Genomic DNA, 57114 nt, shown 5'->3' with positions numbered 1-57114 from the left:
CAATGGCTTCAACGCACCCTCTTCGCCCACAGCCGCAGAGAGGTCCATCTGGATCCGCCAGCGTGTGGCCAAAATGCCCCGCAAGCCCACCGCTGCCCGACTGCAGTTTTCCATTGAGCACAACACCGCCGCCCACGCCGGTTGAAACCGTCAGAAATGCCATATCCTGTTTCTCGTGCAACGCGCAAAACTCTGCCCATGCGGCGGCCTGCGCGTCGTTAAGTGCCGTCACCGGTAATTGCGTGATGGCTTTCAAAAAGGCGACCAGCGGAAAATGTGCCAGCCCGCCCAGGTTGGAAGGATTGATGGAGGTCAGTACGCCGTTTTGAATAATCCCTGTCGACGCCACCGCCACGCGACGGGCATGCGTAACGAGAGGTAAAACCAGGGAACGTAACGCCTCCTCCAGTGCGCCCGGCGTCTGACTGGCGGGAGTCTGGCACTCCCTTCGCATCGACAGAACGTGTCCCTCAATCAGGGCGGCGGCGAGCTTTGTTCCGCCAATATCAATCGCCAGCGTCGTCATTTCACCACCTGCTCGCGTTTGACCGCCCCCGCCGGGAAGGCTCCGCTCAGCGGTTTACCGTCGATAGCATCGTGAGTGCGTAGCGCTTCCGGCCTGATCCAACGCTGAACGCGAGACGGCATATCCAGGCCGATCAACAGGATCACCACAAACGTCAGGCCAAAGGAGAGCGATCCCAGCGCGGTTCCCAATTCCATCCGTTGCGACAGCAGCGCGCCGATTACCGGTGCAAGCGCCCCGCCCAGCGCGCCGACGTTATAGGTAAATCCAAGCCCGGCCGCCCGCTGGTCGGTATCGAAGTAACCCCCGATGAGTTTAGGCAAGATCCCGGAAATACCCTGACCCAGCATCTGCTGGAAAAAGAGCAACAGCCCGAGCACCCAGATATTCGCACCGCCGATCGCAAACACCGGAATGATGAGCATCTGCGAGGCCAGCAGGCTGCAGACGTACGCTTTACGGGTTCCCAGCCAGTCGCCAAGAAAACCGCCTACGCAGCAGCCCACCGCCGCGCCAAATCCGCTGAAGAACAGCACGCGGGCCACCGTAACCGGATCGTAGGCCAGCTCCGTTTTCAAATAGGTTGGCAGCAGCGCCTGAATCGGCCACGAGTAGAGAAAGGCGAATAGCACCACTACCATCAGCGTTACGCCAGTAGGCCAGCGTTTGCCGCTGCTTTGCACCATAAAGCTGATAAAAACGACAGCGCACAGCAGCCCCAGAATGACCACCATCCCGACGTTGTTTAGCTCCCCGGCAAAGCAGAGCCACAGCGCCATACCGGCAAACAGCGTCATGGCAATATTGATTACGCGGTATTTGCCGCGATAAAGAATATCAACCATCGTACGCACCGGGGCTTTACCTTCATGCTTCGCTTGCCAGTCCTCCGCTTCCGGGATGTTTTTACGCAACCACAGGGCGAAGACGATGGGCAAAATGCCGATAAAGAATAGCGCGCGCCAGCCCCAGACGGGGACCACGAGACTGTAAACCTGCGCGGCAATGACGGCGCCCACGGAGAAACCGGAAATCAGAAAACCGCTCGCCTTGTTGCGCAGATGCTTCGGCCAGCTTTCAATCACGTAGGTTGCGCTGGAACCATATTCGCCTGCCATCCCCATGCCAATCACCATTCTGGCAATAAACATGGTGACGTAGCCTGGCGCAAACCCGCAGGCCAGAGTACCGCAGGAGAACAGAACAATGCTGGTTATCATCGCCAGCTTACGGCCATAGCGATCGCCCATCGCCCCCAGCAGCAGGCCACCAAACCAGCGTGAGATAAAGGCCGCCGAAATTAAACTCGCGGCTTCCACCGTCGTCAGGCCGAACTCACTTTTTACTTCCGTCAGAACTAAGACAATCAGGACAAAATCGAAGCCATCAAGCAAATATCCCAGCCAGGCGGCGGAGAAGGCACGCCACTGCGGGCGGCTGAGATGGCGGTACCACGGGATGCTTTGGGTAGATATACTCATTTCACTCTCCCGACGATTTATCTGTCGTTTTGCCGGACGGCGGCTGCGCCTTATCCGGCCTGCGTAATGCGTTAGCGTTTTTCCGCCATCAGCTGTTCTGCCAGGGCTTTTAACGCTGGCACAAATTTTTCGTCCACAGGGGAAAACGGCTTGCGGCACAGCGGTACGGAAACCACGTCCATGTAGTGCAGCACCGTTTTCAGACCACGGAAGACGCCGGCTTTGATCAGCAGGTCGATAACCTTATTGCACTCGCTTTGCAGACTCTGCGCGGTGGCGTTATCCCCTTCCCGAACCGCTTTAGCGATTGCCTGGTAGCGCCAGCCCATGATGTTGTACGTACTGCCGATCCCTCCGTCAGCGCCTGCAAGCAGACCGGAGGCGAAGATCTCGTCGTAGCCGTTGTAGAGCACAAGTTCCGGATGCGCACGGCGGATCTGTTCCATCTGGAAGAGATCGCCAGAGGTTTGCTTCAGCGCGCCGACGCCCGGCAGCGTGACCAGGGTGTTGATCTGCTCAAGCGTCAGCTTCACGCCGCTGAGGGCCGGAATGTTGTAAACCACCATCGGTAACCCCTCAGCGGAGTCAATAATTGCACGATAGTGGTCACAGTGTTCTTCAAAGCTGAACGGATAGTAAAACGGGGTGACAGCAGACACGGCGTCAAACCCAAAGCGGGCAGCGGCGGTGGCCAGCCGCTGGCTCTCTGCTGTGCTGACGCAGCCAACATGGGCAATGAGCGTAATTTTCCCCTTCGCCTCTTCCGCCACGATCTCCATGACTTGCTCACGTTCGGAAAGGCTTTGTACAAAAGCCTCTCCTGTTGAACCACCCACATAAAGCCCGTCGATGCCCTGCTCAATATTGAACTGCACCAGACGGCGCAGGCTCTCTGTATCCAGCATTTGTTGTTGAGTAAACGGGGTCAGGAGTGCGGCCATTACGCCGCGTAATTGCGTTGCCATAGTTACCTCAATCGATCGTGTGTTTGTTATAAAGACATACCTTTATACCTGTTATACCAGATCAATTAAGCAGCAGTGGAATACAGAACGCTTATATTGCGATCTGCTTCACTAAAGGATCGTTATTTTTTGGCTTTTGAATGTTGGCCGAAAGCGTGCCAGGTGGCAGAAACGCTATTGAGATGGGTCTGGAGCGCGCGATCGGCCTCATCCGGATCCCGGCGGCGGATCGCATCGACGATCGCAATATGCTGGTGATAGCTGACTTCATTATGCTTATACAGCTCGGCATCCGGCACTTTAGGACGCGCGGCGATCAGCCAGTCGAGCAGCGCAACGTGGATCGCATTAAAGATCGGATTGCCTGGAATTTCCGCCAGCACGCGGTGAAAATCGACGTCGGACCGGATAAACAGGGCGTTATCATCCAGAGACTGGCTGTTGATCTCCAGCGCTTGTGTCAGCCGAGCGATTTGCTCGTCAGTGGCAAATTCAGCGGCAAAACGGACAAGGCTGGATTCAAAGAACAGACGTAGCTGTTCAAAATGGGCAATGCCGCCGGGCTGGGTCAGGAAATCTTTCGCCATGCCTGAAAGCTCGTTGATGATGGTATCGGCAGAAGGCATGGAGACACGGGCACGTTCACCGTTGTTGATCTGCACCAGTCCTTTACGCTTTAGCGCCGCCAGCGCCTCCCGCACCGAAGGGCGACCCACGTTGAAGAACTCCATCAGCTCACGTTCGGAGGGAAGTTGTTCTCCCTGAGCAAACTCTTTGCGGCGGATCATCTGCTCGAGCTCTTCTTCCACCATATCGGACAGCTTTTTGCGCGCCAGAGGACGACGTCGCAGGCTGCGGCCAATAGTTTCATCAGAGTTTTCAGCTTTAAGATCAGTTGGTTTCATTGCAGTCCGGTGCCATAGAAGTAAAACAATTTATCATAACACAGGAAATTAGAGGGGGCGAAAAGGGGCAGAAAGCAAAACAGGCCCGATTGGGCCTGTTTGATTATTTCACGACGCGAAGAGCCGGACGACCACCGCGCGGAGGCGGATCGTCATCAGGATCATTGTCGTCGTGATGATCGGGTTTATCGCCATCGATAAGTGACATCACCGTGTCGCTTTCGCGCTCGTCGGATGCGTTGTCATCATTCAGGCTGGTAACATCTTCATCATACGCCGCTTCCGGCTCGAACATGGTACCCGCACCGTTTTCACGCGCGTAGATAGCCAGCACGGCTGCCAGCGGCACGGAAACCTGACGCGGCACGCCGCCGAAACGCGCGTTGAAGCGCACTTCATCGTTTGCCAGCTCCAGGTTACCCACCGCACGCGGCGCAATATTCAGTACGATTTGTCCGTCACGCGCGTATTCCATTGGAACCAGCACGCCCGGCAACGTCACATCCACAACCAGGTGCGGCGTGAGCTGGTTATCCAGCAGCCATTCATAGAAGGCGCGCAGCAGATAAGGACGGCGTGGAGTAAGTTGTGACATTTCCACAGTCATTAGCCTCGGCCGAGACGCATTTCACGTTCCGGTTCAGTTAAAGATGCCAGGAAAGAGTCGCGCTCAAAGACGCGAGTCATATAGCCTTTCAGCTCTTTTGCGCCAGGACCGCTGAATTCTACGCCCAGGGTTGGCAGACGCCACAGCAGCGGTGCCAGGTAGCAATCCACCAGGCTGAACTCATCGCTCAGGAAGAATGGTTTCTGACCAAACACAGGAGCGATCGCCAGCAGCTCTTCACGCAGTTGTTTACGTGCAGCGTCAGCTTCAGAAGCAGAACCGCTGGTAATCACGTTCATCAGCGAGTACCAGTCTTTTTCGATACGCTGCATGTACAGGCGGCTTTCACCACGCGCTACAGGGTACACAGGCATCAGTGGCGGATGCGGGAAACGCTCATCCAGATATTCCATAATGATACGGGATTCCCACAGGGTCAGCTCGCGATCCACCAGCGTCGGTACGCTTTGGCTCGGGTTGAGATCGATCAGATCCTGAGGCGGGTTATCCTTTTCCACATGCTCGATCTCAAAACTGACACCCTTCTCGGCCAGCACGATACGAACCTGATGGCTATAAATGTCAGTAGGACCAGAAAACAGCGTCATTACCGAACGTTTGTTGGCAGCGACAGCCATGAAAACCTCCAGGTATATTCAGAATTTTTACTGCTACCAGCCCAACAGGGGCCAGCCAGATGTTGTATCGCCCATCCCAGAGAAAACACATTGTTCAAGAAACGAACAAAAAGCGAGTATTCACCGATATTTGGGCAGAAAATTGGATGATAGTTTACCAGATTTTGATGGCTTTGTGGTGAGGGGATTCTGGAAATGTGGAAAAAGAGAAGATATATGCATGGATATTGTGGATAACCTGCGCATTATCCATAAAAAAACCCGCCGAAGCGGGTTTTTCGCCAATCGTTCTGCGTAAGCAGAATGGATTAACGTTTGGAGAACTGTGGACGACGACGTGCTTTACGCAGACCCACTTTCTTACGTTCAACCTGACGCGCGTCACGAGTAACGAAGCCAGCTTTACGCAGTTCAGAACGCAGGGATTCGTCGTACTCCATCAGAGCGCGGGTGATACCGTGACGGATCGCACCTGCCTGACCGGAGATACCACCACCTTTAACGGTGATGTACAGATCCAGTTTTTCTACCATGTCAACCAGTTCCAGCGGCTGGCGAACTACCATGCGGGCAGTTTCGCGACCGAAGTATTGTTCCAGAGAACGCTGGTTGATTACGATTTTACCACTGCCCGGTTTGATGAAAACGCGAGCTGCGGAACTTTTGCGGCGACCAGTGCCGTAGTATTGATTTTCAGCCATTGCCTATAATCCCGATTAGATGTCAAGAACTTGCGGTTGCTGTGCCGCGTGGTTGTGCTCGTTGCCTGCGTAAACTTTCAGTTTACGGAACATAGCACGACCCAGCGGGCCTTTTGGCAGCATGCCTTTAACCGCGATTTCAATCACACGCTCAGGACGGCGGGCAATCATCTCTTCAAAGGTCGCTTCTTTGATACCACCGATGTGGCCGGTGTGGTGATAGTACACTTTGTCAGTACGCTTGTTGCCGGTTACAGCAACTTTATCAGCGTTCAGAACGATGATGTAATCACCGGTATCAACGTGCGGAGTGTATTCCGCTTTATGCTTACCGCGCAGGCGACGAGCCAGTTCAGTAGCCAGACGGCCCAGAGTTTTACCGGTCGCGTCAACAACATACCAGTCGCGCTGTACGGTTTCTGGTTTAGCTGTAAAAGTTTTCATTAAAAGCTTACCCAAATAATAAGTTACACGTTGGTGAACACCCAAACGTTTAGTCAGTTGAGGTTCACACGACAAAGTCCGGCAAACCTACCCCTTCGAATAGCACATGCCGACACATAGAAAGTTTCGGGAAAAAAACCTTCTCGTAACGTGGGGTCGCAAGATTATAGAGAAGTTGAGGTCAAAGATCGACCCTTAAATGTGATTTGGAATGGGTTTTTCGGGGGTGAGTATTGTGCGGTCTGGTGCCCTCACCCCCAGCCCCTCTCCCACAGGGAGAGGGTGGCATTTATGGCATATGCTCCAGCTTCAGGTATTCCTCACTCTGCATCTCCTGCAGGCGCGACAGGCAGCGCTGGAACTCAAACTTCAGCCGCTCGCCCTGGTAAATCTCATATAAAGGTACCTCGGCGCTGACCACCAGCTTGACGTGGCGCTCATAAAACTCGTCCACCAGCGCAATAAAGCGCCGTGCTTCGCTCTCCATCAGCCGCGTCATCACCGGTACGCCCAGCACCATCACGGTGTGGAACAGACGCGAAAGCGCAATATAGTCGTGCTGGCTGCGGGCATCCACGCAGAGCGTCGTAAAGGAGACCGCCAGCGTTTGGTTTTCGACGCCGAGTGTGGGCAGCGGTCGATGGTTAATCTCGAGTTCCGGGGCGTGCTCGCGTTTTGCCCCCGCCAGCGCCAGCCAGAGTGTATCCATCTCGCGGGTGGTCTCTGCATTTAACGGCGAAAGCCACAGGTGCGCCTGGGTCAGCGTGCGCAGACGATAATCGACACCGGCATCGACGTTCATGATGTCGCAGTGCTGCTTGATGGCATCGATGGCGGGCAGGAAGCGTGCCCGCTGCAGGCCGTTGCGGTACAGCTCGTCCGGCGGGATATTCGACGTGGCCACCAGCGTGATCCCGCGGGCAAATAGCGCTTTCATCAGGCCGCCTAACAGCATGGCATCGGTGATGTCAGACACAAAAAACTCATCGAAGCAGAGTACGTCCGTTTCCGCCTTGAACCGGTCGGCCACAATCTCCAGCGGATCGCTTTTGCCCTGCAGTGCGGTCAGTTCTTCATGCACCCGCAGCATAAAACGATGGAAGTGCAGACGCTGTTTACGTGCTCCAGGCAGGCTCAGATAAAACAGGTCCATCAGCCAGGTTTTTCCACGACCGACCCCGCCCCACATATATAGACCGCGCAACGGCGCGTGAGCCTGTGGCGATTTTTTACCGAGCAACCGCCCAAACGCCGCCTTTAGCCCGCCGTTCTGTTCGACTTCAGCGGGTTTTGCCGTGAGCTCCTGATAAATCATCTCCAGACGGTTTACCGCCTCACGTTGAACGTCGTCAGGCTGATGAGTGCCCTCGTTAAGGGCCTGTTGATATCGCGATGCAGGGGACAGGTTTTGCATAATCTTATTGTTATTCCTTCAATTAACGCTCACCAGCAGACGTGACTGATGAAAAAAAGGCCGTTCTACACTACGCGATGATACGTCAGGATTCCACTTCTGCAGAAATAGCGGTTATAGTGGCATTATCAGGCACAGGCAGGAGCCGAGCCAACACCCTACGGAACAACAAGACAACGGGAGAAGTTCATGACCTGGGAATATGCGCTAATCGGTTTAGTCGTCGGCATCGTCATCGGTGCTGTGGCCATGCGTTTCGGTAATCGCAAATTGCGTCAGCAGCAGTCACTGCAGTACGAACTGGAAAAGAACAAAGCTGAACTGGAAGAGTATCGTGAAGAGCTGGTCAGCCATTTTGCCCGTAGCGCCGAGCTGCTGGACAACATGGCGACCGACTATCGTCAGCTGTATCAACATATGGCAAAAAGCTCCAGCAGCCTGCTGCCGGAAATGACCGCGGAAACCAACCCGTTCCGCAACCGTCTGGCAGACTCTGAAGCCGGTAACGATCAGGCGCCCGTTCAGATGCCTCGCGACTATTCCGATGGCGCGTCCGGCCTGCTGCGCGGCGGTGTAAAACGCGATTAATCGCACAACCAGAATTTATTTTACGGGCGCAGCGATTGCGCCCGTCCTTTCCTGATGACCCCAGCTATCATTTAGTTAAACACCTCATTGTTCAGCGGTTTAAAATTCAATAACATCAACGTGTTTTTAGGGCCGTTTTTCCTTTATTCCAGGTTACGAGAGTCAACATCGATGAAGAAAAAAAACCAGCTGTTGAGCGCTATCGCGTTAAGTGTCGGGTTATCTCTCTCGGCGTCCGTCCCTGTATTTGCCGCCCTTCCCTCCCAGGTGCCTGGCCAGGCGGCCATTCCAAGCCTCGCGCCCATGCTGGAAAAAGTGTTGCCTGCAGTCGTCAGCGTTCAGGTTGAGGGCACCGCAGTACAAAGCCAACGCGTCCCTGAAGAACTGAAAAAATATTTTGGCGATGAGTCTCCCGACCAGCAGGCTCAGCCTTTTGAAGGCCTGGGTTCTGGCGTCATTATTGATGCAGCAAAAGGCTATATCCTGACCAACAACCACGTCATCAGCCACGCCGATAAGATCAGCGTCCAGCTGAACGATGGCCGTGAATTTGATGCCAAACTGATCGGCGGCGATGACCAGAGCGACATCGCGCTGCTGCAGGTGCAAAACCCGAGCAACCTGACCCAGATTGCCATCGCGGATTCCGACAAACTGCGCGTCGGCGACTTTGCCGTCGCCGTGGGCAACCCCTTTGGCTTAGGGCAGACCGCCACCTCCGGGATCGTCTCGGCGCTCGGGCGCAGCGGCCTCAATCTGGAAGGGCTGGAAAACTTTATCCAGACCGATGCCTCCATCAACCGTGGTAACTCCGGCGGGGCATTGCTCAACCTTAACGGTGAGCTGATTGGGATTAACACGGCGATTCTGGCCCCGGGCGGCGGCAGCATCGGGATCGGTTTTGCTATCCCCAGCAATATGGCCAAAACCCTGGCGCAGCAGCTGATCCAGTTCGGTGAAATCAAACGCGGGCTGCTGGGTATTAAAGGTATGGAGATGAGCGCGGATATCGCTAAAGCGTTTAACATCAACGTACAGCGCGGGGCATTTGTCAGTGAAGTGCTGCCTAATTCCGGCTCGGCAAAAGCAGGTATCAAATCGGGCGATGTGATCGTCAGTCTGAACGACAAACCGCTTAGCAGCTTTGCAGAACTGCGTTCACGGATTGCCACAACGGAACCTGGCGCCAAAGTGAAGCTGGGCCTGATACGTGACGGCAAGCCGCTTGACGTTGAAGTGACGCTGGATAAGAGCACCTCATCCTCGGCCAGTGCGGAGCTTATCGCCCCGGCGCTGCAGGGGGCGACGTTGAGCGACGGGCAGCTGAAGGACGGTACGAAAGGCATTAGCATCGACACCGTCGAGAAGAGCAGCCCTGCCGCACAGGCCGGATTGCATCAGGATGACGTGATTATCGGTGTAAACCGCAACCGCGTGCAGTCTATTGCCGAACTGCGCAAGGTGCTGGAAACTAAACCGGCGGTTATTGCCCTGCAGGTCATGCGTGGCAATGAGTCCATCTATATTCTGTTGCGCTAAGCATTTGCGACCCGGACATCACCGCTGCGTGTGATGTCCGGATAACTCATGTTATGCTGCAAATCGTTCCTTTTTTAACGACACGCGCATCATGCTTTTAAAGCTCTTACGTTCTACTGTCATCGGTTTGATTGTCGCTGGCCTGCTGCTGCTGGCGCTGCCGTCTTTACGTCAGTTCAATAAACTGTCGGCTCCCCAGTTCGATAGCACGGATGAAACACCGGCCACCTATAACCAGGCCGTTCGCCGTGCCGCACCTGCCGTGGTTAACGTCTATAACCGCGGCCTGAATACCTCAGCCCATAATCAGCTGGAGATCCGTACCCTCGGCTCCGGCGTGATCATGGACGAGCGCGGCTACATTATTACCAACAAGCACGTCATTAACGATGCCGACCAGATCATCGTCGCTCTGCAGGATGGCCGCGTGTTTGAGGCGTTACTCGTTGGCTCTGACAGCCTGACCGACCTGGCCGTCCTGAAGATTAACGCCACGGGCGGTTTGCCGGTCATCCCGATCAACCGTAAACGTACCCCGCATATTGGTGACGTCGTACTGGCTATCGGTAACCCTTACAACCTGGGTCAGACCATCACCCAGGGGATTATCAGCGCGACCGGTCGTATTGGTTTGAACCCCTCCGGGCGGCAGAACTTCCTGCAAACCGATGCCTCCATCAACCACGGTAACTCCGGCGGGGCGCTGGTCAACTCGCTGGGCGAGCTGATGGGTATCAATACCCTCTCGTTCGATAAGAGTAACGACGGTGAGACGCCGGAAGGGATCGGCTTTGCCATTCCGTTCCAGCTGGCGACCAAAATTATGGATAAGCTGATCCGCGACGGACGCGTGATCCGCGGCTATATCGGTATCGGCGGGCGCGAAATTGCGCCGATGCATACCCAGGGCGGCGGTATCGATCAGATTCAGGGCATCGTGGTTAACGAGGTGGCACCGGGTGGTCCGGCGGCTAACGCGGGGATTCAGGTAAACGATGTCATTGTGTCGGTCAACGGCACGCCAGCGGTCTCTGCGCTGGAGACGATGGATCAGGTGGCAGAAATTCGCCCGGGTTCTATCATCCCGGTTGAGGTCATGCGCAACGATAAGAAACTGACGCTGCACGTGACGATTCAGGAATACCCGGCCACTAACTGACAGGCATAAAAAAACGGAGCGATAAGCTCCGTTTTTTTTTCCGGGAGACGGTTCGTATTACTTGTTAACGAACTCTTCGCCCAGGGTGATATCTTTCTTCAGCGTATCCAGCATGCCTTCCATCGCGTGTTGTTCAAACGCGCTCAGCGTACCAATAGATTTACGCTCTTCGATACCGTTTTTACCCAGCAGCAGCGGCTGAGAGAAGAAGCGAGCGTGTTCGCCATCGCCTTCAACGTAAGCGCATTCAACAACGCCTTTCTCGCCCTGCAGAGCGCGAACCAGTGACAGACCGAAACGTGCAGCCGCCTGGCCCATAGACAGGGTTGCAGAACCGCCACCCGCCTTCGCTTCCACCACTTCGGTGCCCGCGTTCTGGATGCGTTTGGTCAGGTCAGCCACTTCCTGCTCGGTGAAGCTCACGCCTGGGATCTGCGACAGCAGAGGCAGGATGGTGACGCCAGAGTGACCGCCGATGACCGGTACTTCCACTTCTGTTGGCTGTTTGCCTTTCAGCTCAGCAACAAAGGTGTTGGAACGGATGATATCCAGCGTGGTTACGCCGAACAGTTTGTTTTTGTCGTAAACACCCGCTTTCTTCAGCACTTCTGCCGCGATAGCCACGGTGGTGTTCACCGGGTTAGTGATGATACCGATGCATGCTTTCGGGCAGATTTCTGCAATCTGCTGCACCAGGTTTTTCACGATGCCCGCGTTGACGTTGAACAGGTCTGAACGATCCATGCCTGGCTTACGCGCCACGCCTGCAGAAATCAGCACCACGTCGGCCCCCTGCAGCGCAGGACGTGCATCTTCACCGGAGAAGCCTTTGATTTTTACAGCAGTTGGGATGTGGCTCAGGTCAACCGCCACGCCTGGGGTTACCGGAGCAATATCGTACAGGGAGAGTTCTGAGCCTGAAGGCAGTTGGGTTTTCAGTAGTAGGGCAAGCGCCTGGCCGATACCACCAGCAGCGCCGAGGACTGCGACTTTCATCCTAAACTCCTTATTATGGTTAACTTAAGTATCTGTAAATCCGTTGCGGCGACCATAATTCAGCAAGTAAATAATTACAATTTTCGTAGCTAAAGAATTTGAGGTCACGCGACTTTATCTCTCACCAGAAAACTATCTGACGACAGAGGGCAACGCATTAAGAGGTGGTTACAATACACCCTGCCCCGCCACCAAAACAACATCATTTTGATAACATTTAATTTACTTTTAAGCTTATTTGCGCGGCGTGACCCAGGCATGTTTTCTGATAACGAAATCTGATAAAATCACTCCCTTTCATAACATTATTTCAGCCTGGCGCTGAGTAGATAATTTGCATAAAAATTCATCCACATGCATAATAATGTTGTTTCTATCGTCATATTCCGGGTGACTTATGCGAAGCTCGTCTAAGCAAGAAGAATTAGTAAAGGCGTTTAAGGCGCTACTCAAAGAAGAGAAATTCAGTTCTCAGGGAGAAATTGTTCAGGCGCTGCAGGAACAAGGCTTCGATAACATCAATCAGTCGAAAGTCTCCCGCATGTTAACGAAATTTGGCGCGGTGCGTACGCGTAACGCCAAGATGGAGATGGTCTATTGCCTGCCGGCAGAACTTGGCGTGCCGACCACCTCCAGCCCGCTCAAAAACCTGGTTCTGGATATCGATCATAACGACGCCGTCGTGGTGATCCACACAAGCCCGGGTGCCGCGCAGCTGATTGCCCGCATGCTGGACTCGCTGGGTAAAACGGAAGGTATTCTCGGGACTATCGCCGGCGATGACACTATCTTTACCACACCGGCTAGCGGTTTCTCCGTGAAAGATCTCCACGAAGCCATTCTGGTACTGTTCGAACAGGAACTCTAATCCCCTCTCCCCGTAGCGCCGCTGCGGGGATCGTTCTGCTTCCGCTGCGTTCTCCCCTCTTTTCTACTGCCCTTCACTTTGACAAATAGTGCTTTTTACCACCCGTTAACATTCATCTGGTGAATGCTAAATCAAAAAATCGCACAAAAAATCAAAAGCTGGTATCCAGATGATTTAATTAGAGATAGTCATCCATAATGAACAAAAAACGCCCAACATTATGCAATTTGGTTATAAAAAACAGACTAGTTAACACGTAATAACAATGGAAACCATTAGTCTGATATTAATTTTTACCGTTATTAGTGTATACTTGATTTTGTGATGAGGGTCACGAAACAAGACCCCACTAAAAAATTCGACGAGGTAAAAATCATGAAAATCAAATCAACTGTAGCGGCGCTCAGCGTCCTGTCCGTCCTGTCATTCGGTGCTTTCGCAGCAGACTCTATCAATGCTGACCAGGCGCAATCCCGCCAGGCCATCGGTACGGTTTCTGTCGGCGCGGTCGGCACATCGCCAATGGACATGCATGAGATGCTGAACAAAAAAGCGGAAGAACAGGGTGCGTCATCCTATCGCATCATCGAAGCGCGTTCTGGTGACCACTGGCACGCCACCGCTGAGCTGTACAAATAAGTTTTAGTAATAGCTGAAAACGTAAATCTCCACTCAACGGCACCAGGCATAAAAATAGCGGTTCAACCCTTCTCGCCGTTGAGTAAAAACCCTATTCAGGAGTAAAGACTATGAAAACCAAATTGATCATCGCAACCCTCGGTCTGGCATCCGTTCTCTCTTTCGGCGCGAGCGCAGCCGTACAGCAGGTAAATGCCGACCAGGCACAAAATCTACAGCGTATGGGCAGCGTCTCCGTAACGTCTGTCACCGGTTCACCGATGGATATTCGTCACGAACTTGCCGCCAAAGCTGAAAAAGCAGGCGCCAGCAGCTATCGCGTCACCGAACTGAATCAGGGTGACCACTGGCATGCAACGGCAGAGCTGTATAAATAAACCCTCGTCGTATCTCATCATACGACTTGCCCCTGGCCTCATGGTCAGGGGCTTTTTTTCACTCAATGCCGCGCGTTAAAGCGCAGCTGCCCTTCAAGCTCTTCTTCCGCTTCATCGAACAGCAATATCAGCGCGCCAAAACGTCTTCGCAGCTTATCGGGCAAATGGATGAACTCAATTTCCAGCGGTAGCGGCAACAGGCTGCCGGTGACCACGTCCCACAGCGTATCCAGATTCGTCACGCTTTCCCGTTCAAGATCAAACACCCGGATAAATTCACGGTAGAAGTCTTCCTGACTGTCGATCTCGTCAAAATCAAACGTATAGGTTTTCATTGCCAGCCACCCAGTCCAGGCGAGCGGCAGATGCCGCCCTGTCTATTATAATCCCCCAATATGCAGGGTTTTAACTTCCAGATACTCTTCCAGCCCCAGCACGGAGCCCTCTCGTCCAAGGCCTGACTCTTTTACGCCGCCAAAGGGGCCGAGCTCCGTGGAGACGGCGCACTCGTTGATGCCGATCATCCCGCTTTCGATGGCCTGTGAAACGCGGAAGACCCGTGAGAGATTCTGGGTGTAGAAGTAAGCCGCCAGCCCATAGGGCGTGTTGTTGGCGCGCTGGATGACTTCATCTTCCGAGGTGAACCGGAAGCACGCCGCCACCGGGCCAAAGGTCTCTTCCTCTGCCAGCTTCATGCCCTCATGGCAGTCGCCCAGTACGGTTGGCATCCAGAAATTCCCGCCAAGCGGATGAGGCTTACCCCCTGCCAGGATGGTTGCGCCCCGGGCAACGGCATCGTCGACATGCTCACGCACCTTGTTGACCGCAGAAGGTTCAATCAGCGGCCCGACCACGACCCCGTCTTCAAGACCATTACCCACCTTCAGCGCATTCACCGCATCGGCGAGTTTATTCACAAATTTGTCGTAGACGGTTTCCTGAATATAAAAACGGTTCACGCTGACGCAGACCTGCCCGGCATTGCGGAACTTGTTGGCGATCGCGCCCTTAACCGCTGCGTCGATGTCCGCATCCTCAAAAACGATATACGGGGCATTTCCCCCCAGCTCCATCGAGACTTTTTTCATGGTTTCGGCAGCGTTACGCACCAGCGTTTTGCCGACGGAGGTTGAGCCGGTAAAGGAGATTTTACGCACGTCGCGGCTTGCCATGATCGCATCGCTGATTTCATGCGTATTCCCGGCCACGGCGTTGAGCACGCCGTCGGGCACACCGGCCTGTTTCGCCAGCGTAAGCAGCGCAAACGCGCTGAGCGGCGTGTTGTTGGCCGGTTTAATGACCCCGGTGCATCCGGCCGCCAGCGCCGGGCCTAACTTGCGGGTGAGCATGGCCATCGGGAAGTTCCACGGCGTAATCGCCGCAACCACACCAATAGGCTCACGGGTCGCCAGAATGCGTGAGCCGGGTTTGATCGGCGGAATAATTTCACCGTTTGCCCGTTTGGCCTCTTCGGCAAACCACTGGATAAAGCTGGCGGCGTACTCGACTTCTCCCTCCGCCTCTTTCAGGGGCTTGCCCTGTTCGGTGGTCATCAACCGCGCGAGCCAGCTTTTATTCTCAATAATCAGTTCGTACCAGCGATAGAGAATCGCCGAGCGTTCTTTCGCGGTTTTGGCACGCCATGCCGGGAAGGCCTGGGTAGCCGCTGCGATAGCGTCTTCGGTTTGCGCTTTACCCGCTTTTGCGACTTTAGCAATGACCTCGCCGGTCGCGGGATTCAGCACATCAAAGGTTGTATCCAGCGTTTTCCAGATTCCGTTGACCAGATAACCGGTCTGAAAAAGGATGTGGTCCTGAAGCGCCTGGGTCGTCATGTGTTCTCCCTTTCTGAAATGTAAGAACGTGCTGGAATAAGTATAGCCACAAAAAAACCGACGCTTTTGGCGTCGGTTTTTTACTTCAGTCAGTTATCCGTGAGGGCATTCTGGTAGCGATGCAGCATAAACACCAGCCGTCCTACCGGCTCGGTCACCTGAGGCGGTGCCTCCCAGTGCTTGAGCTTTTCCTGATAGGTATCGAGCTCTTCAAGAAGCTGCGTAAAGTAGCGACGCCGTTTGTCATCGCTGCTGGCAGAAAGCACGTGATCGGCGGTACGACGCAGCTGGCGGTGGTATGCCGACAGATCGTCGTTGATCGGCACGGGCGCGTTACGCAAACGCTGGTGCGCAATGATCATGGTTAACGCCAGGCGGAACTTCGCGATATCGCCCGGGAACTTGTTCAGCAGTAAAAACAGCTGCTGGTAGAGCGCGGGCAGGTGGTTCTCTTTACGGCGCGCGGTATTGGTTGTTAAAGACGACACGGCAGCCGACACAAACTGGTTCAGCAGCACGCGGCCCGTTCTTGCCTGCGAGTTATCCCGCACCAGCAGTATCACCATCATGGCCAGGAAACAGCCCACCAGCTGACCTAACGCACTGTCGAGGAACTGGCTGAAATGGAAGGTCATCGGGTTATCGAGCACGATGATGTTAATCGTACTCGCCAGCGCCCCCAGCGATCCCAGACGCCGCTTTTGCACTTCAATGCCGATAAAGAACGCCATTACCGCCAGGCTAATACAGAGCAGCAGCATGCTCTGTTGCGTCGACGGGATGATGACCAGGAAATAGAGCGCGCCTATCGGCAACGCGGCAATGGTACCGTAGAGGAAATCAATGGCGACCATACGCGGGTTAGGCAGACGCATCGCCAGTGCGGTCACGACGGCAATCATCACCATCGCGCCGCTGCCGGACGTCCAGCCCGTCCACAGCCAGAACAGCGTGCCAAGCATGCAGGCAAGCGTCGTACGCCAGAAGTTAACCATCGCGTGATGGCGCTCGGCGGATTCCGCTTTGATCACCACTTCCCCCTGCAGCACCTCTTCTTCCGCCGCGCTGATTTTGGTGTTACCGATCACGCCGCGCTTCAGCAGCAGATAGCGCGTCGCGGCGCCGACCCAGGTGTAGATGGTCACCGGCGTGTCGCGCTCCCCGGTCCAGGCAATCACCCGGCGCATGCGCTTAAGCTGCTTATGCACGTCCTGTACGGTTTCCACCGGCTCGGCAAACAGTTCGCGGAACGTATCGGTGACCACTTCCGGCCGGGTGTTCTGAATCAGATAGGTTTCACAGGCCTGGGTAATCAGCGTCAGAGAGACGGTGTTGAGGGCTTTCAGGCGTCGATTCGCGCGGGCCCAGCGCGAGGACTCCATATTAAGATTGCTGCGCATCCCTTCCAGCGCCTGCGTACGACGTACCAGCCCGCTCCAGGCTTTATCCACCTCTTCGCTGTCGCCATGCTTAATACACAGCTGCATCAGCTGATACTGGGCAACGATCAGCGCGTCAAGCTCACGGTCGACTTCCTGCTTGATGGAGCGCGGGGAGAAAAGCAGGTCAGCGACGATCGCGCTGACAATACCAATCACAATTTCGCTGCATCGCTCCACCGCAAACTGCGGGGCCAGCAGCGGCTCGGACTGGATGGTGATGATAATAATCAGCGCGGTATAGCCCGCCAGCCCCCAGGCGTAGGAGTTCTCCACTTTCACCAGAGACGAGATCCAGGTGCAGAAACCCGCCCAGATGCAGCAGACCATCAGCATCAGCAGCGGGGTGCGGATCATCAAAATAATAATGGTCAGCGCCGCGAAACAGCCGATAAACGTTCCGATAATACGCAGCATCCCGCGATAGCGGATCGCGCCTGAATAGGGTTCCCCGCCCGCGGCAAAGGCAGGACCCGCCGCGACAATCGCAGCCGTCAGGACTGCCCAGCGAGGGGTTTCAAGCTGGAAGTGGAAGCCAACAAACAGCGCCAGCACGATGGCGCACGCCAGCTTCACGGCGAAGCGAATGTGCTGGCTGGCGATGGAAAAGATACCCATGGCGATTAACCAAACTCGCGCAGGCGGTGGGCAATTTTACGGAAGAACGAGTCCTGGCTGGCATCCCGGTCCTTTTCACCGGTGATCACCACCGTCGCCGTGGTACCCGCAGGCCACAGATTTCCCTGCTGTTCATCCAGATGAATACGTACCGGCACGCGCTGGGCCAGACGCACCCACTCCAGGTTGGAATCGACCGTCGCCATCCCTTTGGCATCGTTAGAACTGCTGGAGTTAGTCACCCCTGCGGCAACGCTGTCGACGGTGCCTTTAAAGACGCGGTTGCTGCCGAGCGGCGTGATTTCCGCCCGGTAACCCGGACGCACGCCTTCCAGCTTGGTCTCTTCCATATAGGCGAGCACGTAGAAGGAGTTCTGTTTAACCAGCGCCACGGCGGTTGAGCCACGGGTAATGAACTCCCCGGCATAGACGTTGAGGTTGGTGACCCAGCCATCGGACGGCGCGCGGATCACGGTGCGCTCGAGATCGAGCTTCGCCAGATCGCGCGTTGCCTGCGCTTTCGCCAGCTGGTGCAGCACGGTTTGCAGCACGTTGTTGGACTGGTCAATCTCTTCGCGGGACATTGCCTGAACGCCCAGCTGATTACGGCGGCCTGCCTCGCGGCGTTTCTCCGCAGCGAGCGCCTGATAATAGGCCACGTCCGCTTCCGCCTCTTCCAGCGCTTTCTGGTAACGAGGCTGGTCGATGGTGAACAGGACCTGATCTTTTTTCACCAGCTGGTTATCGTGGACGTTAACCGCCGTGATAAGACCGGCTACGTCGGGGGCGATGGCCACCACATCGGCGCTGAAGCGTGCATCACGCGTCCACGGCGATTCGGTGTAATAAACCCAGGCGCGGAAAATAGCGATGAAGGCGAGGATAACCAGCGCCATGGTGATGGCAGTGCGGGAGATATTTCTTGTTAGCGTTTTCACATCAACCTCAGACAAACATGCGCGATATCAGGTAAAACAGGCAGCAATACAGCGCGGTATTGAACAATGCAGGGTGCCAGACGAAATCGTAGATCCCGGTAGGGACCAGCACCTTGCGCACCAGCCAGAAGATCGCCAGTGATAAAAGAAGCTCGAAAAATATCGGTGGGAACGACAAACCGAACACCACGATAACGGGAAACAGACTCATGTTGACCTTGATAAGAGAGAGTGCAGGCTTCAGAATTTTTTAGCGCACGCCACCGCAGGAGAGCAAGAAACGCCGGGCGAGAATGGCGCAGCCGTTATGTAATTAATAATATATTAACGTAACTGTTATGCTGTTATCTATAATATGTGATCTAAATCACTTTTAAGCCAGAGTGAACAATGGAACGTTTAAAACGCATGTCGGTCTTCGCCAAAGTGGTTGAGCTGGGCTCGTTTACCGCCGCTGCCCGCCAGCTTCAGATGAGCGTCTCATCCATCAGCCAGACGGTGTCCAAACTGGAAGATGAGCTTCAGGTCAAGCTGCTCAACCGCAGTACCCGCAGCATTGGGCTGACGGAAGCGGGTAAAATTTACTATCAGGGCTGTCGCCGCATGCTGCTTGAAGTGCAGGATGTTCACGAACAGCTCTATGCCTTTAACAACACCCCCATCGGTACGCTGCGCATCGGGTGTTCTTCAACTATGGCACAAAATGTTCTCGCTGCCATGACGGCAGATATGCTGAAAGAATATCCCGGGCTTACCGTTAATCTGGTGACGGGTATCCCGGCGCCGGACCTGATTGCCGACGGCCTGGACGTGGTGATCCGCGTCGGCGCACTGCAGGATTCCAGCCTGTTCTCGCGACGGCTGGGCAGCATGCCGATGGTGGTCTGCGCCTCGAAAAGCTATCTGGCGCAGTACGGGGTTCCGGAGAAACCCGCCGATCTCGCCAACCACTCGTGGCTGGAGTATAGCGTGCGGCCCGATAATGAATTTGAGCTGATCGCTCCGGAAGGGATCTCCACCAAACTGCTGCCGGAAGGGCGGTTTGTCACCAACGATCCGATGACCATTTCACGCTGGCTGGTGGCCGGCGCCGGGATCGCCTACGTGCCGTTAATGTGGGTGATCAACGAGATCAACAGCGGCGTGCTGGAGATCCTCTTCCCGCGCTACCAGTCCGATCCGCGTCCGGTGTACGCCCTGTATACCGAAAAAGACAAACTCCCGCTCAAGGTACAGGTGTGTATTAACTATCTGACCGAATATTTTGTGGACGTGGCGGAGCTGTTTCAGGGGATGCGGGGGAGAAGGAAGGAATAATCGATTTAACGCTGAAAGTATATGAGCGATGAATATTTCCAGGATGAAACTCCTCTGCATTCTGGAATATTCCTTCGTCACTATCAGGAATAGAGAATTGACACTGCCGCCGTCTGCCCTTTACCTTAATAACAGTCAGCCTTTCAGACTGTTATTAATTTGTTGCTGATATGAATAATAAAATGAATTCCGCAGGATGATGTTAAACAAGGAAAACAAATGAATCTATTTGAACAAACACCGCCTTCACGCAGGCGCTATGGGCTTGCTGCGTTCATCGGTTTAATTGCAGGGATTGTCTCCGCCTTTGTCAAATGGGGAGCCGAGGTGCCACTTCCGCCACGCAGTCCCACCGATTTATTCACCGGCGCATGCGGGCCCGAGCAATTAATAAGAGCCGCCAGCCAGATTGACTGCTCACGAAACTTCTTAAACCCTCCCTATGTATTTTTACGCGACTGGCTGGGCGTCGTCGATCCTAACGCGGCGGTTTATACATTTGCCGGACATATATTTAACTGGGTCGGCGTAACACATATTATTTTCTCAATCGTGTTCGCTGTAGGTTATTGTGTAGTTGCGGAAGTCTTTCCGAAAATTAAACTCTGGCAGGGTTTGCTGGCGGGTGCGTTAGCTCAGCTTTTTGTTCATATGATCTCCTTCCCTCTGATGGGGCTGACGCCACCGCTGTTTGAGCTGCCGTGGTATGAACACGTGTCAGAGATCGTGGGCCATCTGATCTGGTTCTGGTCGATTGAAATCATTCGTCGTGATTTGCGTAATCGCATCACTCACGAGCCGGATCCGGAGATACCGCTGAGTAACTTACGCTAAAAAAAGGCGCTACATCAGTAGCGCCATTTTTTTAAGCTGGGTCAGGTCAGGCCGTGCCGCCCACCGTCAGGTTGTCTACCTTCAGCGTTGGCTGGCCTACACCAACCGGCAGGCTCTGGCCCTCTTTACCGCAGACGCCTACGCCGTTATCCAGCTTCAGATCGTTACCGACCATAGAGATCTGCTGCATGGCTTCAATACCGGAGCCAATCAGCGTTGCACCCTTCACCGCTTTGGTCACTTTGCCTTTCTCGATCAGATACGCTTCTGACGTGGAGAAAACAAACTTACCGGAGGTAATGTCCACCTGGCCGCCGCCAAAGTTTGGCGCAAAGATACCGTAATCAACGGATTCGATAATCTCCTGCGGCGTGGATTTGCCCGGCAGCATGTACGTATTGGTCATGCGCGGCATCGGCAGGTGCGCGTAGGATTCACGACGGCCATTACCCGTCGGCGCAACGCCCATCAGACGCGCGTTGAGTTTGTCCTGCATGTAGCCTTTCAGCACGCCGTTTTCGATCAGCACGTTGTACTGGCCTGGCGTACCTTCGTCGTCGATAGCCACCGAGCCGCGACGATCGCGCATGGTGCCGTCATCCACAACGGTGCACAGTTCAGAGGAGACAAGCTGCCCGATCTGACCGCTGAATACGGACGTCCCGCGACGATTAAAGTCGCCTTCCAGGCCATGGCCTACCGCCTCGTGCAACAGCACGCCCGGCCAGCCAGCGCCCAGCACCACCGGGAATGAGCCCGCCGGCGCCGCGACGGCATTCAGATTCACCAGCGCCATGCGCACGGCTTCTTTCGCCCATGCGTCGGCGCGTGCTTCACCGTCAACGTCGCCCAGGAACCAGTCATAGCCGAAACGACCGCCGCCGCCGCTTGAGCCGCGCTCGCGTTTGCCGTCGTCATCGACCTGCACGCTGATTGACAGACGCACCAGCGGACGAACATCCGCTGCCAGAGTGCCATCCGTTGCCGCCACCAGAATCAGTTCATAGACACCGCTCAAGCTGGCAGAGACTTCCTGCACGCGTTTGTCCGCCGCGCGGGCGACTTTGTCTACGCGACGCAGGATATCCAGCTTCTCTTCACGACTCATGCTCTGCAGCGGATCGATGCTGGTATAGAGCGCAGAGTGCTGCACTTCTCCCAAAGTTTTCACGCGACCATCGCCGGTATCACGCACAATAGTACGTGCGGCCTGCGCGCTCTGTTCAAGTGCGGTGAGGCTAATCTGATCGGCATAGGCGAAACCGGTTTTCTCGCCGCTGACGGCACGGACGCCGACGCCCTGGTCAATGTTGTAGGAGCCATCTTTGATGATGCTGTCTTCTAAAACCCAGGATTCGTGATAGCTCGACTGGAAATAAAGGTCGCCGTAGTCGAGACGGCGTTCGGTCAGTTGACCAAGAATGGAAAACAGGTCCTGATGGCTCAGGCCGTTCGCTGCGAGCAAATGTTCACTTACCAGGTTCAGACTCATCGTATTGCTACTCGTTCGTTGCCGCCCGTGGCGGTATAAAGATCGTATTTATTGAGAGTGAGGCAATTACCTGCCCACGTCAAATCATTGCTGTGCATCTTTGCGCGGCTGGCGCAGCACCTCGTTAATCTGCGGTTTATCTACCGGACCGGTAATGCGGTAGCGCAGAATGGAGACCTTGCTCCACAGCGGACCCAGCACTTTGCTGGCGGCAAACACCGCCGCACCGACAATCGGGTTCACCACAAAGGCCGCCGCCACGCCCACGCTCGCGGAAATTTCCGGCGCCACCACGGCTTCCATATCCAGCTCGCGACGCACGAGGTTAACGGAGCCTTTCATGGCGATATCCGCTTCCAGGCCATCCACCAGCGTGTCGTCCGTATGCAGAACGCCGTCCTTGATCCACGCCGTGCTGCGGATGGAATCGTAGTAGAAACCTTCGCTGAAGGTATCGCTGAAATCGAAGCGCAGCTTGCGCAGCAGCGCATCAAAACTCAGCAGGCGCAGGATCTGCCCGGCGCGCCCCGTGCTCACGTCGGCGATCTCACCTTTACCGAAGTGGGTTTTCAGAATGCCGTTCAGCGAGGCTTCATCCGGCTTCCACGGGGCGTCACGCCAGTGAAGATCGTAATCGACGTCAAACGACGAGCCGCGCAGCGGCGTGCTGATACCAAAGAAATTGGCTGCCGCATCCAGCTTGTTGCCTTTAATGTCGCCCTTCAGGGACGTTCGCTGCTCACCCGGGTTATTCACCCATTCCCCTGCGGCCGTCATGCGGCCAAAACCGGTATCAACCAGGCCGCCGGAGAGCGTAAGCGTGTTGGCCTGAATAGTGAAATCACCGTCGATACGGCCATATTTCTGCCCCCACAGCCAGCACTCCGCACAGCGCAGTTGGAGATCGGGCCAGCCGCTAAAATCGACGCGGGAGACATTACTCAACGGCGACGCCGCTGCCGTTTTGTCTTTCCCGCTCGCGGCGCTTGCCGGGTTGTAATAGAGGTAGCGGATCGCCGCCTGCCACGGCGAGTGATTGCGCATGGTCAGCGTGCCGTTGATCTCCCTTCCCTGGGCCTCCACCTTCGTACCGTTAGCGCCAGGCTGTGAAACAAGACTCAGGTTGTTCCACTGCTGTCCGCCCAGCATCAGCGACGGCGTGCGTACGGTAATGGTTTGTGGGAACTGGGCAGCTTCATCAACGTTCTGCCCGACGCCTTTCTGGAACAGCGCCAGCCACTCAGCACCGTCCATCGGCGGGAGATTCAGCTCAATGCCAGCCTGCTCCGGCAGCGGCGGCGTGGAGCGGCTATCCGTTGTCCAGATGGCTTTGTCGAGGGTGAGCTTGCGGTTAAGCAGCCAGCGGCTGTTGAAGTGGTTTGTCCCGCCCGCGCTTCCGGTCAGCGCGAAGCTGTTCAGGTTGCCATCGACGTTCAGCTTTACCGGCAGCGGCTGTCCGGCCTGTTTATCCAGCGGCGCAGGCAGCTGGCTCTGAAGATTTTTCAGATCGCCCGTGATGTCGACCTTGTACCGGGCGCCCGCGTGATAAGGCAGGTCAATTGCCACTTTACCCTGCCAGGCAACCGCGCCCTGCACTGACGCCTCAATGGGCTTCGGCAGGACGTCCATGCGCGCGGGCTGCCAGTTACCGTCCAGATTGACGGCCACCTGATAAGCCTTTTCAGCCTCGGTGGTCGTGAAGTCGATATTAACGGGCTGATTAAACCAGTTGGCCGTAAGCGGCTCGCTCTTCAGGTTACCGTTCTCAAAGCTGAACTGCCCGCTGAGATTTTTCAGGGTGCTCTCAAGGGGTTTGATGAACAGGCTGTTGTTCTTCAGGCGGACGTCGCCTTTAGCGGTGGTCATCTCTCCGTCCAGCGGGATATCAAGATGTAAGCGAGCATTCACATCGCCATCAAGCTGCAGCTGCTGAAGCGTCGCCGCCAGCGACTCTTTCAGCGGCGTCTCCTCAAAGTACGGCCCTACCGCTTTGCCCGGGCCGTTGATGTCGGCATCAATCAGCAGCTTCTCTTTGGAGTAATCCGGGATGTTGGCCGTCAGGTTGCTGGCCGTCACGCCGCCCAGCGCCACGCTGTCGGACTTCATCCAGAGTCCGTCATTGAGGAAGTTGAGTTCGATATCCAGGTTTTTCAGCGCAGGCCAGCCGGGCTGGAACGCAAAGGTCGCGTCATGCAGCGGGACCAGAACCTGGAACTGACCTTCATTGTGTTTGTACGGGAACAGATGGGGATTACCGCCGTAGACCAGCGTGGCATTATCCGCCTGACCGCCCTGAATCGCGCCGCTGAGATAGTCTACCAGGGCTTTTCCCATCAGGTTTTCCGGGAAGTAGCGCCAGGCCTGGGAGCCATCATCGGTACTGATCCCGGCCAGAATCCCCAGCCATGGCTCGTCACCTACAGGCTGCAGATAGCGGAAATCGCCGCGCGCGTGCACCGCTTTCGCTTTCACGTCGATATGGCGGCCATCGAGCTGGAAACCCTTATCGTTACGGAGCCAGTTAAGCACCGCGCTGCCCTGCTCGATTTCCAGCGGCGCGCGGAAGACCGTCTCGTAAGGCATTTTGGCGTCGTGCATATCAACCGTCAGCCTGCCGTTTTCCACGCTGCCTTCCAGCTTGCCGCTAAAGTGCTCCGCCCCCGGCAGCAGCTTCCACTGCTTCCAGGCAAGATCTTTCCACGTTGCCTGGAAGCGGGTTTTTTCCGTCGCCTGAAGCGGGATATCCAGCGCCAGAGCGTCTATTTTCCCGCTCGGCTGCGTAGCCAGCCAGATCTCGCCCAGGTCAGGAGAGAGCTTAGCCGCCATCGATCGCAGCCCTTCAATGGCAGCCAAATCGAGGTTGCTGGCGCGGATGCGCAGTTCGTCGCTGCGTTTACTGGCCGCGCCGCCGACGTCCTGCTCCGGCATCCAGGCCAGCGTCAGCGCACCGCGCGGCCACGGCTTGCCGTCCATGGTGATGCGCGTATCCGGAATGGCAAACTGCCAGCCCTCTTTCTCCTGCGTCACGTGCGCGGTGAGGTTATCGACGGAAAGCTGATGCTGCTGTTTTTCGCCTTTCCAGCTGGCGCCCCCCTGCTTGAGCCAGATATCGCCGCTGGCAAATTCGCCTTTGGTCAGGGTCAGCCAGCCTTCAAGGCTGAAACGGGCAGTCTCCAGCTGCATATTTTGCTGGATCCAGTCGCCCAGCCATGGCTTCACGTCAACATCGTCGGCCTGCAGCCAGACTTTGCCGTTGTTTAACAGGCCGTCATCGTCCCGCAGATCCATGCGCACCTGCATCACGCCGTGCTGGCCGTTCAGGCTTGAGAGATTGACCTGCCCCTCGGCGCGGTGACGTTCTTTACCGTTGAGCCAGGTCAGCTGAGGGATCGCCAGTTCGGCGCGCTGGCCGGAAAGGGTAATGAAGCTCACTTCGCTGTCGCGCAGATCGAAGTGATCGAACTGGCGGAGGAAAAGATCGCTGAAGCGGTTGGCTTCAAGACCCTGACCGCTATCGCCGCCAGACAGCGGCGTATTGGTCAGGAACTGGAGTTGATAAAAGGTGAGATCGCGAAACTGCCAGCGCAGATGCAGCAGGCTTTGCCAGACGTCCAGGGCCAGGGTCACGCGTTTGATTTTCAGGTGGCCGCCATCTTTGAGGCTGGCGTTGATATCCCGGACATCGAGCGTCGGGCCAAAATTCTGCCAGTTAGCGCTTAGCTGGCTTACGTTCACCGGCACGCCAGTAGTGGATTCGATTTTAGCCAGCAGCTGCGGACGCCAGCTGTCCAGATGCGGTAATACGAGGCGTAGCCCGCTCACGAGCAACGCGACAATCACGACCAGCGTTGCCCCTGTAAGCAATAAAATCCCCGGCAATCGCCTCACGCATCTCTCCTTGTCAGCTTTCGTCACGCAGCGTACTGCGTCTTACATCATCACGACGTCAAACTGCTCCTGGTTATAGAGCGGTTCAATTTGTACTTTTACCTGTTTGCCGACAAAGATTTCCACTTCCGCCAGCGCGTGTGACTCTTCGCCTTTCAGCGCTTCAGCCACCGCAGGGGAAGCATAGACCAGAAAACGATCGGAGTCGTAGGCATGATGAACACGGACGATTTCACGCATAATTTCGTAGCAGACGGTCTCAACCGTCTTTACCGTTCCGCGTCCATGGCAGGTTGGGCATTCATTACACAGCACATGCTCAACGCTCTCGCGGGTACGCTTACGCGTCATTTCCACCAGCCCCAGCTGTGAGAAGCCGTTAATGCTGGTTTTCACGCGGTCTTTGCTCAGCGCCTGCTCAAGCGAGTGCAGCACGCGGCGACGGTGGTCTTCATTACTCATATCGATGAAGTCGATGATGATAATGCCGCCCAGATTGCGCAGACGAAGCTGGCGCGCAATCGCCTGCGTGGCTTCGATGTTGGTGTTGAAGATGGTGTCATCCAGGTTGCGATGGCCGACAAACGCGCCAGTGTTGATATCGACGGTGGTCATCGCTTCGGTCTGATCGATGATCAGATAGCCGCCTGACTTCAGTTCGACCTTACGCTCCAGCGCGCGCTGGATCTCGTTTTCGACATCATAAAGATCGAAGATCGGCTGACGTCCTGAATAATGCTCCAGCAGGCCGGGCATCTCCGGGATGTACTCAGCGGTAAATTCCAGCAGCGCTTCATAGGTCAGGCGCGAGTCCACGCGAATGCGGTCGAGCTGCGCATCAGCAAAGTCGCGCAGAACGCGCTGAGCAAGCGCCAGTTCACCGTAAAGCTGGTAGCGGGTCTGGTTGCGTTTTTTACGCTCCATCACCTTGGTCCAGACGCGCTTCAGATAAGCCGCATCCGACGCCAGGTCTTCTTCGCTGATCCCTTCCGCAGCGGTACGGATGATAAACCCGCCCTGTTCATCGCAGTAGGCGCTGACCACTTTCTTCAGACGCTCGCGCTCGGTTTCGCTCTCGATACGCTGCGAAACGCCCACGTGCGACGCGCCGGGCATAAAGACCAGATAGCGGGAAGGTAGGGTGATATCGGTGGTCAGACGGGCGCCTTTGGTGCCGAGGGGGTCTTTCACCACCTGCACCATCAGATCCTGCCCCTGACGCACCAGTTCAGAAATATCGCGCACGGCAAACTGCTTTTGCTCTTCGCCCGCGACGCACTCGGTGTGCGGCATGATATCGGAGGCATGTAAAAACGCCGCCTTATCCAGTCCAATATCTACAAAAGCCGCCTGCATACCCGGTAGTACACGACTGACACGACCTTTGTAGATATTGCCTACTATTCCGCGCCGCGCTTCACGCTCAATATGAATTTCCTGAAGAATGCCACCATCAATATAGGCCACACGGGTTTCCGATGGCGTTACGTTTACCAACAATTCAGCCGTCATAATTATCCCTTCCCTCACGCAGTGAGTTAAAATTGCTCAGCAACTCATACGTTTCCACCAGCGGTAAGCCGACTACGGCGTGATAGCTGCCATTAATCTTCCTGACAAAACAGCCACCCAGCCCCTGAATACCGTATGCACCTGCTTTATCCATTGGTTCACCGCTGGCAATATAAGCGGCGATGTCGTCGTCGGTAAGTACTCTGAACGTCACTTCGGTCACCACCAGGCAATCCAGCACGTGCTGCTGGTCAGCCAGCGCGACGGCCGTCATCACCTGATGCGTTTGTCCGGACATTTTGTGCAGCATGCGCGCCGCATGATCGGCGTCGCGCGGTTTCTCAAGCACTTCACCGTTCAGAATAACGATGGTATCTGCTCCCAGCACGGGAAGATCGCGCGGCACACTGGCCACGCCCGCCTGCGCTTTCTCGCGCGCCAGGCGAAACACGTACTGTTGAGCGCTTTCGCCCTCAGCACGTTTTTCTTCAATGCCGGTAACGATGCGTTCAAAAGAGACCCCTAGCTGCGTCAGGAGTTCCTGACGGCGCGGGGAGCCGGAAGCGAGATACAAAGACGTCATAGAAACCTTTTATTGCACAGCAAACTGCTGGCGAACCTTACGCATCAGCAGGAATAACCATGGCCAGAGCACACCGTTTACTACACTACTCCAGAACACTTCCGGTCGGAAAGAGACGTTGATCACTAAAAACTCTGCCCAGAAAACAACGATATCCGCAGCGAGCGACAATAGCATCACCACCAGGGCCTGTTGCCAGAGCGCAAGGTTACGAAAGAGCTGGAATTTGAGTGCGACAAGGTACGCAATAATGCTCATGGACAAGGCGCGCACGCCAAGCGTAGAGCCGCTAATGAGATCCAGTATGGCACCCATCACGAAACCTGTGCCGACATTTACGCGATGCGGCAGGGCAAGGATCCAGTAGAGTAAAATGAGCAATACCCAGTTTGGCCGGAAAACGAGAATGTCATCCGGCCAGGGCATCACTTGCAGTAACAGTGCAATGAGAAACGAGAGCCAGATGACCCAGCGTCCCTGGCTACGATAGCTTGCCACTACTGCCCTCCCGAAGAGAGTTTAGGCGGTGGCGGCGCATCCGGCAGCGGCTGCGTTAACCCGGTTGCCGGCGCCGGTACTGGCGCAGGCGGCCCCATGGAATCCGCAGGCGGGAGAACCTGCGGCATCATCTGCATCAGGCGCTCATTTGCTACGCGATGCACCTCTTCAGGCGTCATCGGATTAGCACCATTACGATCGGCGCCCCACAGCAGCAGCAGATAGCGCAGACGCTGCAAACCGGCGGTTGGACGCGCCTGAATCACGGTATAGGCACGCTGGGTATCCAGCTTGACCGAAGAGACCACCGCAACCGGATAGCCTTCAGGGAAGCGTCCACCCAGGCCGGACGTCACCAGCACGTCGCCCACGCGAATATCCGTGTTTGCCGGCAGATGTTCCAACTGCAGATCGTCCGTACAGCCGTTACCGGCCGCAATCACGCGAATGTCGTTGCGCAGAACCTGGATAGGCAGCGCATGCGTGGCATCGCAAATCAGCAGCACGCGGCTAGTCAGTTTGGCTACGGCAACAACCTGGCCCACAACGCCTTTATCGCTGATAACAGGCTGACCTTCATACACCCCGTTCACGCTCCCTTTGTCGATCACAACCTGATCGCTGTAGGGGTCGTTTACGGTAGAGATCACCTGCGTGACCATTTTCTGCTCATCCTGACGCAGCGGCGAGCCGAGCAGTTCACGCAGACGCGCGTTTTCCTGCTTGTATTGCCCCAGCATCAGCAGTTCGCTGTTTTTCAGCAGCAGTTCCTGACGTAATGCCCGGTTTTCGAGTTCGAGTTGGTCGCGCGAAGACAGCGTTTGAGAAACGGAGTCGAGCAGTTCACGGGGACCATTTGAAACAAAGTAGAAAGGACTGACGGCGGTATCCATGTACGTTCTGATCTGGCTGAACGTACCGAGGCGGCTATCGGCAATAATGACCCCAAGCGCAACCAGAACCGCCAGAATAAGGCGAAACTGTAGCGATGGGCCACGGCTAAAAATTGGCTTCATAGGCTATGCGTATTCTCGCGTCAGAGAGAAAGGGTAGCAAATTGCTACCCTCTCAAACTCGACTACTCTTCGCTGAACAAATCGCCGCCGTGCATGTCGATCATTTCCAGCGCCTTGCCACCACCACGGGCGACGCAAGTCAGTGGATCTTCTGCAACTACGACAGGAATACCTGTCTCTTCCATTAACAGGCGGTCGAGGTTACGCAGCAGCGCACCACCACCGGTCAGAACCATACCGCGCTCGGAGATATCGGACGCCAGCTCTGGTGGGCACTGTTCCAGCGCAACCATTACCGCGCTCACGATGCCCGTCAGTGGTTCCTGCAGAGCTTCCAGAATTTCGTTGGAGTTCAAGGTGAAACCGCGCGGAACACCTTCAGCCAGGTTACGGCCACGAACTTCGATCTCACGCACTTCATCGCCCGGATACGCGGAGCCGATTTCGTGTTTGATACGCTCTGCGGTGGCTTCACCAATCAGAGAGCCGTAGTTACGGCGCACATAATTAATGATGGCTTCATCGAAGCGGTCACCACCGATACGTACGGAAGAGGAGTACACCACGCCGTTCAGAGAGATAACGGCCACTTCAGTGGTACCACCACCGATATCCACCACCATAGAACCGGTCGCTTCGGAAACAGGCAGACCCGCACCGATGGCCGCAGCCATTGGCTCTTCAATCAGGAACACTTCACGTGCACCTGCACCCTGGGCAGATTCACGGATTGCGCGACGCTCTACCTGGGTTGCGCCAACCGGCACACACACCAGAACACGCGGGCTTGGACGCATGAAGCTGTTGCTGTGAACCTGCTTGATGAAGTGCTGAAGCATTTTTTCAGTCACGAAGAAGTCGGCGATAACGCCGTCTTTCATTGGGCGAATGGCGGCGATGTTGCCAGGGGTACGACCCAGCATCTGCTTCGCGTCATGACCCACTGCAGCCACGCTTTTCGGCGAGCCTGCACGATCCTGACGAATGGCCACAACGGAAGGCTCATTCAATACGATGCCTTGTCCTTTTACATAAATAAGGGTATTCGCGGTACCCAGGTCAATGGACAGGTCATTGGAAAACATGCCACGAAATTTTTTCAACATACTAAGGGATAATCCTGAAAGCTGGGGCGGAAAACAAAATCCGCTTACTTTACCAACCACACGCAGCAGCGACAAGGCGCAAAAATCATCTGCAACGGTGAAAATTTGTGCAGTACGTTTCCTGATGTTACAAAATCATCCCCTGACTCCCTCAGGGCTGAGTAAACAGTAGCGTTCCCCACTGACGTTTGTAACCCGTTACAGGTCGTTCACTGGCTTTTTGCTCGACATACTCAAAGCTACAGGCGCGATATTCTACGTGAAAACAGCGTAAACGGCAGGTCAAACAGAGTATCTTTGCAAATATTTTTTCACGTTGGTGTCAAGCGGTTGAGAGGCAGCAAAAAAATCCCCCTGACCGCCCATCACGCCGCGCGCTGTTAACATCTGCCATTCGCTTCTGGAGCGCACGCCCGTGGCAAATACTTGTGTTCGCGTACCCTTACACGCTTCTACCAGACTCTGTACCAGCAGCTGGTTTTCCGTACGCTTCTCAATATTCCTTACCAGCCCCGGATGTAGCTTTAATAACTCAACATCCAGCTCCTTGATCCAGTTGGTGCTGACCAGCGTTAAACCTGCCTGCGTCACAGCGATACGTGCACCGAGCGCATTGATCAAACGCACCACCGGACGTAACCGGCTGATGTGTTGACCTACATCGGCCTCAGCAAGTTCAAAAATAATGTGTTTGCGTTGCGATTTTTCGCATTGCATTAACGTATCACGTAGCCAGCGCTGAAAACGTGGGCGTATTAACGACTCCACGGTGACCTGTAACGCCAGGTTTTCTTCAGGCCAGAAGGATAAAAACGGAATCAGCCGGGTAATTTGCTGGCGGTCATACTCTTCGGACAGGCCAAATTGCAGCACCATCGGCAGATATTCCGCCGAGATAACCTCTTCCGAACCGTCAAAAATACGACACATCAGTTCACGGTGATGAACGTTGCCGTTTTTCATGACCGCGGGTTTTTGATAAATACGCGGTCCGCCGCGGCTGAGCATTTGCTCAATCAGCGTGCGCCAGCGCACGTTGCCGCGCCCTTTTTCCGGCAGCGAGTCATCGTAAACCGCCCATCCGTTGGCCCCCTGCAACACGGCGTTGCGGGTAGCGGCTTCCGCATGTTCCATCACCTGCTCTGTGGATTGTCCGCCACGCCAGGCGCAGATCCCCATGTGGACCATATCGTCCCTGTCGAGCATTTTGCTCTGCGGAAGCGCATCTACCGCCTTCAGCAGTTGGCTGGCGATGCTTTCGGATTCCTTCAGCGTGCGATGCGGCAACAGCACGGCAAAGTCGCTGCGGTGATAGCGGGCCAGCAGCGCGCCCGGGTAGCGCATAATAAAGGTGGAGAGCAGGTTGATCAGCGTAAAGAGGTTTTCTTCCGCGGCCCGCTGTCCCCAGGTGTCGCGCAGGAGATCGAAATCGGGCAGGCGAATCATCATCACCACCCCGTGTGTCCCCACTTTTTCCGGATCCTCAAGCAGCGTGGCGAGCTGATTATCAAAGAAAAGACGGTTGTTAAGGCCGGTTTTATTATCCTGCGCGGCATAAGAGCGGATCAGCGTATCCATACGGCTGCGCTGGTCGCTGGCAAACTGGATTTCGGAGAGCAGGGTATCGAGCGCGCTGCTGGCGCGTGAAGGCCACTCGTGGACGGAGCCACGCACCTGCGGGCCGCGTTCACCGTTCAGGATCCGCACGGAGCGCATCTCCAGCAGCTCCTGACCGGAAAGCTGGCGGCGCAGCCAGCGGACCGCGAGAAAGATCAGCAGGACGATAAACGCCACCGCGACGGTGAGCGGCGCGGTGGTCATCATGGATCGGAAATAGCTGGCCATCGGATCGAGGTAGACCATGCGTATGGTCATCCCCGGATTTTTAAGGGAATGCACCGTCACTTCCCGATACTGGCTTACCACGCCCGCGGGGCGATAGCTTCCCGGTCGTTCATGGCTTAAAACACGGTGCTTTCCCTGCTGAATGTCGATCTGAACGATATCAACAGGTACCATCAATTCATCAAGCTCACTGGTGAGCGTTGGTAGCGGCGTCGTTAGCAGACGCGTATCAATCACCGATGCCACAGACTGTACCCGGTTGACCAGCTTGTCCTGAATGGCGTTGTAAAAGCTCAGAGAGCAGCCCAGAAGGGTGACAAAAATGGTAAGCCCCGTCAGCAAGGTGATAAAAGCTGAGAACTTCGTCGTTAATCGCATCCTTGAGATTACTCCGTGGGTTGATGGGGGTAGCGAGTAAGCGCTAACTTGCATTTCAAATGCGGCATACTACCAAATCGGGTGTATCTGGCAATTTATTGCGTTAAATCGGCACTGCTATTCCCTGAGCGAGTATAGTCTTCAGAAATTATTTTCCAATCATATGAGTCGTGAGGACCCCGTATGCAGGCTTTGATCTTAGAACAGCAGGACGGCAAAACGCTTGCCTCAGTGCAGCCGGTAGAAGAGAGCCGCCTGCCGGAAGGCGACGTAACCGTCGACATCGACTGGTCCAGTTTAAATTATAAAGATGCGCTGGCTATTACCGGTAAGGGTAAAATCATCCGAAATTTCCCTATGGTGCCGGGGATCGATTTCGCGGGCCGGGTTCATGCCAGCGAGGATCCGCGCTTCCATCCGGGCCAGCATGTACTGCTCACCGGCTGGGGCGTGGGTGAAAATCACTGGGGCGGGCTGGCCACGCAGGCGCGCGTGAAGGGCGACTGGCTGGTGCCTGTGCCGAAAGGCATGGATGGCCGCAAGGCGATGATCGTCGGCACGGCAGGCTTTACCGCCATGCTTTGCGTGATGGCGCTGGAAGATGCGGGTATCCGCCCTGAGTCAGGGGAAATTGTCGTCACCGGCGCCAGCGGTGGCGTGGGCAGCACGGCCGTCACGCTGCTCCACAAGCTGGGCTATCAGGTCGCTGCGGTTTCCGGCCGGGAAAGCACCCATGACTATCTGCGCCAGCTTGGCGCCAGCCGCATTCTCAGCCGCGACGAATTTGCCGAAACCCGTCCGCTGGAAAAACAGGTTTGGGCAGGGGCGGTGGATACCGTTGGAGACAAGGTGCTGGCAAAAGTCCTGGCGCAGATGAACTACGGCGGCTGCGTGGCAGCCTGCGGTCTGGCGGGCGGATTTGCCCTGCCAACCACCGTGATGCCATTTATTCTGCGTAACGTACGCCTGCAGGGCGTGGATTCCGTGATGACCCCGCCGGCCCGTCGTCATCAAGCCTGGGAACGGCTGGTGCGCGATCTGCCGGAATCTTTCTATACCCAGAGCGCAACGGAGATAACCCTCAGCCAGGCGCCGGAATACGCCAGTAAGATCATGGACAACCAGTTCCACGGCCGCGCGCTGGTGAAAATCGCCTAATCTTCAAATTTTCGTGACATATTCGCGCGAATCCCTTTCCTCCGTCATGCTTAGAAAAACGCATGACGGAGGATGCCATGAAAAACCGAAAACTGACGGAAGCCGACGTAACGTCTGAGTCTGTCTTTATGTTACAGCGCCGCCAGATCCTGAAAATGCTTGGCATCAGCGCCACAGCCCTGACGCTCTCTCCGGCGGCACACGCCGACCTGCTCGACTGGTTTAAAGGCAACGATCGGCCAAAGGCCCCATCCGGCGCCCCGCTCACCTTTACGAAACCGGCCGAATGGCAAAACAAGCTGACGCTCACGCCGGAAGATAAAGTTACCGGCTACAACAACTTCTACGAATTTGGTCTCGATAAGGCCGATCCTGCTGCCAACGCGGGGAGCCTCAAAACCGATCCCTGGACGCTGAAAATTGATGGCGAAGTGGCAAAACCGCTGACGCTGGACCATCACGATCTCACCACCCGTTTCCCGCTCGAAGAGCGTATCTATCGCATGCGCTGCGTGGAAGCCTGGTCGATGGTGGTGCCCTGGGTCGGCTTCCCGCTGCATAAACTGCTGGCGATGGTTGAACCCACCAGCAACGCAAAATATGTCGCTTTCCAGACGCGCTATGCGCCGGACGAGATGCCCGGACAAAAAGATCGGTTTATCGGCGGCGGGCTTGAGTATCCGTATGTGGAAGGGCTACGTCTCGACGAAGCGATGCACCCCCTCACCCTGCTGACCGTCGGCGTTTATGGCAAAGCGCTTCCGCCGCAGAACGGCGCGCCCATCCGTTTAACCGTACCGTGGAAATATGGCTTCAAAGGGATTAAATCTATCGTCAGCATTAAGCTTACCCGCGAACGTCCGCCAACCACGTGGAATCTGGCGGCCCCGGATGAATACGGCTTCTTCGCCAACGTGAACCCGCACGTGGATCATCCGCGCTGGTCGCAGGCAACCGAGCGGTTTATCGGTTCCGGCGGTGCGCTGGACGTGAAGCGGCAGCCGACGCTGCTGTTTAACGGCTATGCAGATGAAGTGGCCTCGCTTTACCGTGGTCTCAACTTACGGGAGAACTTCTGAGTGCGTTTAACGGCAAAACAGATTACCTGGCTGAAAGTGCTGCTGCACCTGGCCGGGCTGCTTCCTTTTATATGGCTGTTCTGGGCCGCCAGCCAGGGGCTTTTTAGCGCAGATCCGGCAAAGGATATCCAGCATTTTACCGGTCGGATGGCTCTGAAATTTTTGCTGGCCACCTTGCTCGTCTCGCCGCTGGCGCGCTACGCTAAACAGCCATTATTGATACGCACCCGTCGGCTGTTAGGGCTATGGTGTTTTGCCTGGGCGACGCTGCACCTCACCAGCTACGCCCTGCTGGAGCTGGGAATTAACAATCTGGCACTGCTTGGCCGCGAACTGGTGACACGTCCTTATCTGACGCTGGGTATCGTGAGCTGGGTGGTTTTACTGGCGTTAGCGCTGACATCCACGCAATATGCGCAGCGAAAACTGGGCAGGCGCTGGCAGCTTCTGCACAACTTCGTCTATCTTGTCGCGATCCTCGCTCCCATTCATTACCTGTGGTCGGTGAAGATCCTCTCGCCACAGCCGATCCTGTATGCACTGGCGGCCGTGGCGCTTTTAGCATGGCGTTACAAGAAGTTCCGCCAGTGGTTGCGATAGTTCGCGAAACTGTGCGTTTTCCCGCAGATTACCGGTCAACCGCAAATCTTTTTCGGATAGCGGTTGATAATCTTCCCTGATAAGACCAGTATTTAGCTGCTAAATGCTACGAAATCGTTATAATGTGCGACCTTGGTTCGCCTGACAGCGGTTTTAAGCCTCTGAAAAGGTGACATTTGCGTTTCGAAGGTATATTTTGTTTTTTACCCGAAAATCGCAGGAGATAGCGGCATTATGACTGATAAGTTCCATATCTTAGTTTTGAACGGACCGAACCTGAACATGCTCGGCACCCGTGAGCCAGAGAAGTACGGCACGCTAACATTGAGTGAAATTGTTAACCGTCTGGGAACGGAAGCAGCGTCACTGAATGTGGATTTGGATCATTTTCAGTCGAATGCGGAGTACGCACTCATCGACCGTATTCATCAGGCTAAAGACAATGTGGACTATATCCTGATCAATCCGGCCGCGTTTACGCACACCAGTGTTGCTATCCGCGACGCACTGCTCGCGGTGGGTATCCCGTTTATCGAGATCCACCTGAGTAATGTGCACGCCCGAGAGCCGTTCCGTCACCATTCGTATCTGTCGGATATCGCTGCTGGCGTTATCTGTGGACTGGGCGCAGACGGCTATTCATACGCTTTACAGACAGCGGTAAAACGCTTGTCACAATCACACTAAACAAGAGTACGGAACCCACTCATGGATATTCGTAAGATTAAAAAACTGATCGAGCTGGTTGAAGAATCAGGCATCTCCGAACTGGAAATTTCTGAAGGCGAAGAGTCTGTACGCATCAGCCGTGCAGCCCCAACCGCTAGCTTCCCGGTAATGCAGCAGGCTTATGCTGCGCCAGTGCAGCAGCCTGCGCTCTCCGCAGCCGTTGCGCCAGCAGCTGAAGCCGCACCTGCCGCTGCAGCAGAAATCAGTGGTCACATCGTACGTTCCCCAATGGTTGGTACTTTCTACCGCACCCCGAGCCCGGACGCGAAGGCGTTCATCGAAGTGGGTCAGAAAGTCAACGTAGGCGATACCCTGTGCATCGTTGAAGCGATGAAAATGATGAACCAGATCGAAGCAGACAAATCAGGTACTGTGAAAGCGATTCTGGTCGAAAGTGGTCAGCCGGTTGAATTTGACGAGCCGCTGGTCGTCATCGAGTAACGAGGCGTACATGCTGGATAAAATTGTTATCGCCAACCGCGGCGAGATCGCACTGCGTATTCTTCGTGCCTGTAAAGAACTGGGCATCAAGACCGTCGCTGTGCACTCAAGCGCGGATCGCGATTTAAAACACGTATTGCTGGCGGATGAGACGGTCTGTATTGGCCCGGCTCCGTCCGTAAAAAGCTATCTGAACATCCCGGCTATCATCAGCGCCGCTGAAATCACCGGCGCGGTGGCAATTCATCCGGGTTACGGCTTCCTCTCTGAGAACGCCAACTTTGCTGAGCAGGTTGAACGCTCTGGCTTCATCTTCATCGGCCCGAAAGCCGACACTATCCGCCTGATGGGCGACAAAGTGTCTGCAATCACCGCGATGAAAAAAGCCGGTGTTCCAACCGTACCTGGCTCTGACGGCCCTCTGACCGACGACATGGATGCTAACCGTGCTCATGCTAAACGCATTGGCTATCCGGTTATCATCAAGGCGTCCGGCGGCGGCGGCGGTCGCGGTATGCGCGTTGTGCGTAGCGATGCTGAACTGGCGCAGTCCATCTCCATGACCAAAGCAGAAGCGAAAGCCGCTTTCAGCAATGACATGGTGTACATGGAAAAATACCTGGAAAACCCACGCCACATCGAAATTCAGGTGCTGGCTGACGGTCAGGGTAACGCGATCTATCTGGCAGAACGTGACTGCTCCATGCAGCGTCGTCACCAGAAAGTGGTCGAAGAAGCACCAGCACCGGGCATTACCCCGGAACTGCGTCGCTACATCGGCGAGCGTTGTTCCAAAGCGTGTGTCGATATCGGCTATCGCGGTGCAGGTACCTTTGAGTTCCTGTTCGAGAACGGCGAGTTCTATTTCATCGAAATGAACACCCGTATTCAGGTTGAACACCCGGTTACCGAAATGATCACCGGCGTTGACCTGATCAAAGAACAGCTGCGTATCGCTGCAGGCCAGCCGCTGTCCATCAAGCAGGAAGAAGTTGTGGTGAAAGGCCATGCGGTAGAGTGCCGTATTAACGCCGAAGACCCGAACACCTTCCTGCCAAGCCCGGGTAAAATCACGCGTTTCCACGCGCCGGGTGGCTTTGGCGTGCGCTGGGAGTCTCATATCTACGCCGGTTACACCGTACCGCCGTACTATGACTCAATGATCGGCAAGCTTATCTGCTACGGCGAAAACCGTGACGTGGCGATTGCCCGCATGAAAAACGCCCTGCAGGAACTGATCATCGACGGTATCAAAACCAACGTCGATCTGCAGATGCGTATCATGAGCGACGAGCACTTCCAGAATGGTGGAACTAATATCCACTATCTGGAGAAAAAACTCGGTCTGAACGAGAAGTAAGAGACCTGTGTTGCTAAAAGGCCGGATAATCCGGCCTTTTTTATTTCTGGGGATCGCCAGGCCCCATCATGTACAATCCCCGCTTTCTTCATCCACAAGGGACAAAAAATGGACAAACGTTTTGTTCAGGCCCATAAAGAAGCGCGCTGGGCGCTGTGGCTGACCCTTCTCTATCTCGCTGCATGGTTAGTAACTGCTTACTTACCTGACTCCGCTATTGGCATCACCGGCCTGCCGCACTGGTTCGAAATGGCGTGTCTGCTGGTACCGCTGGTCTTCATCCTGCTGTGCTGGGCAATGGTGAAATTCATCTATCGCGATATTCCGCTGGAGGACGATGATGCAGCTTGAAGTCATTCTGCCGCTTATCGCTTACCTGTTAGTGGTGTTTGGTTTATCCGTTTACGCCATGCGTAAAAGAACGACGGGCACCTTCCTGAACGAGTATTTTCTGGGTAGCCGCTCGATGGGCGGCGTCGTGCTGGCCATGACGCTGACCGCGACCTACATCAGCGCCAGCTCGTTTATCGGCGGACCCGGTGCAGCCTATAAATACGGGTTAGGCTGGGTGCTGCTGGCGATGATCCAGCTTCCTGCCGTCTGGCTCTCGCTGGGCATACTGGGTAAAAAATTTGCCATTCTGGCGCGCCGTTATAATGCCGTGACGCTCAACGATATGCTGTTTGCCCGCTATCAGAGCCGTTTACTGGTGTGGCTGGCCAGCTTAAGCCTGCTGGTGGCCTTTATTGGCGCAATGACGGTGCAGTTTATCGGCGGGGCACGCCTGCTGGAAACGGCTGCCGGGATCCCCTACGAGACAGGCCTGATTATCTTCGGCGTCAGCATTGCGCTCTACACCGCGTTTGGCGGATTCCGCGCCAGCGTGCTGAACGATACGATGCAGGGTTTGGTAATGCTTGTTGGCACTCTTGTCCTGCTGGTCGGCATCGTCCACGCCGCGGGTGGCCTGAGCCACGCCGTCGAAACGCTGGAAACCATCGACCCGAAACTGGTCTCTCCGCAGGGCGCGGATGACATCCTTTCGCCAACCTTTATGACCTCGTTCTGGGTGTTGGTGTGCTTTGGGGTGATTGGCCTGCCGCATACCGCCGTGCGCTGTATCTCTTACAAAGACAGCAAAGCCGTGCACAGAGGTATCATTATCGGCACTATCGTTGTCGCAATCCTGATGTTTGGTATGCACCTGGCGGGCGCGTTAGGTCGGGCAGTTATTCCTGACCTTACCGTACCCGATCTGGTTATCCCAACCCTGATGGTTAAAGTGCTGCCGCCATTTGCCGCCGGGATCTTCCTCGCCGCACCGATGGCCGCCATTATGTCGACAATCAACGCTCAGCTGCTGCAAAGTTCCGCTACGATCATTAAAGATCTCTATCTGAACCTGCGTCCTGAGCAGGTAGAGAATGAACGACGCCTGAAGCGCATGTCGGCCGTTATTACTCTGGCGTTAGGGGCATTGCTGCTGTTAGCCGCGTGGCGCCCGCCGGAGATGATCATCTGGCTGAACCTGCTGGCATTTGGTGGGCTTGAAGCGGTATTCCTGTGGCCGCTGGTGTTAGGGCTCTACTGGGAGCGCGCGAATGCCGCCGGTGCGCTGAGCGCGATGATTGTCGGCGGCGTGCTTTACGCCGTCCTCGCAACGTTTAAGATTCAGTACCTGGGCTTCCATCCAATTGTGCCTTCGTTACTGCTAAGTTTACTGGCGTTTGTGGTGGGGAACCGTTTCGGTCAGCCCGTCCCACAACCCGCTATGATTTCTACTGATAAATAAAGAGTTTTGCCATGCCGTGGATCCAACTAAAACTGAACACAACCGGCACGAACGCCGAAGAGCTGAGCGATGCGCTGATGGAGGCCGGGTCGGTCTCTATCACCTTCCAGGACACGCATGACACGCCGGTCTTTGAGCCGCTGCCGGGCGAAACCCGCCTGTGGGGTGATACCGACGTTATTGGCCTGTTTGATGCCGAAACCGATATGAAAGAGGTTGTCGCGATTCTGGAGAATCATCCTCTGCTGGGCGCGGGTTTCGTGCATAAAATCGAACAGCTGGAAGACAAAGACTGGGAACGCGAGTGGATGGATAACTTCCACCCGATGCAGTTCGGCAAACGTCTGTGGATCTGCCCGAGCTGGCGCGACGTCCCTGATGAAAGCGCAGTCAACGTAATGCTCGACCCGGGCCTGGCGTTTGGTACCGGCACTCACCCAACCACATCTCTGTGCCTGCAGTGGCTGGATGGTCTGGATCTGGACGGTAAGACAGTGATCGACTTCGGCTGTGGATCCGGGATCCTCGCGATTGCAGCCCTGAAGCTGGGCGCGGCAAAAGCCATCGGGATCGATATCGATCCGCAGGCGATTCAGGCCAGCCGCGATAATGCCGAGCGTAACGGTGTCTCCGATCGTCTGGAGCTGTATCTGCCGGATGCACAGCCAGACGCCATGAAAGCCGATGTGGTGGTCGCTAACATTCTGGCGGGCCCGCTGCGCGAACTGGCTCCGTTAATCAGCGTGCTGCCCGTTGAGGGCGGTCTGCTGGGTCTTTCCGGTATCCTGGCGAGCCAGGCCGACAGCGTGTGTGAAGCCTACGCCGATCTCTTTGCCCTCGACCCGGTAGTAGAAAAAGAAGAGTGGTGCCGCATCACCGGCCGTAAAAAATAAGAATCTGGCGTGGTCATCTGACCACGCCTCTCCCCCTCTGATAATCCTCTCTCCCCCGGTCATTCTTCGGTAAAATAACCCTACAAATCATGTTGATTTGTATTACAAAAATTCACCGGAAGAATATGATGACACAGGTTACAGGCAAGGCAGCGCTGCTGGCGCTGAGCATGATCTCGGCTTCAGCATTCGCATCACACTGGAGCTACGAAGGGGAAGGTTCACCGGAACATTGGAGCGAGATGGACGAGGCATACAAGACCTGTCAAAGCGGAATGAACCAGTCTCCCATTAATATTGATTCCACCACTAACGCCCATCTCTCCCCGCTACAAACCCACTACGTTGATGGCCCTGTTACGCTGACAAACAATGGCCATACCATTCAGGCAAGTGAACAGGCGAACACCCGAGATACCCTTACTCTTGATAAGCAAACCTGGACGTTACAGCAGTTCCATTTCCACGCGCCGAGCGAAAACACCGTGCATGGCAAGAGGTACGCGATGGAAATGCATCTGGTTCATAAAAATGCCGGCGGGGAACTGACGGTGGTGGCGGTCATGTTTGATAAAGGGGCCGTAAACCCGGAGCTTGAAAAGCTATGGCGCGTTATGCCTCAGCAGGCCGAGCAGAACGTCTCCATCAAACAGGATCTCCACCTGAACAAACTGCTGCCGAAAGATAAAACGTACTGGCGCTTTAGCGGTTCACTGACCACCCCACCGTGTTCAGAAGGCGTCACCTGGATTGTGCTTAAACAGCCCCTGACGGTTTCTGCAGAACAGCTGGCCAGATTCACCCAGACGATGCATCACGATAATAACCGTCCGGTACAGTCGCTGCATGGGCGCGTCGTGGTCGAATAACACACATTTTTCGCATAACGATCATGTTCTAAAATGCGACGCAGATCGCAAAGAAGTAGGGAAATCTGCTGCTAAAAACAGCAGATTATCCCGCTTCACCTGGGCATTTATTCAGAAATGATGAGAAGTTACGGGAAATTGTAAGCGTCCATAAAATAACCATTATCATATAACTTAATGATTTAAATAATGAATAATTTTGAACGGAAAGATTGGGCGGCGATTCCTTGATCTACAACAGTGGATTGTTCAAAGTTTGGCCTTTCATCTCGTGCAAAAAATGCGTAATATACGCCGCCTTGCAGTCACAGTATGGTCATTTCTTAACTCATGCGCATCGGACACCACCAGCTTAGAAATCGCCTGATCGCAGCCCCAATGGCAGGTATTACAGACCGGCCGTTCAGGACGCTGTGCTATGAGATGGGAGCCGGTTTAACCGTATCCGAGATGATGTCGTCTAACCCGCAGGTTTGGGAAAGCGATAAATCCCGCCTTCGGATGGTGCACGTTGATGAACCAGGTATTCGCACCGTGCAAATTGCCGGAAGCGTGCCTGAAGAGATGGCAGATGCCGCGCGGATTAACGTGGAAAGTGGTGCCCAGATTATTGATATCAATATGGGGTGCCCGGCCAAAAAGGTGAATCGCAAGCTTGCAGGTTCAGCCCTTCTGCAATACCCCGACCAGGTGAAAGCTATCCTGACGGCGGTTGTCAGCGCGGTGGACGTTCCTGTTACGTTGAAGATTCGCACGGGTTGGTCGCCGGAACACCGTAACTGTGTAGAGATTGCCCAACTGGCCGAAGACTGTGGCATTCAGGCCCTGACCATCCATGGACGCACTCGCGCCTGTTTGTTCAACGGTGAAGCTGAATACGACAGCATTCGGGCAGTTAAGCAGAAAGTTTCCATTCCGATTATCGCGAATGGCGACATAACTGACCCGCTTAAAGCCAGGGCTGTACTCGACTATACGGGAGCTGATGCTCTGATGATAGGACGTGCAGCTCAGGGAAGACCCTGGATCTTCCGGGAAATCCAGCATTATCTGGACACTGGGGAGCTGCTTGCCCCGCTGCCTCTGGCAGAGGTTAAGCGCTTGCTTTGCTCGCATGTTCGGGAACTGCATGACCACTACGGTCAGGCAAAAGGGTACCGAATTGCGCGTAAACACGTCTCCTGGTATCTCCAGGAGCACGCTCCAGATGACCAGTTTCGGCGCACATTCAACGCCATAGAGGATGCCAGCGTACAGCTGGAGGCGTTGGAGGCATACTTCGAAAATCTTGCGTAATGAAATAAAGAGCTGACAGAACTATGTTCGAACAACGCGTAAATTCTGACGTACTGACCGTTTCTACCGTTAACTCTCAGGACCAGGTAACTCAAAAGCCCCTGCGTGACTCGGTTAAACAGGCACTGAAGAACTATTTTGCTCAACTGAACGGTCAGGATGTTAATGACCTGTATGAGCTGGTACTGGCTGAAGTTGAACAGCCACTGTTGGACATGGTGATGCAATACACCCGCGGTAACCAAACCCGCGCTGCGCTGATGATGGGTATCAACCGTGGTACTCTGCGTAAGAAACTGAAAAAATACGGCATGAACTGATACTAATCAGTTAAATGCTTGTTTAAAAAGGCGCTCTTCGGCATGGGGAAGCGCCTTTTTTATTACCTGCGCTTCTCTGTCAACGCATTGTAAACCTTCGCGTCTCCCGCTTTTCAACCCCGGTTTTTCGTGTATATTTCCCCCACCTTACTGGCGATTTTCTCGCGGAATGACACAATGATTCGTAAATACTGGTGGCTGGTTGTCTTTGCAATCTCCGTTCTCATTTTCGATACACTCCTGATGCAGTGGATTGAACTGATGAGCACCGAAACCGATAAGTGTCGCAATATGAACTCCGTCAATCCGCTGAAACTCGTGAACTGCTCAGAGCTCGACTAACCGCCCGATTGCGCAAATCACCCCGTTATTACCCACTAAAAACGGGGATTTAAATCCCTTTGAGCCATTACCTGACGGTGATAATGTCTCGCCCTTCTCAACCGCTCTAGCGTAACCCCACACTCGAGTAGAACCGTCCATGCTGGTCAGCCAATACAACCCTATCCTTGTCGTCCTCTCCTTTGTTGTTGCCATCCTTGCTGCGTATACCGCGCTGAACATGGCTGCACGCGTCGCCGGGAGTCAGGGCGTCGCTGCCCGCGTCTGGCTTGCTGGCGGCGGTATTGCTATGGGCATCGGCGTGTGGGCCATGCATTTTATCGGCATGCTGGCGATGGACCTCTCCATGAGCATGAGCTACAACGCCACCCTGACGGTGCTATCCATGGTCATTGCCGTAGGTTCGTCGCTGTTTGCGCTATGGCTCGTGAGCTGCGAGCAACTACGCCTGCGCCGACTGCTGCCCGGCGCGCTGGTGATGGGGAGCGGTATTGTTGCTATGCATTACACCGGCATGGCGGCGCTGGAAGTGATGCCCGGGATTATCTGGGACAAGATGTGGGTGGCCATTTCGGTCGTGATTGCGCTTGCCGCTTCGCTCGCGGCATTATGGCTGACCTTCCGCCTGCGTCGCGAAGCCGCCCAGGTCGTGCTGATGCGCATGGGTGCCGCCATCACGATGGGTATTGCCATTGCCGGTATGCACTATGCCGGGATGAAAGCGGCGCAGTTTCCGATGTCCACAATGGTTCACCATGAGGGTATCAACGGGAGCTGGCTGGCGGTGCTGGTCAGCGTCGTCGCGCTCTCTATTCTTGGGATCACCCTGCTGGTGTCGATGCTGGATGCCCGCCTTCAGGCACGCACCGCTCTTCTGGCCTCGTCGCTGGCAGAAGCTAACCGAGAACTCGCTCAACTGGCGCTACACGATACCCTGACGCGCCTGCCCAACCGTATCCTGCTGGAAGACAGACTCGATCAGGCCATCAGCAAAGCCGATCGTGAAGGGAACCACTTTGCCCTGATGTTCATGGATCTTGACGGCTTCAAAGCCATCAATGATGCCTACGGCCATGATGTCGGTGACAGGCTGCTGGTCGCCGTTACGCAGCGTCTGCTGCTGCTTCTGAAAGGCCAATTTACCCTTGCACGTATCGGCGGTGATGAGTTTGTTCTGCTGGCAGAGGGAGAAGGTCCGGACGACGCGGCATCGCTGGCGAATTCGCTGGTGCGCGCGATCGATAGCCCGTTCAATCTCAGCCCCTATGAACTGGTGGTGACCCTCAGCATAGGTATTGCGCTGTACCCTCACGACGGAAAAACCGAGCGTGAGCTGATGTTTAACGCCGACGCGGCGATGTATCACACGAAGCATATGGGCCGTAACGGTTACCACTTTTTCCAGCCCTCCATGAACACCCTGGCGCAGACCCATCTCCAGTTAATGAACGATCTGTGGATGGCGATCGATCGCAATGAGCTGCGCCTGCTGTATCAGCCAAAATTTCACGCCCCGGTGGGCCCGGTCCTCGGATTCGAGGCGTTATTGCGCTGGCAGCATCCTAAGCAGGGGTTACTGACGCCGGACCTTTTTCTGCCGCTGGCGGAAAAAACGGGGCTAATCGTCCCCATTGGCAACTGGGTGATTAATGAAGCCTGTCGCCAGCTGCGGGAATGGCATCTTCAGGGACATCAAAGCTGGTCAATGGCGGTAAACCTGTCGACACTGCAGTTCGAACAACCTTCGCTGGTTAAAACGGTTCTCGACTGCCTGGCACTTCATCAGGTGCCACCGGAAATGTTGATCCTCGAAGTGACGGAAACCACGGCGATGAGCAACCCGGATGAGAGCGTACGGGTGCTGACAGAGCTGACGAATGCGGGGGTGAAGGCCTCCATTGATGATTTTGGCACCGGATATTCGAGCCTGCTGTACCTCAAGCGCTTACCGGCCTGCGAGCTAAAAATCGACAGGGCGTTTGTGCAAGAGCTCAGCGGCGAGAGCGAGGATGCCACTATTGTCTCAGCGATTGTGGCCCTCGCTAAAACACTTAACCTGAAAGTCGTGGCAGAAGGTGTGGAAACCGAAGCGCAACAAGCCTTTTTGACCGAGCTGGGCTGTAACACCCTTCAGGGTTATCTGCTAGGTAAACCCGTCAGCGCGCAGACCATAGAAGCACTTTGTGCCCGCAGGGAAATGTTACCTGGCGCTGAGCAGTAAGCATCATCCGGCGACACGCGAATAACCGGGAGTGTCGCCAGTATGCTATCTACCAGAGCGGGAGCCTGCTGATAAAGATTAAAACTGTCGTTATTCATTAACCAGTTTTTAATTATTCCGCTAAAAAAACCGTGGAATACAATTAATGTGAGATCTACATTCACCTGTGGCGAAATGATGTTCCGCGAAATACAGGTTTCCAGCGCGGTACGTAGCGTGTCATCGTTGAACCCGATACGCTTTCTGATTTCACGCTCAGAAATCATATCGCTGCTAAATTCACACTTATGATACAGAATTTGTAAAAGCGCACATTGCCGGGGTTCATGGGCAATATATTGCAGCGCAGTAATAAATTGCTCACGAAGTTTTAACAATGGATCGTCACTATCGGAAAGGGAAAGCCTGTCGTGAATCATGTCGCGAAGCGGTAATTGTTGTTCCCAGATGGCATTAAATATTTCAGATTTACTGGTGAAGTGCCAGTAGATCGCGCCGCGCGTCACCTTAGCGGCATCAGCGATATCCGTCAGCGTCGTGCTGGCTACGCCACGCGTGGCAAACTGTCCGATAGCCGCCTCAATCAGCCGCTGCCGGGTTTGTTGAGCCTCTTCTTTCTTTTTACGCGCCATAGGCAACTACTCGTTACTCACAAGGTTTAAAGGTCATATTGCGTTCATGCAAATGTAAGTATTCACTAAAATCCGTTTTAATTTTGCACAAAAAAAGTCACCCCTCTGGATTTATAATTAATACAGATACATCCAATCAATTAAATTGACGAAATGAATAATTATAAAATATTAAACTCATTTACCGGATTAACATACCTGAACTATATCCCAGAATGGAGCCGGTCTTATTCTGATTTTCTTCTACAAGCATGGTCATTCGCACTTATAAATTAAAAAACATTAAATACCCTCATTATTATACGCAGCTACATTTTATTTTTATCCCTCTGCCCCTGCTACCGATTCGCAGCATATATCGGTTAATGGGTATTTAAAGGAACAGTAATGACGAATCATTTCAGACGCTTGCCCTTATCCGGTTTCATTGTCTGCGCGGTACTGCTCACTGGATGCGATGATCAGGAAAATCAACAACAGCATCTGCAGGCGCCCCAGGTCAGCGTGCATATTGTGAAAAGCGCGCCTCTGGCTGTCACCACTGAACTCCCGGGCAGAACAGATGCATTTCGCGTTGCGGAGGTTCGTCCTCAGGTTAGCGGCATTATCCTGCACCGTAACTTCGCGGAGGGTAGCGATGTAAAAGCGGGCGAGTCACTTTACCAGATTGATCCTGCGCCCTATCAGGCCGCCTATGACAGCGCGAAGGGTGAGCTGGCGAAGGCTCAGGCGGCGGCCAATATTGCGCACCTGACGGTGAAACGTTATCTCCCGCTGGTAGGCACCCAGTATGTCAGTAAGCAGGAGTATGACCAGGCCGTGGCGACGGCTCAGCAGGCAGATGCCAGCGTGGTTGCAGCAAAAGCGGGTGTTGAAAGCGCACGTATCAACCTTGCCTACACCAAAGTGACCTCTCCGGTTGATGGTCGTATCGGAAAATCCAGCGTGACAGAAGGGGCGCTGGTGACGAACGGGCAAGCCGCAGCGCTGGCAACGGTTCAGCTGCTCGATCCGATTTATGTTGATGTCACCCAGTCCAGTAATGATTTTATGCGCCTGAAACAGACGAGCCTGCAAAAAGGTGATATCGCCAGCAACGTTGAGCTGCTGATGGAGAACGGGCAGCCCTACCCGCTAAAAGGCACATTGCAGTTCTCTGACGTCACGGTCGATGAAAGTACCGGATCGATTACCCTGCGCGCCATTTTCCGGAACCCTCAGCATCTGTTGTTACCCGGTATGTTCGTTCGCGCCCGCATTGATGAAGGCACCCAGCCGGATGCGATTCTGGTACCACAGCAGGGCATAACCCGTACACCGCGAGGCGATGCAACCGTGCTGGTGGTGAACGATAAAAACCAGGTTGAGCCGCGAACCGTCGTGGCCCCTCAGGCAATTGGCGATCGCTGGCTGGTGACGGAAGGGCTGAAAAACGGTGACCGCGTGATTGTCAGCGGGCTACAGAAAGTCAGGCCGGGGGTAACCGTCGTCGCCACGCCGGATATCACCACGACGCCAGCCGGTTAAGGGACGACGACATGGCTAATTTCTTTATTCAGAGACCGGTTTTCGCCTGGGTGCTTGCCATCATTTTGATGATTGCAGGCGGGCTGGCCATTCTCAAACTTCCCGTCGCACAGTATCCGACCATTGCTCCTCCCGCCGTGGCGATATCCGCGACCTACCCGGGAGCGGACGCTCAAACGGTGCAGGATACCGTGACACAGGTTATCGAACAGAACATGAACGGTATCGATAACCTGATGTATATGTCCTCCACCAGCGATTCAGCGGGTAACGTCACCATCACCCTGACCTTCGAGTCAGGAACCGATCCGGATATCGCCCAGGTACAGGTGCAGAACAAGCTGCAGCTCGCCATGCCACTGCTGCCGCAAGAGGTACAGCAGCAAGGGATTGGCGTTGAGAAATCCAGCAGCAGCTTCCTGCTGGTCGCCGGCTTTGTTTCAGACAACAAGAATCTCACGCAGAATGACATCTCTGACTATGTCGCTTCGAACGTCAAAGATGCCATCAGCCGAACGTCTGGCGTCGGTGACGTTCAGCTGTTTGGCGCTCAGTATGCGATGCGCATCTGGCTCGACAACAACGCGATGAACAAATACCAGCTGACGCCGCAGGATATTATCAACCAGCTGAAAACGCAGAACGACCAGATAGCTGCAGGCCAGCTGGGCGGAACGCCGTCCATCCCCGGGCAGCAGCTCAATGCCTCAATCATCGCGCAAACCCGCCTGAAATCACCGGAGGAGTTTGGTCGCGTGACGCTCAAGGTGAACCTGGACGGCTCGATGGTGCATCTAAAGGACGTGGCTCGCATTGAGTTGGGTGGCGAAAACTACAACATGGTCACTAAAATCAACGGGCAGGCGGCAACCGGCCTGGGGATTAAGCTGGCAACCGGGGCAAATGCGCTGGACACCGCGGCAGCCATTAAGAGCAAGCTGGCGCAACTGCAGCAGTTCTTCCCGCAGGGGCTGAAAGTGGTCTATCCCTATGACACCACCCCTTTTGTGAAAATCTCCATCCACGAAGTGGTGAAGACCCTGTTTGAAGCGATCGTTCTCGTCTTCCTGGTCATGTACCTGTTTCTGCAAAACCTGCGGGCAACGCTCATCCCGACTATCGCGGTACCGGTTGTTCTGCTGGGTACCTTTGCGGTTCTGGCGGCGTTCGGTTTTTCCATTAATACCCTGACGATGTTCGGCATGGTGCTGGCGATTGGTCTGCTGGTCGATGACGCTATCGTGGTCGTTGAGAACGTCGAGCGCGTCATGGTCGAGGACAAACTGCCGCCGAAAGAGGCCACGCAGAAGTCGATGGAGCAGATCCAGGGCGCACTGGTGGGGATCGCCATGGTGCTCTCGGCGGTCTTTATTCCGATGGCCTTTTTTGGCGGCTCGACGGGGGCGATCTATCGCCAGTTCTCGCTGACTATCGTTTCCGCGATGGCGTTGTCCGTACTGGTTGCGTTAATCCTGACGCCCGCACTCTGCGCAACGTTGCTTAAGCCCGTATCCGGCGACCATCATGAGAAAAAAGGTGGCTTCTTCGGCTGGTTTAATGCGCTCTTCGATAAAAGCGTGGAGCACTACAGCAACAGCGTGAGCGGGATTTTGCGTAAGACAGGGCGCTATCTGGCGGTGTACGTCATTATCGTCGGTGGGATGGCGGTGTTCTTCCTGCGCTTGCCCACCTCCTTCCTGCCCGAAGAGGATCAGGGGGTGTTTATGACGATGGTTCAACTCCCGGCGGGTGCAACCCAGACGCGTACTCAGCAGGTCCTCGATCAGGTTCAGGACTACTATCTGAACAAAGAGAAAGCGAACGTTGAATCCGTCTTTACCGTAAACGGCTTTAGCTTTAGCGGCCAGGGCCAGAACTCCGGTATAGCCTTCGTCAGCCTTAAGCCCTGGGAGGAGCGTCCGGGGTCGGAAAACGGCGTTGAAGCCATTGTGGGTCGCGCGACGAAAGCCTTCAGTCAAATTACAGATGGCCTCGTGTTCCCGTTTAACCTGCCTGCAATTATCGAACTGGGTACCGCCACGGGCTTCGATTTTGAATTGATCGATCAGGCTAACCTTGGGCATACCCAGCTGACGCAGGCGCGTAACCAACTGCTCAGCATGGTGCATGAGCACCCTGACCTGCTGGTTCGCGTGCGCCCTAACGGTCTTGAAGATACGCCTCAGTTCAAGCTGGATGTCGATCAGGAGAAAGCGCAGGCGCTGGGCGTCAGCCTTTCTGACGTCAATCAGACGATTTCGACGGCCTTAGGGGGCACCTATGTTAACGACTTTATCGATCATGGGCGCGTGAAAAAGGTCTACGTCCAGGCCGACGCAAAATTCCGTATGTTGCCGGGAGATATTAACAACCTTTACGTGCGCAGCGCGAATGGGGAAATGGTCCCGTTCTCCGCCTTCAGCAACGCTCGCTGGGTGTACGGTTCACCTCGTCTGGAGCGCTATAACGGGATGCCCTCTATGGAGATCCTGGGTGAATCAGCCCCGGGTAAAAGTACCGGTGAGGCCATGGCTATGATGGAAAGTCTCGCGGCAAAACTGCCTTCCGGCATCGGCTATGACTGGACGGGGATGTCTTATCAGGAACGGCTCTCGGGTAACCAGGCGCCTGCACTGTACGCCATTTCACTGATCGTGGTGTTCCTGTGCCTGGCTGCACTGTATGAAAGCTGGTCCATTCCGTTCTCCGTCATGCTGGTTGTGCCACTGGGGGTCATTGGGGCTCTTCTCGCAGCGTCGCTGCGCGGGTTAAACAACGACGTCTATTTCCAGGTCGGCCTGCTGACGACGATTGGTTTATCGGCGAAAAACGCCATCCTGATCGTCGAATTTGCTAAAGACCTGATGGATAAAGAAGGTAAAGGCATTATTGAAGCCACTCTGGAAGCTTCCAGGATGCGCCTTCGACCGATCCTGATGACGTCCCTGGCCTTTATCCTTGGCGTCATGCCGCTGGTGATCAGCTCGGGGGCCGGGAGCGGCGCGCAAAACGCCGTCGGTACGGGCGTTATGGGGGGAATGCTTTCCGCAACGCTTCTGGCGATTTTCTTCGTGCCCGTTTTCTTTGTGGTTGTTCGGCGAAGGTTTACTCATCCTAAAGATTAATGTTTCCCTGAAAAGGCACCTCTGGTGCCTTTTTTATTTTTAACATAAACAACGAATTAGGTTTTGCAGAAAGGCAGTATTAAGAGCATGATGATTTGCATTAAGTAAGAACAGTCTCTTGCAGCTCCATAATGCCTCCATTAATTCCTCCTGAAACCGACTTTTCTCCACGATTTTTACAAACTACATAATTTGAGATTATTCCTCGTGTAACGAGGACTTACCCCGGTGGTAAAATAACCTCCAGTTCGTTAATAGCCCTCCTGGCTTTATAGCGGATGAGAAATAATACTGAGGTAACATCATGAAAAAATTCATTTCCGTTGCACTTCTCGCTGCGCTGCTGGCTGGTTGCGCACACGACTCTCCATGTGTACCGGTTTACGATGACCAGGGCCGACTGGTTCATACCAATACCTGTATGAAAGGCACCACCCAGGATAACTGGGAAACTGCGGGTGCGATCGCCGGCGGTGCTGCCGCAGTAGCGGGTTTGACGCTGGGTATTGTTGCCCTGACGAAGTAACATCTGTTGAGAAAGCGCGGCTCTGGCCGCGCTTTTGCTTTTAATGAGTGCAGTATTTTCAAATAAGTAAAAAAATAGCTCCGTATTTATTCACATAATTAATCTAAGCCTGAAGTCAGTCACAACTTTTTCGCATACTCATTCAAATTACTTATTCTATCGTGATGATTTTCACACATTAATATTATTGAACACCCTGCCAATATTCACGCTGAAAACTATCTCTTCTTTTTCCTGACCCGACGCATAACTTTTGCTCCAATTTGTGGCGCAGGTTGTAATTTCGCACCGTTTCGGGGCGCTCGTTTTATTTAAGCCTGTCTACACTCAGCATTAAGCGTTCACTCGTCTCTTATTTTGTCGAACGCAAAACTGGCATTACGTTTGCTTTATAAACGTTGGCCAAAGCCACAGACAGGTTAAGCGTTTAAAAACGCCTCTATAACGATAAATTACGCCACACAGGATGCATTATGAAAAAGACGATGATAGCCAGCCTGGCCGCTGCAGGCATGTTGTTTGCCGTAGCCGGTCAAGCCCATGCGGGAACGACACTGGATGCCGTTAAAAAGAAAGGTTTTGTTCAATGTGGTATCAGTGACGGTTTGCCTGGCTTTTCTTATGCCGATGCGAACGGCAAATTTACCGGTATTGATGTGGATGTCTGCCGTGGCGTGGCAGCCGCCGTTTTTGGCGATGACAGCAAAGTAAAATATACCCCGCTGACGGCGAAAGAACGCTTTACGGCGCTGCAGTCCGGCGAGGTCGACATGCTCTCCCGTAATACCACCTGGACGTCCTCCCGTGATGCAGGCATGGGGATGTCATTCACGGGCGTGACCTATTATGACGGCATCGGCTTCCTGACCCACAATAAAGCGGGCCTGAAAAGCGCCAAAGAGCTGGATGGCGCCACCGTTTGTATTCAGGCGGGCACCGATACCGAGCTGAACGTCGCGGATTATTTCAAAGCAAACAACATGAAATACACCCCGGTGACATTCGACCGCTCGGATGAGTCGGCCAAAGCGCTGGAGTCCGGCCGTTGCGACACGCTGGCCTCTGACCAGTCACAGCTGTATGCCTTACGTATTAAGCTGAGCAATCCGGCAGAGTGGATTGTTCTGCCTGAAGTGATCTCCAAAGAACCTCTCGGACCGGTGGTACGTCGTGGCGATGAAGACTGGTTCTCTATCGTTCGCTGGACGCTGTTTGCCATGCTGAACGCAGAAGAGATGGGCATCAACTCGAAAAACGTTGATGAGAAAGCTGCTAAGCCATCCAACCCGGATATGGCACACCTGCTGGGTACAGAAGGTGATTTCGGCAAGGATCTGAAGCTGGATAACAAGTGGGCCTACAACATCATCAAACAGGTGGGCAACTACTCTGAGATCTTTGAGCGCAACGTGGGATCGGAAAGCCCGCTGAAGATCAAACGCGGCCAGAACAATCTCTGGAACAACGGCGGTATTCAGTACGCGCCACCGGTACGTTAAGTCATAGCTGTAACGGGCACTGCTCCGGCAGTGCCCACTCCAGAGTCATGGTTACTGAGGTTTCTTTATGTCCCATCGCCGCTCAGCCGTAAAAGGATCGCTATCCTTTTCTCATCCCGCGGTCCGCGCCTGGCTATTCCAGATTATTGCTATTGTTGCGGTTGTTCTCATCGCCGTGTATCTGATCCATAACACCATCACCAACCTGAATAACCGCGGCATTACCTCCGGTTTTGCGTTTTTAGATCGCAGCGCGGGGTTTGGTATTGTTCAGCACCTTATTGATTACCAGGAAGGTGACACGTACGGACGCGTGTTTGTGGTCGGTTTACTGAATACGTTGTTGGTATCGGCGCTTTGTATCGTCTTCGCGTCGATACTGGGCTTCTTTATTGGCCTGGCGCGTCTTTCTGAAAACTGGCTCCTGCGGAAACTGTCGACCGTTTATATCGAGACGTTCCGTAATATCCCCCCGCTCCTGCAGATCTTCTTCTGGTATTTCGCCGTACTGCGTAATCTTCCCGGTCCCCGTCAGGCCGTCGACGCGTTTGAGCTGTTTTTCCTCAGTAACCGAGGGTTGTCCATTCCTTCTCCTCAGCCGGGTGAAGGACTGTACGCTTTTATCGGCGCAATTGTGATAGCGCTTGCGCTCTCTGCGGGGGTATTCCGTTTTAACCGCAAGCATCAGGTCAAAACCGGTCAGCTTCGTAGAACCTGGCCCACGGCAGTTGTCCTGATCGTTAGCCTGCCGCTAATTGCGCACTGGCTGTTTGGGGCAGCGCTGCACTGGGACATTCCACATCTGCGGGGCTTTAACTTTCAGGGCGGGATGGTATTAATTCCCGAGCTGGCAGCCCTGACGCTGGCGCTGTCGATTTATACCTCCGCGTTTATCGCAGAGATTATCCGTGCGGGGATCCAGGCCGTTCCTTATGGGCAGCACGAGGCGGCGCGCTCGCTGGGATTACCCCATACCGTGACGCTTCGCCAGGTCATTATTCCGCAGGCTTTACGGGTCATCATTCCCCCCCTGACCAGCCAGTATCTTAATATTGTCAAAAACTCGTCTCTGGCCGCTGCGATTGGTTACCCGGATATGGTGTCACTCTTCGCCGGAACCGTGCTGAACCAGACCGGACAAGCCATTGAAACCATCGCCATCACGATGTCTGTCTATCTGATCATCAGCCTGGTGATTTCACTGCTGATGAACCTTTATAACCGCCGTATAGCACTGGTCGAGCGCTAAGGATCTATGATGACAAAAGCGATACTGTCGCACTCCTCGCGCCCTGCCAACTCGACAGGTGGACGTTTCATTCTCTGGGCGCGTAAGAATCTGTTCTCCAGCTGGAGTAATAGCCTGCTGACGATTGTCTGCCTGTGGCTCATGTGGGAGTTGATTCCTCCCCTGCTGAACTGGGCGTTTTTACAGGCCAACTGGGTCGGTTCAACCCGAGCAGACTGCACTAAAGCCGGTGCCTGCTGGGTGTTTATTCATGAGCGCTTCGGCCAGTTCATGTATGGATTGTATCCGCACGAACAGCGCTGGCGGATTAATCTGGCGCTGGTTATCGGCCTGCTCTCTGTCGCGGCCATGTTCTGGAAAAAGCTTCCTCGTCGTGGACGCTATATTGCCGGCTGGGCAGTGGTTTATCCGATTATTGTCTGGGTACTGTTGTATGGTGGTTTCCTGGGACTGGAACGCGTTGAAACGCGCCAGTGGGGCGGGCTGACGCTAACGCTGATTATCGCTTCAGTGGGGATAGCCGGTGCTTTACCGTGGGGGATTTTACTGGCCCTGGGACGGCGTTCAAAAATGCCGATCGTCCGCGTGCTCTCCGTTATCTTCATTGAGTTCTGGCGCGGCGTACCGCTTATCACCGTGTTGTTTATGTCGTCGGTCATGCTGCCGCTGTTTATGGCAGAAGGAACAACCATCGACAAGCTGATCCGTGCCCTGGTGGGGGTGATTCTCTTCCAGTCCGCCTATGTCGCTGAAGTTGTACGTGGTGGTCTGCAGGCGTTGCCTAAAGGCCAGTACGAAGCGGCGGAATCATTGGCTCTCGGTTACTGGAAAACGCAGGGACTGGTCATTCTTCCACAAGCACTCAAGCTGGTCATTCCGGGTCTGGTCAACACGATCATTGCCCTCTTCAAGGATACCAGCCTGGTGATCATTATCGGATTGTTCGATCTCTTTAGCAGCGTGCAACAGGCAACCGTTGACCCTGTCTGGCTGGGCATGTCCACCGAAGGATATGTCTTTGCTGCCCTGATCTACTGGATCTTTTGTTTTAGCATGTCGCGCTACAGCCAGCATCTGGAAAAGCGCTTTAACACCGGGCGTACACCGCACTGAGGAAATTATGAGCCAAATAACTATGACACCCGCCGACGCGATGATTACGCTGGAAAATGTGAATAAATGGTACGGACAATTTCATGTCCTGAGGGACATTAATCTTAAGGTAAAGCAGGGAGAACGCATCGTCCTTTGCGGCCCTTCTGGCTCCGGAAAATCCACAACCATTCGCTGTATTAATCATCTTGAAGAACATCAGCAAGGACGCATTGTGGTTGATGGTATCGAGCTGAATGAAGATATCCGCAATATCGAACGCGTACGTCAGGAAGTAGGAATGGTATTTCAACACTTTAATCTGTTTCCGCACCTGACCGTTCTGCAGAACTGTACGCTTGCGCCGATTTGGGTACGAAAGATGCCGAAAAAGGAAGCAGAGGCGTTGGCAATGCACTACCTGGAGCGTGTACGTATCGCAGAGCATGCCAATAAATTCCCTGGCCAGATATCGGGTGGCCAACAGCAGCGTGTGGCTATCGCCCGTTCGCTGTGTATGAAACCGAAAATTATGCTGTTTGATGAACCGACATCTGCCCTCGATCCGGAAATGGTGAAAGAGGTTCTGGACACCATGATTGGGCTGGCACAATCCGGCATGACCATGCTCTGTGTGACGCATGAGATGGGGTTTGCGCGAACCGTGGCCGACCGGGTGATCTTTATGGACCGCGGTGAGATTGTTGAGCAGGCACCGCCGGATGAGTTCTTTGCGCATCCAAAGTCAGAACGCACGCGAGCATTCCTGTCGCAGGTGATTCATTAGTTGTTTGCTCTGCCGGGTGGAGGCTTCGCCTTACCCGGCCTACCGTTTTTTTCGGCGCATAAACGCAAAAAGGCCATCCTTTCGGATGGCCTTCTCACTTATTTGATGTCTGGCAGTTCCCTACTCTCACATGGGGAGACCCCACACTACCATCGGCGCTACGGCGTTTCACTTCTGAGTTCGGCATGGGGTCAGGTGGGACCACCGCGCTAAAGCCGCCAGACAAATTCTTTTACTTCTTGCCGAACTTTAACCTAAGTATAAAGTGGTGCTGATACCCAGAGTCGAACTGGGGACCTCACCCTTACCAAGGGTGCGCTCTACCAACTGAGCCATATCAGCACGCTAAATTTGATGCCTGGCAGTTCCCTACTCTCACATGGGGAGACCCCACACTACCATCGGCGCTACGGCGTTTCACTTCTGAGTTC

The 57114-nt window shown here is 54.7% G+C and carries 54 protein-coding genes, 1 tRNA gene and 2 rRNA genes (1 of these 57 only partly in view); 30 read left to right on the top strand and 27 right to left on the bottom strand.

Features of this window, described 5'->3' with window-relative positions:
• The 6 genes from nanK to sspA all read right to left on the bottom strand — a co-directional run.
• Positions 1–526, bottom strand: partial view of an N-acetylmannosamine kinase gene (gene nanK / locus ACOTZB_RS22285; RefSeq protein WP_421628527.1) — the 5' portion only. The gene continues 335 nt to the left of window position 1, outside the view; the window shows 526 of its 861 coding nt (coding positions 1–526); the start codon lies at positions 524–526; the stop codon falls past the left edge of the window.
• Positions 523–2007, bottom strand: a complete 1485-nt coding sequence (locus ACOTZB_RS22280) for an MFS transporter (protein WP_421628526.1) — start codon at positions 2005–2007, stop codon at positions 523–525. The genes nanK and ACOTZB_RS22280 overlap by 4 nt, the downstream gene beginning before the upstream one ends.
• A gap of 71 nt (positions 2008–2078) precedes the next feature.
• Entirely contained in the window at positions 2079–2972 is an 894-nt protein-coding gene (gene nanA / locus ACOTZB_RS22275) for an N-acetylneuraminate lyase (protein ID WP_421628525.1), read from the bottom strand.
• Positions 2973–3094: 122 nt separating this feature from the next.
• Positions 3095–3877 carry a transcriptional regulator NanR gene (gene nanR, locus ACOTZB_RS22270; RefSeq protein ID WP_023309382.1) on the bottom strand — a complete coding sequence of 261 codons (783 nt, stop codon included), beginning with the start codon at positions 3875–3877 and terminating at the stop codon, positions 3095–3097.
• Between the two features lie 103 nt (positions 3878–3980).
• On the bottom strand, positions 3981–4478 hold the full coding sequence (sspB, locus tag ACOTZB_RS22265) for a ClpXP protease specificity-enhancing factor (RefSeq protein ID WP_047650973.1): 498 nt from the start codon (positions 4476–4478) through the stop codon (positions 3981–3983).
• A 5-nt stretch (positions 4479–4483) separates the two neighbouring features.
• Entirely contained in the window at positions 4484–5122 is a 639-nt protein-coding gene (gene sspA / locus ACOTZB_RS22260; protein ID WP_014885418.1) for a stringent starvation protein SspA, read from the bottom strand.
• Here sspA and ACOTZB_RS22255 point away from each other — a divergent pair.
• Positions 5121–5420: a hypothetical protein gene (locus ACOTZB_RS22255; RefSeq protein ID WP_214577016.1), complete on the top strand. Its 300-nt coding sequence runs from the start codon at positions 5121–5123 to the stop codon at positions 5418–5420. The two genes, sspA and ACOTZB_RS22255, sit on opposite strands and share 2 nt — an antisense overlap.
• Before the next feature lie 10 nt (positions 5421–5430).
• On the opposite strand, the gene rpsI is transcribed toward ACOTZB_RS22255, so the two are convergent.
• The 3 genes from rpsI to zapE form a co-directional block, all read right to left on the bottom strand.
• Positions 5431–5823 (bottom strand): 30S ribosomal protein S9, encoded by a 393-nt coding sequence (rpsI, locus tag ACOTZB_RS22250; RefSeq protein ID WP_003860436.1) that lies wholly within the window; start codon positions 5821–5823, stop codon positions 5431–5433.
• 15 nt (positions 5824–5838) lie between these two features.
• Positions 5839–6267, bottom strand: coding sequence for a 50S ribosomal protein L13 (rplM, locus tag ACOTZB_RS22245; RefSeq protein ID WP_006178824.1), 429 nt, complete (start codon positions 6265–6267; stop codon positions 5839–5841).
• A gap of 289 nt (positions 6268–6556) precedes the next feature.
• Complete coding sequence (gene zapE, locus ACOTZB_RS22240; RefSeq protein ID WP_193805557.1) at positions 6557–7681, bottom strand: cell division protein ZapE; 1125 nt, start codon at positions 7679–7681, stop codon at positions 6557–6559.
• A gap of 189 nt (positions 7682–7870) precedes the next feature.
• On the opposite strand from zapE, the gene zapG reads away from it, so the two are divergent.
• From zapG to degS, 3 genes are all read left to right on the top strand, one after another.
• Complete coding sequence (zapG, locus tag ACOTZB_RS22235; RefSeq protein WP_008502832.1) at positions 7871–8269, top strand: Z-ring associated protein ZapG; 399 nt, start codon at positions 7871–7873, stop codon at positions 8267–8269.
• 171 nt (positions 8270–8440) lie between these two features.
• Positions 8441–9808: a serine endoprotease DegQ gene (degQ, locus tag ACOTZB_RS22230; RefSeq protein WP_421628524.1), complete on the top strand. Its 1368-nt coding sequence runs from the start codon at positions 8441–8443 to the stop codon at positions 9806–9808.
• Between the two features lie 91 nt (positions 9809–9899).
• Complete coding sequence (degS, locus tag ACOTZB_RS22225; protein WP_023309386.1) at positions 9900–10967, top strand: outer membrane-stress sensor serine endopeptidase DegS; 1068 nt, start codon at positions 9900–9902, stop codon at positions 10965–10967.
• Positions 10968–11024: 57 nt separating this feature from the next.
• Here the strand turns inward: degS and mdh are convergent, their stop codons facing one another.
• Entirely contained in the window at positions 11025–11963 is a 939-nt protein-coding gene (gene mdh, locus ACOTZB_RS22220; RefSeq protein WP_023309387.1) for a malate dehydrogenase, read from the bottom strand.
• A 397-nt stretch (positions 11964–12360) separates the two neighbouring features.
• On the opposite strand from mdh, the gene argR reads away from it, so the two are divergent.
• The 3 genes from argR (at position 12361) to yhcN (ACOTZB_RS22205) (ending at position 13847) form a co-directional block, all read left to right on the top strand.
• Positions 12361–12831 carry a transcriptional regulator ArgR gene (gene argR / locus ACOTZB_RS22215; RefSeq protein ID WP_023309388.1) on the top strand — a complete coding sequence of 157 codons (471 nt, stop codon included), beginning with the start codon at positions 12361–12363 and terminating at the stop codon, positions 12829–12831.
• Between the two features lie 375 nt (positions 12832–13206).
• Positions 13207–13470 carry a peroxide/acid stress response protein YhcN gene (gene yhcN / locus ACOTZB_RS22210; protein WP_023309389.1) on the top strand — a complete coding sequence of 88 codons (264 nt, stop codon included), beginning with the start codon at positions 13207–13209 and terminating at the stop codon, positions 13468–13470.
• Between the two features lie 110 nt (positions 13471–13580).
• Positions 13581–13847, top strand: coding sequence for a peroxide/acid stress response protein YhcN (gene yhcN / locus ACOTZB_RS22205; protein WP_032659672.1), 267 nt, complete (start codon positions 13581–13583; stop codon positions 13845–13847).
• Positions 13848–13909: 62 nt separating this feature from the next.
• Here the strand turns inward: yhcN (ACOTZB_RS22205) and ACOTZB_RS22200 are convergent, their stop codons facing one another.
• The 5 genes from ACOTZB_RS22200 to aaeX form a co-directional block, all read right to left on the bottom strand.
• Positions 13910–14182 carry a barstar family protein gene (locus tag ACOTZB_RS22200; protein WP_008502839.1) on the bottom strand — a complete coding sequence of 91 codons (273 nt, stop codon included), beginning with the start codon at positions 14180–14182 and terminating at the stop codon, positions 13910–13912.
• A gap of 45 nt (positions 14183–14227) precedes the next feature.
• Positions 14228–15682 carry an NAD-dependent succinate-semialdehyde dehydrogenase gene (locus ACOTZB_RS22195; protein WP_421628523.1) on the bottom strand — a complete coding sequence of 485 codons (1455 nt, stop codon included), beginning with the start codon at positions 15680–15682 and terminating at the stop codon, positions 14228–14230.
• Between the two features lie 89 nt (positions 15683–15771).
• The gene (aaeB, locus tag ACOTZB_RS22190; protein ID WP_047650955.1) at positions 15772–17739 is read right to left on the bottom strand and encodes a p-hydroxybenzoic acid efflux pump subunit AaeB; all 1968 of its coding nucleotides are present in this window, start codon (positions 17737–17739) and stop codon (positions 15772–15774) included.
• Positions 17740–17744: 5 nt separating this feature from the next.
• Positions 17745–18677, bottom strand: a complete 933-nt coding sequence (gene aaeA, locus ACOTZB_RS22185; RefSeq protein WP_047650974.1) for a p-hydroxybenzoic acid efflux pump subunit AaeA — start codon at positions 18675–18677, stop codon at positions 17745–17747.
• A gap of 7 nt (positions 18678–18684) precedes the next feature.
• Positions 18685–18888, bottom strand: coding sequence for a p-hydroxybenzoic acid efflux pump operon protein AaeX (gene aaeX, locus ACOTZB_RS22180; RefSeq protein WP_003860416.1), 204 nt, complete (start codon positions 18886–18888; stop codon positions 18685–18687).
• Between the two features lie 179 nt (positions 18889–19067).
• On the opposite strand from aaeX, the gene aaeR reads away from it, so the two are divergent.
• Both aaeR and ACOTZB_RS22170 read left to right on the top strand, forming a co-directional pair.
• Positions 19068–19994, top strand: coding sequence for an HTH-type transcriptional activator AaeR (aaeR, locus tag ACOTZB_RS22175; protein WP_126329180.1), 927 nt, complete (start codon positions 19068–19070; stop codon positions 19992–19994).
• A gap of 219 nt (positions 19995–20213) precedes the next feature.
• On the top strand, positions 20214–20828 hold the full coding sequence (locus ACOTZB_RS22170) for a YagU family protein (protein WP_193805554.1): 615 nt from the start codon (positions 20214–20216) through the stop codon (positions 20826–20828).
• Between the two features lie 46 nt (positions 20829–20874).
• Here the strand turns inward: ACOTZB_RS22170 and tldD are convergent, their stop codons facing one another.
• The 8 genes from tldD to csrD form a co-directional block, all read right to left on the bottom strand.
• Positions 20875–22320, bottom strand: a complete 1446-nt coding sequence (gene tldD / locus ACOTZB_RS22165; protein WP_029740073.1) for a metalloprotease TldD — start codon at positions 22318–22320, stop codon at positions 20875–20877.
• Between the two features lie 84 nt (positions 22321–22404).
• A complete protein-coding gene (yhdP, locus tag ACOTZB_RS22160; protein WP_421628522.1) occupies positions 22405–26208 on the bottom strand; it encodes an AsmA2 domain-containing protein YhdP in 3804 nt (1267 codons plus the stop codon).
• Between the two features lie 42 nt (positions 26209–26250).
• Entirely contained in the window at positions 26251–27720 is a 1470-nt protein-coding gene (gene rng / locus ACOTZB_RS22155; protein WP_010436156.1) for a ribonuclease G, read from the bottom strand.
• Positions 27710–28303 carry a Maf family protein gene (locus tag ACOTZB_RS22150; protein WP_421628521.1) on the bottom strand — a complete coding sequence of 198 codons (594 nt, stop codon included), beginning with the start codon at positions 28301–28303 and terminating at the stop codon, positions 27710–27712. The genes rng and ACOTZB_RS22150 overlap by 11 nt, the downstream gene beginning before the upstream one ends.
• A 9-nt stretch (positions 28304–28312) precedes the next feature.
• Positions 28313–28801, bottom strand: a complete 489-nt coding sequence (gene mreD, locus ACOTZB_RS22145; protein ID WP_023309399.1) for a rod shape-determining protein MreD — start codon at positions 28799–28801, stop codon at positions 28313–28315.
• Positions 28801–29817, bottom strand: a complete 1017-nt coding sequence (gene mreC, locus ACOTZB_RS22140; RefSeq protein WP_023309400.1) for a rod shape-determining protein MreC — start codon at positions 29815–29817, stop codon at positions 28801–28803. The genes mreD and mreC overlap by 1 nt, the downstream gene beginning before the upstream one ends.
• A gap of 62 nt (positions 29818–29879) precedes the next feature.
• Positions 29880–30923 carry a rod shape-determining protein MreB gene (mreB, locus tag ACOTZB_RS22135; RefSeq protein WP_000913396.1) on the bottom strand — a complete coding sequence of 348 codons (1044 nt, stop codon included), beginning with the start codon at positions 30921–30923 and terminating at the stop codon, positions 29880–29882.
• A 282-nt stretch (positions 30924–31205) separates the two neighbouring features.
• Entirely contained in the window at positions 31206–33146 is a 1941-nt protein-coding gene (gene csrD, locus ACOTZB_RS22130) for an RNase E specificity factor CsrD (protein ID WP_214576876.1), read from the bottom strand.
• 183 nt (positions 33147–33329) lie between these two features.
• Here csrD and ACOTZB_RS22125 point away from each other — a divergent pair, with 183 nt between their 5' ends.
• The 14 genes from ACOTZB_RS22125 (at position 33330) to ACOTZB_RS22060 (ending at position 46246) form a co-directional block, all read left to right on the top strand.
• Positions 33330–34304, top strand: coding sequence for an MDR family oxidoreductase (locus ACOTZB_RS22125; protein ID WP_421628520.1), 975 nt, complete (start codon positions 33330–33332; stop codon positions 34302–34304).
• A 77-nt stretch (positions 34305–34381) separates the two neighbouring features.
• A complete protein-coding gene (gene msrP, locus ACOTZB_RS22120) occupies positions 34382–35383 on the top strand; it encodes a protein-methionine-sulfoxide reductase catalytic subunit MsrP (RefSeq protein WP_032659657.1) in 1002 nt (333 codons plus the stop codon).
• A complete protein-coding gene (msrQ, locus tag ACOTZB_RS22115) occupies positions 35384–35983 on the top strand; it encodes a protein-methionine-sulfoxide reductase heme-binding subunit MsrQ (RefSeq protein WP_032659655.1) in 600 nt (199 codons plus the stop codon).
• A 234-nt stretch (positions 35984–36217) separates the two neighbouring features.
• The gene (aroQ, locus tag ACOTZB_RS22110) at positions 36218–36670 is read left to right on the top strand and encodes a type II 3-dehydroquinate dehydratase (protein ID WP_047650962.1); all 453 of its coding nucleotides are present in this window, start codon (positions 36218–36220) and stop codon (positions 36668–36670) included.
• A gap of 21 nt (positions 36671–36691) precedes the next feature.
• Complete coding sequence (gene accB / locus ACOTZB_RS22105; protein ID WP_421628519.1) at positions 36692–37153, top strand: acetyl-CoA carboxylase biotin carboxyl carrier protein; 462 nt, start codon at positions 36692–36694, stop codon at positions 37151–37153.
• 10 nt (positions 37154–37163) lie between these two features.
• Positions 37164–38513, top strand: coding sequence for an acetyl-CoA carboxylase biotin carboxylase subunit (accC, locus tag ACOTZB_RS22100; RefSeq protein ID WP_023333644.1), 1350 nt, complete (start codon positions 37164–37166; stop codon positions 38511–38513).
• A gap of 108 nt (positions 38514–38621) precedes the next feature.
• Entirely contained in the window at positions 38622–38864 is a 243-nt protein-coding gene (locus ACOTZB_RS22095; protein WP_006178860.1) for a YhdT family protein, read from the top strand.
• Complete coding sequence (panF, locus tag ACOTZB_RS22090; RefSeq protein ID WP_047650963.1) at positions 38854–40305, top strand: sodium/pantothenate symporter; 1452 nt, start codon at positions 38854–38856, stop codon at positions 40303–40305. The genes ACOTZB_RS22095 and panF overlap by 11 nt, the downstream gene beginning before the upstream one ends.
• 11 nt (positions 40306–40316) lie before the next feature.
• The gene (prmA, locus tag ACOTZB_RS22085) at positions 40317–41198 is read left to right on the top strand and encodes a 50S ribosomal protein L11 methyltransferase (protein WP_421628518.1); all 882 of its coding nucleotides are present in this window, start codon (positions 40317–40319) and stop codon (positions 41196–41198) included.
• 128 nt (positions 41199–41326) lie between these two features.
• Complete coding sequence (locus ACOTZB_RS22080; protein WP_421628532.1) at positions 41327–42067, top strand: carbonic anhydrase; 741 nt, start codon at positions 41327–41329, stop codon at positions 42065–42067.
• Between the two features lie 330 nt (positions 42068–42397).
• Entirely contained in the window at positions 42398–43363 is a 966-nt protein-coding gene (dusB, locus tag ACOTZB_RS22075) for a tRNA dihydrouridine synthase DusB (protein ID WP_023309409.1), read from the top strand.
• A gap of 23 nt (positions 43364–43386) precedes the next feature.
• A complete protein-coding gene (fis, locus tag ACOTZB_RS22070; RefSeq protein ID WP_000462905.1) occupies positions 43387–43683 on the top strand; it encodes a DNA-binding transcriptional regulator Fis in 297 nt (98 codons plus the stop codon).
• A gap of 177 nt (positions 43684–43860) precedes the next feature.
• On the top strand, positions 43861–44025 hold the full coding sequence (locus ACOTZB_RS22065; protein WP_023309432.1) for a DUF2556 family protein: 165 nt from the start codon (positions 43861–43863) through the stop codon (positions 44023–44025).
• A 139-nt stretch (positions 44026–44164) separates the two neighbouring features.
• Positions 44165–46246, top strand: coding sequence for a putative bifunctional diguanylate cyclase/phosphodiesterase (locus tag ACOTZB_RS22060; RefSeq protein ID WP_421628517.1), 2082 nt, complete (start codon positions 44165–44167; stop codon positions 46244–46246).
• Here ACOTZB_RS22060 and envR read toward each other — a convergent pair.
• Positions 46162–46878: an acrEF/envCD operon transcriptional regulator gene (gene envR / locus ACOTZB_RS22055; RefSeq protein WP_421628516.1), complete on the bottom strand. Its 717-nt coding sequence runs from the start codon at positions 46876–46878 to the stop codon at positions 46162–46164. The two genes, ACOTZB_RS22060 and envR, sit on opposite strands and share 85 nt — an antisense overlap.
• 387 nt (positions 46879–47265) lie before the next feature.
• Between envR and ACOTZB_RS22050 the strand changes: the two genes are divergently transcribed.
• From ACOTZB_RS22050 to ACOTZB_RS22020, 7 genes are all read left to right on the top strand, one after another.
• A complete protein-coding gene (locus tag ACOTZB_RS22050; RefSeq protein ID WP_421628515.1) occupies positions 47266–48405 on the top strand; it encodes an efflux RND transporter periplasmic adaptor subunit in 1140 nt (379 codons plus the stop codon).
• Between the two features lie 11 nt (positions 48406–48416).
• Positions 48417–51530 carry an efflux RND transporter permease subunit gene (locus ACOTZB_RS22045; protein WP_421628514.1) on the top strand — a complete coding sequence of 1038 codons (3114 nt, stop codon included), beginning with the start codon at positions 48417–48419 and terminating at the stop codon, positions 51528–51530.
• A gap of 304 nt (positions 51531–51834) precedes the next feature.
• Complete coding sequence (locus tag ACOTZB_RS22040) at positions 51835–52056, top strand: lipoprotein (RefSeq protein WP_421628513.1); 222 nt, start codon at positions 51835–51837, stop codon at positions 52054–52056.
• A gap of 473 nt (positions 52057–52529) precedes the next feature.
• Positions 52530–53555 (top strand): amino acid ABC transporter substrate-binding protein, encoded by a 1026-nt coding sequence (locus ACOTZB_RS22035; RefSeq protein WP_024906309.1) that lies wholly within the window; start codon positions 52530–52532, stop codon positions 53553–53555.
• Between the two features lie 67 nt (positions 53556–53622).
• On the top strand, positions 53623–54804 hold the full coding sequence (locus ACOTZB_RS22030) for an amino acid ABC transporter permease (RefSeq protein ID WP_047650970.1): 1182 nt from the start codon (positions 53623–53625) through the stop codon (positions 54802–54804).
• 9 nt (positions 54805–54813) lie between these two features.
• The gene (locus ACOTZB_RS22025) at positions 54814–55917 is read left to right on the top strand and encodes an amino acid ABC transporter permease (protein WP_421628531.1); all 1104 of its coding nucleotides are present in this window, start codon (positions 54814–54816) and stop codon (positions 55915–55917) included.
• Positions 55918–55924: 7 nt separating this feature from the next.
• Positions 55925–56683, top strand: coding sequence for an amino acid ABC transporter ATP-binding protein (locus ACOTZB_RS22020; RefSeq protein WP_023309440.1), 759 nt, complete (start codon positions 55925–55927; stop codon positions 56681–56683).
• Between the two features lie 107 nt (positions 56684–56790).
• Here the strand turns inward: ACOTZB_RS22020 and rrf (ACOTZB_RS22015) are convergent.
• From rrf (ACOTZB_RS22015) to rrf (ACOTZB_RS22005), 3 genes are all read right to left on the bottom strand, one after another.
• A 5S ribosomal RNA gene (rrf, locus tag ACOTZB_RS22015) occupies positions 56791–56906 on the bottom strand.
• A 43-nt stretch (positions 56907–56949) separates the two neighbouring features.
• Positions 56950–57025 (bottom strand) — tRNA-Thr (locus tag ACOTZB_RS22010).
• Positions 57026–57039: 14 nt separating this feature from the next.
• Positions 57040–57114: ribosomal RNA gene (rrf, locus tag ACOTZB_RS22005) — 5S ribosomal RNA — on the bottom strand; the annotation flags it as partial.

It is taken from the genome of Enterobacter cloacae complex sp. SHL020, assembly GCF_049236945.1.
Lineage (GTDB): Bacteria > Pseudomonadota > Gammaproteobacteria > Enterobacterales > Enterobacteriaceae > Enterobacter > Enterobacter dykesii.
The sequence above is the reverse complement of the archived record's forward strand: the minus strand, read 5'-3'. Positions and strand labels throughout refer to the sequence as shown.

What these genes read in the sequence shown, in the direction of transcription:
- rng (WP_010436156.1), bottom strand. Translation starts at nt 27,720, where the DNA reads ATGACGGCTGAATTGTTGGTAAACGTAACGCCATCGGAAACCCGTGTG.
- rplM (WP_006178824.1), bottom strand. Translation starts at nt 6,267, where the DNA reads ATGAAAACTTTTACAGCTAAACCAGAAACCGTACAGCGCGACTGGTAT.
- ACOTZB_RS22150 (WP_421628521.1), bottom strand. Translation starts at nt 28,303, where the DNA reads ATGACGTCTTTGTATCTCGCTTCCGGCTCCCCGCGCCGTCAGGAACTC.
- yhcN (WP_023309389.1), top strand. Translation starts at nt 13,207, where the DNA reads ATGAAAATCAAATCAACTGTAGCGGCGCTCAGCGTCCTGTCCGTCCTG.
- aaeX (WP_003860416.1), bottom strand. Translation starts at nt 18,888, where the DNA reads ATGAGTCTGTTTCCCGTTATCGTGGTGTTCGGTTTGTCGTTCCCACCG.
- nanR (WP_023309382.1), bottom strand. Translation starts at nt 3,877, where the DNA reads ATGAAACCAACTGATCTTAAAGCTGAAAACTCTGATGAAACTATTGGC.
- ACOTZB_RS22170 (WP_193805554.1), top strand. Translation starts at nt 20,214, where the DNA reads ATGAATCTATTTGAACAAACACCGCCTTCACGCAGGCGCTATGGGCTT.
- msrP (WP_032659657.1), top strand. Translation starts at nt 34,382, where the DNA reads ATGAAAAACCGAAAACTGACGGAAGCCGACGTAACGTCTGAGTCTGTC.
- envR (WP_421628516.1), bottom strand. Translation starts at nt 46,878, where the DNA reads ATGGCGCGTAAAAAGAAAGAAGAGGCTCAACAAACCCGGCAGCGGCTG.
- ACOTZB_RS22050 (WP_421628515.1), top strand. Translation starts at nt 47,266, where the DNA reads ATGACGAATCATTTCAGACGCTTGCCCTTATCCGGTTTCATTGTCTGC.
- nanA (WP_421628525.1), bottom strand. Translation starts at nt 2,972, where the DNA reads ATGGCAACGCAATTACGCGGCGTAATGGCCGCACTCCTGACCCCGTTT.
- ACOTZB_RS22060 (WP_421628517.1), top strand. Translation starts at nt 44,165, where the DNA reads ATGCTGGTCAGCCAATACAACCCTATCCTTGTCGTCCTCTCCTTTGTT.
- ACOTZB_RS22065 (WP_023309432.1), top strand. Translation starts at nt 43,861, where the DNA reads ATGATTCGTAAATACTGGTGGCTGGTTGTCTTTGCAATCTCCGTTCTC.
- aaeB (WP_047650955.1), bottom strand. Translation starts at nt 17,739, where the DNA reads ATGGGTATCTTTTCCATCGCCAGCCAGCACATTCGCTTCGCCGTGAAG.
- ACOTZB_RS22020 (WP_023309440.1), top strand. Translation starts at nt 55,925, where the DNA reads ATGAGCCAAATAACTATGACACCCGCCGACGCGATGATTACGCTGGAA.
- zapG (WP_008502832.1), top strand. Translation starts at nt 7,871, where the DNA reads ATGACCTGGGAATATGCGCTAATCGGTTTAGTCGTCGGCATCGTCATC.
- mreC (WP_023309400.1), bottom strand. Translation starts at nt 29,817, where the DNA reads ATGAAGCCAATTTTTAGCCGTGGCCCATCGCTACAGTTTCGCCTTATT.
- ACOTZB_RS22125 (WP_421628520.1), top strand. Translation starts at nt 33,330, where the DNA reads ATGCAGGCTTTGATCTTAGAACAGCAGGACGGCAAAACGCTTGCCTCA.
- ACOTZB_RS22200 (WP_008502839.1), bottom strand. Translation starts at nt 14,182, where the DNA reads ATGAAAACCTATACGTTTGATTTTGACGAGATCGACAGTCAGGAAGAC.
- panF (WP_047650963.1), top strand. Translation starts at nt 38,854, where the DNA reads ATGCAGCTTGAAGTCATTCTGCCGCTTATCGCTTACCTGTTAGTGGTG.
- fis (WP_000462905.1), top strand. Translation starts at nt 43,387, where the DNA reads ATGTTCGAACAACGCGTAAATTCTGACGTACTGACCGTTTCTACCGTT.
- aroQ (WP_047650962.1), top strand. Translation starts at nt 36,218, where the DNA reads ATGACTGATAAGTTCCATATCTTAGTTTTGAACGGACCGAACCTGAAC.
- ACOTZB_RS22025 (WP_421628531.1), top strand. Translation starts at nt 54,814, where the DNA reads ATGACAAAAGCGATACTGTCGCACTCCTCGCGCCCTGCCAACTCGACA.
- mdh (WP_023309387.1), bottom strand. Translation starts at nt 11,963, where the DNA reads ATGAAAGTCGCAGTCCTCGGCGCTGCTGGTGGTATCGGCCAGGCGCTT.
- aaeR (WP_126329180.1), top strand. Translation starts at nt 19,068, where the DNA reads ATGGAACGTTTAAAACGCATGTCGGTCTTCGCCAAAGTGGTTGAGCTG.
- degQ (WP_421628524.1), top strand. Translation starts at nt 8,441, where the DNA reads ATGAAGAAAAAAAACCAGCTGTTGAGCGCTATCGCGTTAAGTGTCGGG.
- ACOTZB_RS22045 (WP_421628514.1), top strand. Translation starts at nt 48,417, where the DNA reads ATGGCTAATTTCTTTATTCAGAGACCGGTTTTCGCCTGGGTGCTTGCC.
- csrD (WP_214576876.1), bottom strand. Translation starts at nt 33,146, where the DNA reads ATGCGATTAACGACGAAGTTCTCAGCTTTTATCACCTTGCTGACGGGG.
- ACOTZB_RS22255 (WP_214577016.1), top strand. Translation starts at nt 5,121, where the DNA reads ATGAAAACCTCCAGGTATATTCAGAATTTTTACTGCTACCAGCCCAAC.
- accB (WP_421628519.1), top strand. Translation starts at nt 36,692, where the DNA reads ATGGATATTCGTAAGATTAAAAAACTGATCGAGCTGGTTGAAGAATCA.
- prmA (WP_421628518.1), top strand. Translation starts at nt 40,317, where the DNA reads ATGCCGTGGATCCAACTAAAACTGAACACAACCGGCACGAACGCCGAA.
- ACOTZB_RS22095 (WP_006178860.1), top strand. Translation starts at nt 38,622, where the DNA reads ATGGACAAACGTTTTGTTCAGGCCCATAAAGAAGCGCGCTGGGCGCTG.
- ACOTZB_RS22280 (WP_421628526.1), bottom strand. Translation starts at nt 2,007, where the DNA reads ATGAGTATATCTACCCAAAGCATCCCGTGGTACCGCCATCTCAGCCGC.
- ACOTZB_RS22080 (WP_421628532.1), top strand. Translation starts at nt 41,327, where the DNA reads ATGACACAGGTTACAGGCAAGGCAGCGCTGCTGGCGCTGAGCATGATC.
- mreB (WP_000913396.1), bottom strand. Translation starts at nt 30,923, where the DNA reads ATGTTGAAAAAATTTCGTGGCATGTTTTCCAATGACCTGTCCATTGAC.
- yhcN (WP_032659672.1), top strand. Translation starts at nt 13,581, where the DNA reads ATGAAAACCAAATTGATCATCGCAACCCTCGGTCTGGCATCCGTTCTC.
- rpsI (WP_003860436.1), bottom strand. Translation starts at nt 5,823, where the DNA reads ATGGCTGAAAATCAATACTACGGCACTGGTCGCCGCAAAAGTTCCGCA.
- tldD (WP_029740073.1), bottom strand. Translation starts at nt 22,320, where the DNA reads ATGAGTCTGAACCTGGTAAGTGAACATTTGCTCGCAGCGAACGGCCTG.
- ACOTZB_RS22195 (WP_421628523.1), bottom strand. Translation starts at nt 15,682, where the DNA reads ATGACGACCCAGGCGCTTCAGGACCACATCCTTTTTCAGACCGGTTAT.
- dusB (WP_023309409.1), top strand. Translation starts at nt 42,398, where the DNA reads ATGCGCATCGGACACCACCAGCTTAGAAATCGCCTGATCGCAGCCCCA.
- degS (WP_023309386.1), top strand. Translation starts at nt 9,900, where the DNA reads ATGCTTTTAAAGCTCTTACGTTCTACTGTCATCGGTTTGATTGTCGCT.
- accC (WP_023333644.1), top strand. Translation starts at nt 37,164, where the DNA reads ATGCTGGATAAAATTGTTATCGCCAACCGCGGCGAGATCGCACTGCGT.
- ACOTZB_RS22030 (WP_047650970.1), top strand. Translation starts at nt 53,623, where the DNA reads ATGTCCCATCGCCGCTCAGCCGTAAAAGGATCGCTATCCTTTTCTCAT.
- argR (WP_023309388.1), top strand. Translation starts at nt 12,361, where the DNA reads ATGCGAAGCTCGTCTAAGCAAGAAGAATTAGTAAAGGCGTTTAAGGCG.
- ACOTZB_RS22040 (WP_421628513.1), top strand. Translation starts at nt 51,835, where the DNA reads ATGAAAAAATTCATTTCCGTTGCACTTCTCGCTGCGCTGCTGGCTGGT.
- ACOTZB_RS22035 (WP_024906309.1), top strand. Translation starts at nt 52,530, where the DNA reads ATGAAAAAGACGATGATAGCCAGCCTGGCCGCTGCAGGCATGTTGTTT.
- sspA (WP_014885418.1), bottom strand. Translation starts at nt 5,122, where the DNA reads ATGGCTGTCGCTGCCAACAAACGTTCGGTAATGACGCTGTTTTCTGGT.
- zapE (WP_193805557.1), bottom strand. Translation starts at nt 7,681, where the DNA reads ATGCAAAACCTGTCCCCTGCATCGCGATATCAACAGGCCCTTAACGAG.